Here is a 57,002-nt window from a genome sequence, read left to right on the forward strand (position 1 = left end):
GTGGTGAGCCGCGTTGGGATCGAACCAACGACCACCTGATTAAAAGTCAGGTGCTCTACCAACTGAGCTAGCGGCTCGCTTAAGCTTTGTGCCGAGGCACAAGCGCTGTTTGTTTGAGTGGCGTCCCCAGCCGGATTTGAACCGGCGTCGCCGCCGTGAAAGGGCGGTGTCCTGGGCCGGGCTAGACGATGGGGACGGGTGGTGAGCCGCGTTGGGATCGAACCAACGACCACCTGATTAAAAGTCAGGTGCTCTACCAACTGAGCTAGCGGCTCAAACAGTGCAGCGAAGCAAGAACAACCTTATAGCAAATCGATTTCTGCCAGTCAACACTTTTTATTAAAAAAATCAGCCGCGCTCGAAAGGGTTCCTGAGCACGATGGTTTCGTCACGGCGCGGGCCGACGGAAACCAGCACCACCGGGGCGCCGGAGAGGGCCTCGACGCGCTTCACGTAGTCCTGGGCGTTCTTGGGCAGCTCGGCAATGCTCTTGGCGCCGGTGATGTCCTCGGTCCAGCCGGGGAGTTCCTCGTAGATCGGGGTGCACTGCTCCATCACCTCGAGGCTGGCCGGGATCTCGTCCAGGATCTGGTCGTTGTACTTGTAGCCGGTGCAGACCTTGATGGTGTCCAGGCCGGTGAGCACGTCGAGCTTGGTGATGGCGATGCCGGAGAGGCCGTTCACGCGCACGGCGTAGCGGGCCACCAGCGCATCGAACCAGCCGCAGCGGCGCGGACGGCCGGTGGTGGAGCCGAACTCGCGGCCGGCCTGGCGCAGCGCCTCGCCGGTCTCGTCCAGAAGTTCGGTCGGGAACGGGCCGCTGCCGACGCGGGTCGCGTAGGCCTTGGAGATGCCGATCACCTCGTGGATCTCCCTGGGGGAGACGCCGCTACCGGTGCAGGCGCCGCCGGAGCAGGTGGAGGAAGAGGTGACGTACGGGTAGGTGCCGTGGTCGACGTCGAGCAGGGTGCCCTGGGCGCCTTCGAAGAGCAGGCTCTTGCCGGCCTTGATCTCCTTGTGCAGCAGGAGCGAGGTGTCCGCCGCGTACTTCCTCAGCACTTCGGCGTAACCCATGTACTCGTTGTAGATTTCCTCGAAGGTGAACGGTTCGTCACCCAAAAGCTGGGTGAGGATCAGGTTCTTCTCGTCCAGCACCTCTTTCACCTTGCGGGTGAAGGCCTTCTCGTCCAGGAGGTCCATGAGGCGAATGCCGCGACGGCCGATCTTGTCCTCGTAGGCGGGCCCGATGCCGCGACCGGTGGTGCCGATCTTCTTGGCGCCGGAGTTCCGCTCGCGGGCGATGTCGATGCGCTTGTGGTACGGCATGATGATGTGCAGCGCCTCGGAGAGGAGCAGCATGCCGTCATCCTTCAGGTAGCCGTTGTTCTTGAGACGGGTAATCTCCATGATGAAGACTTCCGGGTCGAGCACGACGCCGTTGCCGATCACGCAGCGCTTGCCCTCGTGCAGGATGCCGGACGGGATCAGGTGCAGGATGACCTTCTCGTCCCCGACCACCAGCGTGTGGCCTGCGTTGTTGCCACCCTGGTAACGTACCACGTCGTCGGCGTATTCCGTATAGATGTCGACGACCTTGCCTTTGCCCTCATCGCCCCATTGGGCACCAATTACAACGACGTTAGCCATGATTTTCCCCTTACAGATCGAATTTCAAATCGAGACCTTTATCGAACAACTCCTGCTTGCTCACGGCTATGGCGCGACGGTCGGCGACCCTGACCAGGTAAAGCTGGTCGGCCGCGCACTCTTCGGCACCGATCACCAGGAGCATCCGGATGTCCATCTTCTTGGCGTACTCAAGCGAGCTCTCGAAGTCGCGCTTGATGATATCCCTGGCGCAGGTGAAGCCGAGACTTCTCAGTTTCTGTGCTACTTCCAGCGCCTCGCGGCGCTCGTCTTTCTTGTTGAAAACCAGGAAGTCGCGGCTGCTGGACGCCTCGACCTCCGGCCTCTTGGCCATGCTGGCCAGAAGCGCCAGGATATTGAAGGCGAACCCGGTGGCGTGCGCCGGGTAGCCGTACTTGGCGGTCAGGTCGTCGTAGCGTCCGCCGCTGCAGACCGCCTCGCCGATACCGGGGACGAATCCCTCGAAGGTGATGCCGGTGTGGTAGTCCAGCCCGCGGATCTCGCCCAGGTCGATGGTGAGGTGGTCCGCGACGCCGTAGATGTCGAGGATCTCCACCACCTGGGTGATGTTGTCCAGCGCCTTCTTGGAACGCTCGTTGCCGGCGATGCGGGCGGCTTCCTGGAGCACCTCGCGGCCGCCGTAGAGCCTGGGGAGCAGCGCGATCTCTTCTTTGACCCGCTCGGGGGCGCCGGCCGCCTCGAGGATGGAGCGCACCGCGGTGACTTCCTTCTTGCTGATCGCTTCCTGCAGCTGCCGCTGCACGTCGCGGGAGAGCCCGGAGGCGTCCATGATGCCGCGGTAGAAATCCACCTGGCCGAGATCGATCTTGAAGCCGGTGAAGCCAAGGTTTTTCAGCACCTCGACCGCCATGGCGACCATCTCGGCGTCCGCCTCGGGGGAGTTCAGCCCGATCAGCTCCACGCCGGACTGGAAGATCTCGCGGCTTCGGCCCGACTGCATCTGCGCCTGCCTGAGCACGCGGCCGGAGTAATAGATACGGTGGGGCAGGGGGAGCGAGTGCATCCTTGTAGCGACGATGCGCGCCACCTGGGGTGTGATGTCGGGCGGGATGGCCAAAAGCCTCCCGGTCTGGCGGTCGTCGAAGCGGAAGGTCTTGCTGCGCAGTTCGTCACCCATGCCCAGAGCGAGTACGTCCTCGAACTCGAGCAGCGGGGTGATCATGCGCCGGAAGCCCCAGAGTTCGAAAACTCGGTGGATGCTGTCGGCGATGAAGGTGATCTTGTCGGCAGTTTCCGGGAGAAAATCGCTTACCCCTTTGGGGAGGGGCGCTTCAATGCATGCGGGGTTGGTCACGGGTCGTCCTAACGTCCGGGAGTACCGGCAGTCCGGCAAAAGGTGGCAAAAAACGAGGAATCGTAACAGTATGGCGGGGGGAAGTCAAGACATTCCCCCCGCCTTCAGGCTATTCGATACCCAGCAGCCGCACCACGCTGCCACCCTTGCCGCCGAAGGTCCCTTTCTGGGCCACTTCGAGGAGGACCAGCTCTTTCGAGACGGGGTTGTAGGAGTAATCGGCGAGGTAGTTCTGGCTCTGCTTGGTACGCCACTTCTCTTCGAGCGAGGAGCCGTTCCAGGTGAAGTTGACTACGGAGTACTTGGAGTAGGAGCGCATGTTGCCCAGCACGAAGAAGCCGGCGTTCTGCGGTACCAGGACCTCGCCCTTCTCGGTCACCGTGATGCGCTGTTCGAGGAAGCGGGTGCGGAACGGGGTCATGTTGGTCCGCTCGTTCTCCCAGTCCCTGCGCTGGAAGTAGGTCTCGGAGCCGCCGAACTTGTCGGAGCTTCTCCAGAGTTCTTCGCCGGTGTCGGAGTAGACCAGCAGGTAGCCGCTGTCGCTGAAGGCGGTCACGTAGCTCTTGCCGGACTGGTCGCGGAACAGGTTGAAGTTGAAGATGTTGGCGAAGCGCGGCATCTTGATCGGGTTGCTCAGTTTCACGCCCTTGTCGACGATGCTTGCCTCGTACACGTCGCCGTAGAAGTCGTCGGTGCGCCCCATCTGCTGGGCGTAGAGCTTCTTCGCTCCGCCGTAGGGAGCGATGGTGCGGAACATGTAGGGGATCTCTTCCGCCACCAGCTTGAAGGCGTCGTTTTGCAGCGCATAGATCCTGGAGGCGATGTTCTCACGGTCCATGATGGTTACGAACACCAGCACGCGCCCGTTCGCCTCCGGTCCCATGGCGTCGAGAGCCAGAACCTTCATGCGGTCGGGGAGGATGACCTCGGTGACCAGGTCGAGTTTCGCGCCGGGACGGTACAGGTGGATACCCTTGTCGTCGGCAGAGATGAACTCCTTGGTGCCCCAGGTGGCGACAGCGCTGTACACGCCCGAGAGACGCTGGCTGATCCAGCCGGGGGTAGCCTCGCTGCGCACGATTTCCGACGCGGGCGCCTTGACGACCTCCTGTGCGACTGCCGGGCGCTCGATTTCAGCACGCGGAGCCTTGAACGGGGCCTCGACCGGTGCTGCGGGAAGCGCAGCCGGCGCCTGCTGGTATTGCTTTACGATGTCCCCCTTGAGTTTCCCGGAGATCTTGCCCACCGCGGGGATAAGGGCGTCCATGCTCTCGCCCTGCTCGAAGGCGGTGGCCAACTGCTTCCCGCCGGTGCTCTTCGCGATGGCGTCCAGGCTGAACATCTTGCCCAGCGTGGTGTAGCTTCCCGACACGATGACGTCCGCCTCTGCGGCGCTGTCGACGGTCACGACGCCGTCGCCGGCCAGGCGCGTCGCCAGCAGGCGCTGCAGCGTGTTTTTCAGGTTGCCGTTGTCGGCGGGGGAGACGGTGAACTCGGCGATATAGGCGCGGATGGTTGAGGCTGAGGCTGCCGCGGCCGCCAGCAGCGTGCCAACGAGAATCAGGATGGCAACAAGGGATCTTTTCATAGGTTGCTCCGCTTTTGGGTTATTTAAGACGCCGAATTATCGCAGAGCGATCCTCATTAGTCAAACTGTTTCACCCGCTGCAGAGGCGCTTTGAGCGCAGTTTTTGGGGAGGTGTGGCAATAAAAAAAGCGGACCTGGGGTCCGCCTCTTTCTTCAACTCTTCGGCAACCGAAGTGTCAGCGCCCGGGTTTCTCCATCTCCCTCAGCATCTCCTGTGTTTCTGCGAGCTTCTGACGCAGTTGCTCCAGCTCTTTGGGTGTGTAGACCCTGGTACCCTTGTCGATCTCTCTGGACAGGCGCTGCATCCGGGTATAGATGTCGTCGACCTGGTCCTTGCAGTTTTGGGACAGAAGCAGGCACTCGTTCCTCTCGGCCGGTGTCTGCTCGGCATAGACGCCTGTGCTTGTCGCCATCAATAAAGCTCCCGTGACTAACAATAGTGCCCTTTTCATGGTCCGCTCCTTTCCGGCATGCCTCTGTTATGGACGGTGCTCGCTCACCCGAGCAGTCTAACTGTCAGGCCTTTCCAGATTGCGCAGGATGTCGTCGGTCTCCTTCAGCTTGTCCTGCAACTTTCTCAGCTCCTGCGGGGTGTAGACCCTGGTTCCCTTTTCGATCTCCCGGTTCAGTCTGCGGATGCGTTGCTGGATGTCGTCGACCTGGTTCATGCAGTTTCTCGACGCCAGCAGGCATTCGTCCTTCTGGTCAGCCGCTGTCTGGGCGTAAGCCGGTACCGAAGACAGCATAAAAAGGCCTGCGGCCAACATCAGTGCCATCTTTCTCATGCGTTCGCTCCTTTAACAGATATCGTTAGAAAAACATAATGATTGAAACACATAACCTGTGCTTGTCAAACAGGGCCGGGATAAATGTGCAGATAGGCGCTGGCGCTGGCTTAGTGACCTGGGCACTGCCTGGGTAAGAGGTTTCCTGCGTCATGCACAAGGAATAGCGGATCGGGATAGGGCAAGGGGAGAGGTGGGACGGGCTAAGCGGTGACAAAAAAACAAGCCGGAGAGTCGCCCCTCCGGCTTGCTGGTTCTGCTGTGTCTACTCCTGCCGTCAAACGGCAGCCGAGACGCTTTTCTTAGAATGCGTAGCTCAGCTGAACGTTGAACAGGTACGGGTTGTCCGCGTCAGCGGTCTGAGCGTAGCCTGCGATCCTGTCGGCAGCGGTTTTGCTGGACAGTGCGTCGCCGAGGAAGACGTAAGCGGCAGCAACGCTGGCGCTCAGGTTGTCGTAGATCTTGTAGCCGACCTGGGCGTTAACCTCGGTACCGAGGGACTTCTTCTCGGTGCCGCGTGCCTCGGCGGTCCTCAGGTAGCCGGCGTTGGCGTTGTAGAAGGTCTTGCCCATGGCGCCCTCGTAGCCCGCAAAGACGCCGATGGAGCCGCGGCCGCCGACGCTCAGGTCGTTGCCGGTGAGGGAGGTAGAGGTGTTGATGGCCTGGTTCGGACGAACGAGGATCCACATGTTAGCCGGGTTGAAGTAGGTGGTACCGGCAGTAACGGTCTGGAAAGCGTTGTTGTTGGTGCCGCCCTTGTCGCCGGAGAGGTAGAAGCCGGAGAAGTTAACTGCGCCCGGGCCTGCCTTGACCTTGCCCACGGCACCCATCATGTAGGCGCTGATGTCTTTAGCCGAGGTCTGCTCGCCCCACTGGTAGGCTGCGAACGGCTTGATGTTGGCCGGGCCGAAGTTCAGGTCGGCGTTGGCGCCGATCATGTGCAGCAGCTCGTAGGCCGGAGCCAGGCCGGTGTCGTTCTGGATGTTGTAGTAGGTTGCGCCTACGGTGATGTCCTTGTTGACGGCGAACTTGCCGTCGGCGACGATCAGGTCGGCGGTGAACTGGCCCGGGCCGGTGATGTCGTTGGCCAGGGTGTTGTCGTCGAAGCGGAACCAGCCCAGCTGGCCGGTGAAGTTGTCGACCTTCTTGGTGCCGATGGCGCCGGTCATGTCGGCGAGCAGGAAGAGGCTGCCGTAGGCGTCGGCCCAGGGCTGCAGACCCACTTTGAAGTTGGCGCCGGTGGTCGGCTCGTTGAAGTCGAGGTAGATGTTCTTGGTCTCGAGGGTCAGCTGGTCGGCGTCGAGGTTACCGGAGTCGTTGCCGGTGGTGCCTTTGTAGCCGGTGGTCCCGTTGTGGTTGGTGGCGATGCCGCCGAAACGGGTGTCGAGCTCGAAGTGGGTGACCAGCTTCAGGTTGTCGTTGGCCTTGGCAATGTACATGATGCGGGCGCGCTGCTCGGCGAAGAAGCCGGAGTGCGCATCTTTGCGGAGGATGTCCCTGGTGTCGCCGCCCGCGAGGGCGTTGGTCTGGTAGCCCATGAATTTGAACATACCGTGGAACTCGTTCTCCAGCGCCATTGCCGGAACGGCGGTTGCTGCGCTCAGCGCGCTGACGGCTGCAAATGCAAGCAATTTCTTTTGAAAGCTCATCGTCTACCTCCTGGTTTGTTTGTTACAACGCGATTGAAGTTCCTGCTGTACTGTCAATTCGCCACATGGCGAAGGTGCAGTCTCACTATAAAGAAAAAGCCCTTGAGTCAACCGCTGCTAATGAGCAGGGTGGAGTCAAGAGCTCTTCTGTGTGGTCCTCGGGCTGTTTTGAGTCAGCAATGATTGTCTCCCCGTCCTTTGCGTAGAAGGTCACGCAGATCAGCCAGTACAGCCTATCCCAATGAGCAAACCGTTGTTATATAAAACTGTGGCCACTATATAATTTTTCAAACAAATGTCAACAGAAAAAAACTTCACTCATTAGATATAAGAAGACGCATATTCAGTGACTTCCCTCGTGCACCTCACACAGTTCGGTCAGCACTCCGTTGCTGCTCTTAGGGTGCAGGAACGCGATGCGTGCCCCGTGGGCTCCGTTTCTGGGCGTGGTATCGATCATCCTGGTGCCGCCGGCGATGAGTCTCGCGATGGTGGCTTCAATGTCCTTCACTCCGTAAGCGACGTGGTGCACGCCCGGGCCGTTTTTCTCGAGGAACTTGGCCACAGGACTTTCGGCCGAGGTTGGTTCCAGGAGTTCTATCTTGGATTCTCCGATGGAGAGAAAAGCAACTTTCACTAGCTGGCTCGGCACCTCTTCGATACCGGCAAAGTTCATTCCCAGTGTGTCACGATAAAAGGGAAGAGCTTCTTCTATAGATGTAACGGCTACCCCAAGGTGGTTTATCTTCGTGAGCATGTGTGTTCCCCTGATGACTGCGTCAAAAAGTCTCTGACGGTGGCAGATGATATCGTAGAATTTGAAAATTGCAAGCAACAGTAACGAAAAAGTTACGTTACGGACACGTGACAATTCGAGAAAAAAGTTATGACTGAATGGAAAGAGATGAAGTTTGGCGAGTCGATATGCTGTGATAGAAACAGGATTGTGATGAAAAGAGCGAACCGTTGCTATGTTACTGTTCCTGCCGGAACGAACTGAGCCGTTCCGGCAGGAACTTCCCGCATCGGGTTTTTAAAGCACGACGGTTTCCCTATGTACGCCGAAGACGTCGCGCATCACGTTGGCGATCTCGCCCAGGGTGGCGTAGCTTTTCACCGCGTCGAGGATATACGGCATCAAGTTTTCGCTCCCCTTCGCTGCCTGCTCCAGAGCCTTCAGGGTCGTCTCCACCTTGGCGCCGTCGCGCTTGGCCTTCATGGCGGCGAGGCCTTGCTTCTGCTTCACCTCGACCTCGTCGGTGACCTTCAAGAGACCCTGCGGTGCGCCTTCCTCCACGGTGAACTTGTTGACCCCGACGATGATGGTCTCGTCCTTTTCGATGGAGCGCTGGTAGGCGTAGGCGGAATCCTGGATCTCCTTCTGCTGGAAGCCGCGTGAGATGGCCTCAACTGCGCCGCCTAAGGAGTCGATCTTCTCGATGTACGCCATCGCCTGTTGCTCGATCTGGTCGGTGAGGGACTCGACCAGGAAGGAACCGGCCAAGGGGTCGATGGAATCGGCGACGCCGGACTCGTAGGCGATGACCTGCTGGGTCCTGAGTGCGATGCGCACCGACTCCTCGGTCGGAAGCGCCAGCGCCTCGTCGCGGGAGTTGGTGTGCAGCGACTGGGTGCCGCCCAAGACGGCGGCCAGCGCCTGCAGGGTGACGCGCATGATGTTGTTGTCGGGCTGCTGTGCGGTCAGGGTGCAGCCGGCGGTCTGGGTATGGAAGCGCAGCATCTGGGAGCGCGGGTCCTTGGCCCGGAAACGCTCGCGCATGATGCGGGACCACATGCGGCGGGCGGCGCGGAATTTCGCGACCTCTTCCAGGAGGTTGTTGTGCGCGTTGAAGAAGAAGGCCAGGCGCGGCGCGAACTCGTCCACGTCAAGCCCTGCCTTGACAGCCGCCTCGACGTAGGCGATGCCGTCGGCCAGCGTAAAGGCGACTTCCTGCACCGCAGAGGAGCCGGCCTCGCGGATGTGGTAGCCGGAGATGGAGATGGTGTTCCACTTGGGGACGTTGTCCTTGCAGTAGGCGAAGATGTCCGTGATGATCCGCATCGACTCCTTGGGGGGGTAGATGTAGGTGCCGCGCGCCATGTACTCCTTGAGGATGTCGTTTTGGATGGTGCCGGAGATCTTGTCTGGGGTCACCCCCTGCTTCTCGGCCACCGCGATGTACATAGCCAGGAGGATGGAGGCGGTGGAGTTGATGGTCATCGAGGTGGAGACTTTGTCCAGCGGGATGCCGTCGAAGAGGACTTCCATGTCCGCCAGGGAGTCGATGGCGACCCCGACCTTGCCCACCTCGCCGCGGCTCATGGACGCGTCGGAGTCGTAGCCCATCTGGGTGGGGAGGTCGAAGGCGATGGAGAGGCCGGTCTGCCCGGCGGAAAGCAGGTATTTGTAGCGCTCGTTGGATTCCGCGGCGTTACCGAAGCCGGCGTACTGGCGCATGGTCCAGAACCTGCCGCGGTACATGGTCGGCTGCACCCCGCGGGTGAAGGGGAACTGTCCGGGGAAGCCCAGGTTCTCGTCGTAGCCCGGGTAGTCGAACTGCGGAGCGTAGCAGCGCTCGAGCTCGTTGTCGGAGCTGGTCTTGAAAGAGTTCCTGCGTTCGGGCGCCTTGGCCATGCTCTTCTCTACGGTTGCCTGCCATGCCTGTTTCTTTTCGGAAATGCTCATCATGCTCTCCTGGCGGTACGAAATTGTGATAACAGAATCAAGCTTGTGAAAGACGTCTTTTGTTTACGCTAAATTTTCGCGAAAGTGAATTATTTTTTCTTAACTATGCAGTCGCGATGCTGCTAAGATGCGTGCCGGGTCTGTTTTATTTTTAGAATACCGATTTAAATTTGAAGTCTGCAGCAAAAACGCCGACTTAACACGAAGCATTTGCGTCGGGTTGTTTTGCGGTGTTTTATTTTTGGTTCAAAAAGTAAAATCGCGGTCTGTCATACAAAACAGCAAAACGCAGATAACATAATGTTTTACCAAGGCTTTTAGCGATTTTTCTCTTGTAAAACAACTGCGGCGCCCATATATTTCTTGGCGACCAAAAAAATCATGAGCGCCCCGCTGAGGGCAAGAGGAGAACGCAGATGCAATGCCCGGTATGTAAGAACGATGAACAAAACGCCATGGACCTCCGCTCCGGTGCCTTCAACGAGGACCTCAAGGAATGCCCCACCTGCGGTACTACCTGGTCCGTCAACCACGGCATGATGGCCATCGTCAAGGACCCGCTTGCCGACTCTTTCCTCGAAGCCCTCTCCGCCGACAACATCTGCTTCGCGGCGGCGTAAGCATCTACAAAAAAATAACTGACCCGGCTTTCAGGGCGGGGTCAGTGGATGAGCAGAGGGCTCCGGATGTCACCATCCGGAGCCCTTTTTGCGTCTTGGCCTAGAGTACCGCCTTCAGGTAGTCGGAGGTTACCGCACGCTTTTCCTTCTCCAGTGCGTTCACGTCCACCTCGACGAACTTCTCGTCCGGGGTGACCTTGAACAGCGGCTGCCCCTTGGAGACGATGGTGCCGTCGCCGGAGGTGACCAGGATCTTGTCGATGGTCCCGGCAAAGGGAGCGTACACCTTGTTGAACATCTTCATGACCTCGATGATGTACAGCGGCTGCCCCTTCTCGAAGTGCATCCCTTCGTAGGCGAAGGGGGGCATGCCCGGGGCTTCCTGGCCGTAGTACATGCCGCCGCAGACGGCGACGATCTCGTCGGCCTTGGTGGCCGGCGGCGGGACCAGGATCTTCTTCATGCGGGCCTGCAGTTCCGGATCGTTGAGGTACTCCGGGATGGTGATCTCAAGGTCTTCCTCGACGCGCAGCTCCCAGAACTTGGTGGTCTGTCCGACCAGGAACAGCATGCCCAGAAGCTCCAGACCAGCCTCGTAGCCGAAGTGGGCGGAACGGATCTGCTGCCAGGTGTCGGCGTCGAAGCCGCCCTGCGGCTCCTCCTTGTTGACGATCTCGTTCAGGGTGAAGTACTCGTCGCGTTCGAGACCGAAGTGCTCGCGCAGGGTCCTGGAGAAACGCAGCGCCTGCTGCAAGAGCTCGTTGTCGTGGCTCCAGATGATCTCCGCCGCGGGCTTGTGCGGACGGTGGTTCATGTGCAGGTACTCGTAGGTCTCGTTCAGAACGCCCACCGGGTTTCTGAGCCAGACCACTTTGCCGTTGTCGATCCGGAAGTTCTTGGTGTTCATGGAGAGCCAGCCGGAGAGCAGGTGCGGGTCGCCCAGGAGCCGCTCGATGGGACGGATGATCAGGGTCCCCTTGCGGTCCAAAAGCGACGACATGTTCTTGGACTCCTTGGCCTGGACCTCGGGCTGGTCCGCGTAGGCCTCGGACACCCTTTTGGCGTAGTGCTTCTTCATCTGCAGGAAGGCGTAGACCGGGTCGAGCTTGTTGGCCTCTTCCTTCAGCGTCCCGACCAGGGTCAGGTAGGGGACCACGAAGCGGGTGGTCGGCTTGGCCATCACGTTCCTGCCCAGGAACCAGTTCACCAGGCCGTAGTGGAACTCGAGGTTGGTGGCCAGGTCGGAGCCGCGCAGGGTGGTGGCGCGCAGCACCTCGGACATCTTGTCGTAGCTGGTCTTCCTGTCTTCACCGGTGGTGAGCAGCAGCGCGATGTTGGAGTCGTAGGCGCCGGCCACCTTGTATTTCATGAAGATACCGGTGTCGGGGTTCACCATGCTGATGCCCTGGTCGTCGCGGATTTCGCCTTCGATCGGCTTGGACCAGTAGCGGATCATGCCCCCCGCATGCGGGGAGAGGGAGGCGTCGGTGGCGTTCAGTCGCGCCTCGACGGAGGCGTTGAAGCGGACGAAACGCTGCGGCTTGGGCACCCGCTTCCTGTGGCGGGCGAGGAGGGCCATCGCTTCCACCAGGCTCTCCACCACGAAGAAGTCGTTCGGGTCTTCCGGGTTGACAAACTTGAGCGCGTAGCAGAGCTCGGTGACGCGGTGCTCCACCTGGATCCTGGTGTTGACCTCCATGAAGTAGTGGCGGTCGCGGTCCACGATGCACTCGAAGGTGGAGGCGGAGTCAAGGCCTACCGCCTTGCCGAAGCGCTCGGATTCCTCTTCCATCCTCTTCAGGACCTTGAGATCGCTCTCGAGGGCCTTCACCTCGGCCTTCCTGCCGGCGATCTTGGCCTCCTCGATGGCGGTCATCAACCCTTCCTGGGTGACCGACACCTCGAGGAGCTTCTGCTCGTGCATCTGCAGGGAGCAGTCGCGGCCCCCCAGGGCGATGCACCAGTCGCCGTTACCCAAAAGCTGGATCTCGTTGTGCCTGGTCTGTTCGATGTTGAGCTCGACCAGGATGTTCTTGTTGTCGCCCACGCCGTTGGCCTTCACCTCGTTCAGGATCTCGCGCACGAGGCCCGGGGCCTCGGAGGCCGCCTTGGCGATGTCGGCGTCGGAGGCGTTTTTCTTGGTGAGCAGATCGGCCCCCAAAAGGCGCTGACCCTTGCCGCCGCCGCCACCGATGGCCTTGAGGCGGACGCGGGACTGCGGGTGCTTCTTCAGCATGGCGGCGCACTCGGCCTCCACCTGGGCGCAGAGCTCTTCGATGGAGAAGAGGTCGATCCCCTTGTTGTAAGAGGCGTACAGGATGTGGTCGGCCAGGTCCTCCAGGGAGAGCTTGTCGTCGGCGAGCACCTTGGCGTCGCACTCGAGGCCGTCGGAGGCGACCAGCGCCAGGAGCTTCTCGCGGCTGCCGTGCTTCTTCACCAGGGTGCGGGCGGTGACGTTGTCGATGCCGGGGGTGACGGAGACGTTGACCGAGAGGGCGGTCCTTTTCGCCTCGTCCTTCTTGCCGGCGCCGGTCTGGGTGGCGGCGCAGGGACCGATGAAGTTCAGCCCCGCCTTCTCGATGGCGCCGACGAACTCGTCGTCCTCGGCCATGAAGCCGTAGCCGGCGAAGATGGAGTCATAGCCGTTGTCCTTGGCGATGCTGATGATCTGGTGGATGCGCTCGACGCGCTCTTCCTTGCTGGCTCCGGTGTAGTCGGGCACGCGGTGCACGCGGGTGGAGTCGGTCAGCGTGCGCAGCTCCGGGGCGAGGGCGTTCGGGTAGACGATGGAGTCCTTCTCGGAGAGCAGGATGCCGTAGTGGGTGATCCCCATCTCCTGGTAGACGTCCATCGCTTCCTTACGGATCGGGCCGCGGCAGACGATGAGCGGCTTCAGGTCTTCGCAGGCGAAGGAGCGGACCCAGGCGGACGTGGAGGCGGAAAGCCTGCGGTCGCGGTGGATCAGCGGGTTCTTGGTGTATTTTTCAGACGTGTGTGCCATCGCTTTCATCTCCGTTACGTTATAAAGCGCGGACGAGGGGCGGGCGCCCTGGCGTGCCAGTGCTCCCTGCCCGAATCCTGCCTCGGGAGCGGTGCTCCCCCCCTGCGCAATTCCAATTCCCATATCAGTAGTCGCCATTAGTGGAACTCCCTTTGTACGGACTGCATCGGGCCCGCTTTGTAGTGACGCAGGAAGAAGTTGATGTTTTCACCCAGTACCTTCCTCAGGTCGGTCGGCATGACCAGCGAGGAGATGGAGCCCAGGGAGAGCGCCTCTTTCGGGTTCATCAGCTCTTTTTCGTAACGGGTGTTGAGGAGCGCCTCCTCCGCCTTGAGCCAGTCGGCAGCTTCCTTCTCGGCATCGGCCTTGGCCAGCTCGGGCTTGACGCCGGCGTCCACCCTCTCCTGGGTGCCGCGCTTGACGCGCTCGATGACGGCGTTTCTCACCTTCCTCAGTTCGTCCTTGTACACGAACTCCTTGCCTGCCGGCCCCATGACCGCGAGGCGGGTGGTGGGGAGGGCGAGCACCAGGTCGGCGCCGGTCGGGTAGTTGTTGTAGGAGGCGTAGGCGCCGCCGTAGGCGTTCCTGAGGATCAACAGGATGCGCGGGGTGCGGATGTCGACGATGGAGTCGAGCATGGCGCGGCCGGCCTGGACGATGCCGCGGGCCTCCTGCTCGCGACCCGGGAGGAAGCCGGTGGTGTCTTCCATGAAGATCATCGGAATGTTGTAGATGTTGCAGAAGCGGTTGAAGCGGGCGATCTTGTAGGCCGCGTCGCAGTCGATCTGGCCGGAGTCGACGGCGGAGTTGTTGGCGACGAAGCCGACCACGTTGCCGCCCAGGCGGCCGAAGGCGGTGACCACGTTCCTGGCGCGGTCGCGCTGCATCTCGAAATAGTCGCCGTGGTCGCAGATCTGCTGGATGATGATGGAAACATCGAACGGCGTGTTGAAACCGGTCGGGGAGTTGAAGGCCTTCTTCAGCAGGGTGTTGATCTCCCAGGTCTTACGGTCCAGCGGGTCGCTGGTCTCCTGGTAGGGTGCCATCACCGAGTTGTTGTCCGGGAGGTAGTTGAGCAGCATGATCGCGGTCCTGAGCGCCCCGACCTCGTCCTCGACGGTCAGGTCGGCGACGCCGGACTGCCCGTGTACCTTCGGTCCGCCCAGGTCTTCGGGGGTGACGTCCTCCCCGAGGACGCTTTTGACGACGCCCGGGCCGGTGAGGCCGAAGAAGGTGTCCTTGGGCTGGATCACGAAGCTGCCCTGGCGCGGCAGGTAGGAGCCGCCGCCGGCGTTGAAGCCGAACATGCACATGATGGACGGGACCACGCCGGAGATCTTCCTGAGCGCGGTGAAGGCCTCGGCGTAGCCGTCCAGACCGCCAACGCCGGCCGGTACGAAGGCGCCCGCGGAGTCGTTCATGCCGATGACCGGGATACCCTTCTCGCCCGCCATGTAGAAGAGACGGGCCAGCTTGTTGCCGTTGGTGGCGTCCATGGAACCGGCGCGCACGGTGAAGTCGTGGCCGTAGACGGCGACATCGCGGCCGTGGATGTTGAGGACGCCGGTAACCAGGGAGGCGCCGTCCAGGTTCTTGCCCCAGTTCTGGAACAGGATGTTGGGCTCGCACTCGGTCAGGACGCGGATCCTTTCCCACACGGTCATGCGCTTTTTAAAGTGCTGTTTCTCGATCTGGTCGATGCTCACCGACTTGATGGGGCGCTGGATCAGGTCGTAACCCGCCTGCATCGCCTCCTCGTAGCCGCCCGTGGCGCGGGAAATCTCGCCGGGGATGTTGAACTCGACCTTCTCCGCTACGTCAAACGGATTCTTCAAAGAGGGCTTGATCATTTTATTCGACATTGTTGGCATCCTTCCGGGCTTTGGGATTTTGCATCTCTATGCGGGGTGCTGCGCAGCTCATCTACGTCCTCCTGGCTTTGATATTAAAAAAGTGTTGCAAATCTTGGTCAGTTAGCGAAAACGTCAACCGCCGGACGGTAAAAAATGCCTTCCGGTGCGGTGGAATTTTTTAGTCTCCCTGAATGTGGAGGGCAAGGAGACAGCGGCCGCCGGTTTGGTCTGGATGCGGGACCCAGGGTGGGCCGGAGGGCGGATGGTGCACTATTGCTGGTATTTAGCGAATCTGAAGGGGGTGTGACGCTAAGAAAGGTACGTTTTGGCCGGGCAGGTGGATCGTCCTTCGTCTATCGAACAGTTCCCGAAATTTCATTTTGACTAAATGTGTTTTCGGGCTGGTTTAACCTGGCCTGGGTGCGCCGCGACGACTAATGAGGCGTAGTAAAACGAACTATTGTTCTACTTTTTAGGCGCGTACCCTTCATAAGGTTTTGCTTGGCTTTTGTCAATAAGAAAAAGAGTGTATACAGGCAAAGTATCGGAAATACGAGGGGTTCTAAAGTGGGGCTAAAAAGGAGGGGGGAGGCGGCTGACAGGGGTTGCCCGTCAGCGCCTTATTTTGCGGGCCAGAAGCTCGACGGTATGCAATACCCTCGTTTTATCTCCTGCCTGTTTTAGGCCGTCGGAGAGCTGCATGATGCAGCCGGGGCAGCCGGTGACCACGGCGTCGGCACCGGTGTCGATGATCGCCTTGCTCTTGCCGGCGTTGATGTCGAGCGAACTCTCGTAGTGGTAGACGTTGAAGGTGCCGCCCAGGCCGCAGCAACGGTCGGCCCCTTCCATCTCCACCAGGTCCAGTCCCGGGGTCTCTTTGAGCAGGGTGCGCGGCTGCTTGGCGATGCCGGCGGTCCTGTGGTGGCAGGGGTCGTGGTAGGTGATGCGCATCCTTTGGCCTGTGCCGGTCTCTTCCGGGTGCAATCCCAGTTTCTGCAACAGCACCGCCGCATCCACCGTTTTATCCGCCACTGCCTGGAGCCGCGCCTTCAATTCCGGGTTCCTCTTGCCGATCACCAGCGGGTAGAGCTTGTGCAGCGCACCGCCGCAGGTGGCGCAGGCGGTCATCACGTAGTCGGCCTGGTGCTTCTCGATGGCGGCCAGGTTCTGCTCGGCCAGTTCGCGCACCGTCTCCAGGTCGCCGCCGGACATGCCCGGCAGACCGCAGCACTGCTGCCCCTGCGGGATGATCACCGTGCAGCCCAGGTGACGGAACAGGGCCAGCGTCGCCTCGCCGATCTCGGTATAGACGAAGTTGGTCATGCAACCCACGAAGAAGACGACGGTCGGCTTGCCCGGCTCCCCCTTGATGATTTCGGGATGGCGTTTCATAAACGGCTTCTTGGCGATCTGCGGTATGTGACGGCTGCCGCCGATGAACGGCATCGGGAAGCGGAGCCTCAGGCCCGAGGTAGCCGGGACCTTCCTGAAGAACACCGGCCCGAAGATGGCCGCGGCGAGAGCGCCGAAGTTCATCAGCTTGCGGTTCCTGATCACCTGTCCCACCGCCTTGTGGAAGGTGGTGAGGCCGCGCCGCTGCGCCAGGGCCTCGCGGGCGGCGATGACGATCTCGTCGGTGGGAACCTGGTTCGGGCACTTGTCCACGCAGCTGCCGCACAGAAGGCACTTGGACATAGCCGAGTAGGTGCCGTCGTCGAGGGTGATGTCTCCCTTGACCAGGTGTTGGGCCAGGGCGACCTTGCCGCGCGCCGTGGCCGGCTCGCGCTGGAAGGTGCCGAAGGCGGGGCAGTTGGCGCGGCAGGCGCCGCACTTCACGCATTTCTTCATTTCCTGGGTGACCCGCTCGAGCGGGTCGGTGTGCTTCTTGGTCATGCTGGTTCTCTCTTCTTAGCAGCAATGGGAGCTATGGGAATTTTGGGAGGCCTGGGAGTGATGGGAAACCCATAGTCAATTGTCAGTTGTCAGTTGTCAGTTGTCAGTTGTCAGTTGTCAGTTGTCAGTTGTCAGTTGTCAGTTGCCGTTACGGCAGCATCTTGCCGGGGTTCAGGATGTTGTTGGGGTCGAGGGCGCCTTTGATGGCCTTCATGGCGGCTATCTGCTCAGCGTTCAGCTCCAGGGGGATGTAGGGCTGCTTGGCAAGGCCTACGCCGTGCTCGCCGGACATGGTGCCGCCCAGGTCCAGCGCGGCCTGGAACACTTCCTTGATCGCCTCGTGCGCCTTCTCCAACTGGCCCGGCACACTCTTGTCGATCATGATGTTGACGTGGATATTGCCGTCGCCGGCATGGCCGAAGTTGACGATGGGAATGTCGTAACGCTTCTGGATCACCTCGATGCGCCGGATCACGTCGGGTACCTTGCTCCTGGGGACGACGATGTCCTCGTTGAACTTGTCCGGGTTCACGTCGCGCAACGACGGCGACACCAGCCGGCGCACCCGCCACAACTCCTCGCTCTCGGCGGCGTCCTTGGCGACCCGGAACTGCACCAGGCCCAGCGGCTCAATCAGCTTGTGGATCTGCCCGGCCTGCTTCTCGATCAGGTCGCGGTCACCGTCCACCTCGATCAGGAGCACCGCCCGGGCGCTGTCCGGCATGCCCAGGTTGAAGCGTCGCTCGACGCAGGTGAGGGTGGCGTGGTCCATGAACTCCAGCGTGGTCGGAATGATCTTGTTCTTGATGATGGTGGAAACCGCGCGCGCCGCGCCGTCGATGGAATCGAACACGGTCAGCATGGTCTTCTTCGAGTCCGGGTAGGGGAGCAGCTTGAAGATGATCTTGGTGATGATCCCGAGCGTCCCCTCTGAGCCGCACAGAAGCTTGGTCAGGTCGTAGCCGACCACCCCCTTCACGGTCTCGCCGCCAGTGCGGATGATGGCGCCGGTCGGCAGTACCACCTCGAGCCCCATCACGAAGTCCTTGGTGACCCCGTACTTGACGGCACGCGGGCCGCCGGCGCACTCGGCGACGTTCCCCCCCAGGGTGGAAAATTTGAGCGAAGCAGGATCGGGCGGGTAGAAGAGCCCGAGTTTTTCCACTTCCATCTGGAACGCCTCGGTAACCACACCCGGCTCGACCTCGGCCACCAGGTTGTCGGTGTCGATCCTGAGGATGCGGTTCATCCTGGTGGTCACCAGCACCACGCCGCCCCCCTTGGGGAGGGCTCCACCGGTGAAGCCGCTGCCGGCTCCCCTCGGGAAGACCGGGAAGTTCTCTTTGTTGGCGAGCTGCAGGATGCGGGAAACCTGCTCGGGGCTGTCCGGATGCACCACGGCGTCCGGGAGAAACTCCATCTGGGTGGCGTCGTAGCCGTAGCAGATCAGGTCCTGCGCGCCGGTGGCGATGTTCTCGGCTCCGACGATGTCGGTGAGTTGCTGAAGGGTGCGTGCGTCTAGCATCTAGTATTCCTTTCGTCGGTTGCTCCTCCCCCTGGAGGGGGGAGGTTGGGTGAGGGGACGTTTCGGCAGTTAGTCCATCATCCTGCCCCCTCCCTGTCCCTCCCCCTCCGGGGGGAGGGGACCTTGGGGTGTAGCTTTGGTGGTCAGGTCTGCATCAGCGGCAGCACCGTGCCTCCCTCGGGGATCAGGTACGCCTTGTAGTCATCCGGGAGCATCGGCACTGCCAGTGCCATCGCCTCGTCCAGTGTCGCGGCCGGGATCATCCCCATGGTGCGCACCTCTTGCGCCGGGAGCTTCGACACCAGGACGATCTTGAAGCGCTCTGCCTTTTCCTTCACCGACCAGGCGGTCTGCCCATTGATCTCGTAGCGCTTCCGGAGCGCGGACTCCAATTCGGCGCAGGTCGGGTAGCTGAACCAGTTGAAGAAGGTGGCGTTGCCGTAGCCGTCGCGGCACTCGGCGAGGAGGATCATGATCCCTCCGGGCCTCAGTGCGCGACTGGCGTACTCCATCGACTTGTGGGCCTGGATCAGGTTGATGTCCTTGGGAAAGCCGCCGCAGGACACGATGACCAGGTCTCCCTTCGCCTCGATGGGCGCGGAAAACGTGTCGTTGTAAAACCGGCATCCGGCAACGTGCGCGGCCTGCCAGTCGCCGGCGTAGGCGGCGCAGATCTGCTTGTCGGGGCCGAGCACCGTGTTCAGGATGAAGTCGGGGGCGACCATGCCGCAGGCCTCCAGCATCGCTTCGTGGACCGGATTCCCCTCCAGGTTGCCGGCCACCGCCTTCGGGTGCCTGCCGCTCCCCTCGTCCGGGTTCAAAAGCGAGAAATGGCTCGCCATGCAGCTCTTGCGGCTGGAGACGCCGGGGAGGATGCTCTTGCGGCCGCCGCCGAAGCCCGCGAAGTAGTGAAAGGTGACGGCTCCGGTCAGGATGACCCGGTCCGCCTCGGTAACCCTGCGGTTCACCTCCACCGGCACGCCCCTGTGGGTGTCGCCGAGGTAAACCAGTTCGCCGGGGTCGTCGCAGTCGTGGTCGGTGACCTTGATCCTGCCGTACAACTCTCCCGCGATCTTCTTGTGTTCGGCCGGAGTCTGCTTACGGTGGATCCCAAGCGCGATGACGATCTCGATATCCCGGTCCTTGATGCCGACGGAGTTGAGTCGTGAGACCAACAGGGGAAGGTAGACCTCACTCCCGGTGGGACGGGTCACGTCGGAGGTGACGATGACTACGCGGTCGCCGGGGGCAAAGCTCGCCAGGGAATCGGTACAGCCGTCGAGAGCGCGCTCGACCAACTCGACCGGTGTTCCCTGCCGCTGGAAAGGGCGGGGGCTCAGCACGGAAAGGAGATGTTCAGGAGCAACCTGCAGAGGATAGCTGTGATCGCCGCATTTAAGCTCTAGCATCGGGTTATGATACATATTCGTCCTCCGATACGCAACTGTTTACCAGATCCAACTGGTTGGATAAGGAATTGAAGTGACTGGCATAGATGTGGACATGCCGACTGTCTGGCTGGGCGAGGGGCGGGCGAATGATTATTCGCCCCTACAGGGCATCCAGGAGTTGTCTCACCCCCACTGCGGGCGGCCAGGTCAGGTTCTGCCGGAGCAGACGGATGTGTGGCCGTAGCGAAGTATACGGCAGGTAGATAAAAATGTTTTAAGAAACTGTGCGCAGAGGTATGAATTAGATTGACAAAATGGGGCGTTTTCGATAACAATCACCCGTTTTTATGACTATGTTGGAAGGCACGCCTTTTTTTGAGGCATATCCAAATAGGAGGAATTTTTTCAATGGAACAGTATGCAGTAGTCTTCGCCCTGGTCTGTGCCGCGGCTGCAGTCGCCTACGGTCTGATCTCGGCCCAGTGGATCCTGGGACTTCCCCAGGGTAACGAGCGGATGAAGCAGATCGCCTCCGCGATCCAGGAAGGCGCCGGCGCCTACATGAAGCGTCAGTACACCATCATCGCGGTGGTGGGCGTTGCCATGTTCGTCGCCCTCTTTGCTTCCCTCGGCTGGATGACCGCGGTAGGCTTCCTGGTCGGCGCCGTGTTCTCCGGTCTCACCGGCTTCATCGGCATGTTCGTCTCGGTGCGCGCCAACGTGAGGACCACCGAGGCTGCCAAGTCCGGCATCCACAAGGCTCTCAACGTTGCCTTCAAAGGCGGCGCCATCACCGGCATGCTGGTCGTCGGTCTGGGCCTTCTGGGCGTGGCTGGCTACTACATGTTCCTGCAGCAGGTCATGCCGGGCGCTCCGGTCAAGGAAGTGGTTGGCCAGCTGGTCGGCCTCGGCTTCGGCGGCTCGCTGATCTCCATCTTCGCCCGTCTGGGCGGCGGTATCTTCACCAAGGGTGCTGACGTCGGCGCCGACCTCGTTGGTAAGGTCGAGGCTGGCATCCCCGAGGACGACCCGCGCAACCCGGCCGTCATCGCGGACAACGTCGGCGACAACGTCGGCGACTGCGCCGGTATGGCCGCTGACCTCTTCGAGACCTACGCCGTTACCCTGATCGCCGCCATGCTCTTGGGCGCCATCAGCTTCGGCAACCCGGGCGCCGTCAGCTATCCGCTGATCCTGGGCGGCATCTCCATCATCGCTTCCATCATCGGCACCTACTTCGTGAAGCTGGGCGGCTCCGGCAAGATCATGGGCGCTCTCTACAAGGGCCTCATCGCTTCCGGCGTGATCGCCTGCATCGCCTTCTACTTCGTGACCGTGCAGATGTTCCCGCAGGGGCTTGCCGAGGCTAACGGCGCGGTCATTTCCGCAACCAACATCTTCATCTCCGCCATCGTCGGTCTGGTCGTTACCGGTGCCATCTTCTGGATCACCGAGTACTACACCTCCACCGAGTTCGCCCCGGTCAAGCACATCGCCGAGGCTTCCAAGACCGGCCACGCCACCAACATCATCGCCGGCCTGGGCATCTCCATGAAGGCGACCGCCCTGCCGGTCATCGTCATCTCCGCGGGCATCATCGTCGCGGCCAACTGCGCCGGCGTGTACGGCATCGCCATCGCCGCCGTATCCATGCTCTCCCTGACCGGCATCGTCGTCGCCATGGACGCCTACGGCCCGATCACCGACAACGCAGGCGGCATCGCCGAGATGGCCGAGCTGGACGACTCCGTCCGCGCCGTAACCGACCCGCTCGACGCGGTCGGCAACACCACCAAGGCAGTAACCAAGGGCTACGCCATCGGCTCCGCCGGTCTGGCCGCCATCATCCTGTTCACCTCCTATGTCCAGGAGTTGACCATCGCCGACAAGACCTTCTCCCTTTCCGATCCGAAGATCATCGTCGGTCTCTTCATCGGCGGCATGCTTCCCTACTACTTCGCCGCTATGTGCATGGAAGCCGTCGGTAAAGCAGGCGGCGCGGTCGTCGACGAAGTCCGTCGCCAGTTCCGCACCATCAAGGGGATCATGGAAGGTACCGGCAAGCCCGACTACGCTTCCTGCGTCGACATCGTAACCAAGACCGCTCTCAAGGAGATGGTCGTTCCGGGCCTCATTCCGATCCTCGCCCCGATCATCGTCGGCTTCACCCTCGGGCCGAAGGCTCTGGGCGGCGTCATCGTTGGCTCCATCGTCACCGGTATCTTCGTGGCCATCTCCATGACCACCGGCGGCGGCGCTTGGGACAACGCCAAGAAGTACATCGAGGACGGCTATCACGGCGGCAAAGGTAGCGAAGCCCACAAGGCTGCCGTTACCGGCGACACCGTCGGTGACCCGTACAAGGACACCGCCGGCCCGGCGGTCAACCCGATGATCAAGATCATCAACATCGTGTCCCTGCTCATCGTTCCGCTGCTGAACAAGATGTAGCACCGGCTTTAGTTGAAGCGAAAAAGGCGTCCCGGATTTCCGGGGCGCCTTTTTTATTAATTAATAATTGCGGTGGGCCAGAACCGATCCGGATTTTGCACTGTTTTTTCCGAAATAGTGCAATTCCTGACGGGAATCTCACTATTCTGCTGTAAATAGTGCAATTTCGGATGAAATCTCACTATTCTGTCGGAAATAGTGCAAACCTGGATGAAAATACCACTATTTCATCTGAAATAGTGGAAACTCGATCCGGAATCGCACTATTCCGAATGAAATAGTGCAATCTTGCCAGCGAATAGCGCTGTTTTTTTTGAAATAGTGCAAACCTGAACCGGAATTGCACTATTCCGCCGGAAATAGTGAGATCTTGATCGGCGTTTGCACTATTCCATCTGAAATAGTGAGATTCTGGACGGCTTTTGCACTATTTCGCCTGGAATAGTGCAAACCCGGTTGGGAGTCGCGCTATTGCGCCTGGCAATGCTGATGTTGTTCCTGCGAAATGTGAAATCCCCCCGGAGAGCGTCATCACGCACGGTGAGAGGCGGAGCACTTCGGGACTAGCGAACACGCCGGAGAGGTTCCCGCTGATTTTTCTCGACGTTTGGCTTGTTGCACGGGGGGGGCGCGGATTGCGATGGGAGCGACGTCTAAAACGTTTGGTTCGATCGCTATGCCTGGGGCTGATATCCTGGGGTTTCCTCGATGGATGCTTTTCCTCTGGCGGGAGTTCTCTCTGCCTCTAGTTTTCTGAACTTCTCGTCGCCCAGTTTCCTTTTCATTCCTTCCAGATAGAGCCGCTCGTACTTCTCCGCGGCATTTTCCCACGTGAAACGCTTCGCCATGGCGTTGTTACGCAGTGCCGCTATTCCCGGGGCATCATGATACCAGGTGTGCACGGCCCAACCGACCGTGTCGAAGAGTGCGCCCGCGGTCAGGTCCCAGAATTTGAAGCCGTCCCCGCTGCGGGTCTGCGGGTTGAAGTTCTCCACCGAGTCGTCCAAACCTCCGGTGGCACGCACGATGGGGAGGGTGCCGTAGCGCATGCTGTACATCTGGTTCAGGCCGCAGGGTTCGAAGGCTGAGGGCATCAGGAAGAAATCACAGCCCGCCTCGATGCGGTGGGCCAGGCTGTTGTCGTAGCCGATGCGGCACGCGAAACGATCGGGTCGGTCGGCCGCCATGCCGCCGAAATAGAAGTGCGCCCACGGCTCGCCGGCACCCAGGAGCACCAACTGGATGTCGAGTTCGAGCAGGCGGGGGAGCGCCTGCGCCAGGACGTCGATTCCCTTCTGTTTCACCAGGCGCGACACCATGCCGACCAGGGGCACATCCTCGCGCTGGGGCAGTCCCAGGGCGCGCTGCAGTTCGCTTTTGCAGATTGCCTTCCCCGAGAGATCCTGGGCGCTGTAGTTGGCGGGGAGAAGGCGGTCCTCCTCCGGGTTCCACTCGTGGTAATCGACCCCGTTCAGGATGCCGGAGAGGACGTCGGAACGCTGGCGCACCACGCCTTCCAGGCCCCACCCGTACTCGGGCGTCTGGATCTCGCGGGCGTAACCTTCACTGACCGTGTTCAGCATGGTGGCGTGGTAGATCCCGCCCTTGAGGAGGTTCACCTGATCGTCCATTTCCAGTTCCAGGAACGTGAAGTGGTCCCAGCCGATTCCGAGGACGTCCATGGCCCCTTCATAGAAGCTCCCCTGGTGCTGCATGTTGTGGATGGTAAGGAGCGAGGCGGCCTGGGAGAGGTGGTAGTCGTGGCGATACCACGTGTTCATCAGCACCGGAACCGCTGCGGTATGCCAATCGTGCGCATGTACCACGTCCGGGGTGAACTGGATCATCTTGCACAGTTCGAGGCTCGCCTTGGACAGGAAGATGAAACGGTTGTCGTTGTCGAGGTAGCCCTGGTTGTCCCTCTCGTAGAGGGAGTCTCGCCCGTAGAAGTCTTCATGTTCAAGAAAGTAGATGGGGACGTTGGAACCGGGCATGGTGCCTTGGGACACGCCGCAGTACATGTTGCCGATGATCCCCATGGGCACCACCAGCACGCCGGGGAGTAGGCGCAACTGGTAGCGCTCGCGGTCAACCTTGTAGTAGCGAGGCATCACGACGCGGACGTCGTGGCCGCGTGCCTGGAGGTATTTGGGGAGGGCGCCGACTACGTCGGCCAAGCCCCCTTCTTTGGCGAACGGCACTGCTTCTGAGGCGGTGATCAGGATGTTCAGATGCATTTCGATCGGCTCCTGTTGCTGGTCTTGTGGCGTATAGGCCCCAGCAAAAATACCAGAACACGAAGGGAGACGCAATGAGGTTGTGTTAATTATTCCGACGCACCCTCCCTCTTCATGCCGCGCAAGACTGCGACTCGGTCCACAACCGGAGGATGGCTGTAATAGAAGGCGGCGTAAAGCGGGTGCGGGTGCAGGTTGGAAAGGTTCTCGGTGGAGAGTTTCACCAGGGCCGCGGCGAGGGCGTCGGGAGCACCGGAGAGATCGGCCGCGAAACGGTCGGCTTCCCACTCGTTGCGGCGCGACAGCCAGGAACCGATGGGGGTCAGCGGGAACGAAACGATGGAGAAGATGAAGCTCACCATGAGGATCTGGGCCAGGAACGAGGCTTGCGGGAGGCCGAACAAGAGCGGCAGGCCGCCCCACGCAATCACCTGGTGCACCAGGAAAAAGAGTGCGAGCGCGGCGGCTTCCATGAGCACCAGGCGTTTCCAGATATGTCCCTTCTTCCAGTGTCCCGCCTCGTGCGCCAGGATCGCCAGGAGTTCCGGGCGCTGCATCTGCTTCAGCAGCGTGTCGTAGAGGACGATGCGCTTGACGCGGCCGATGCCGGTGAAGTAGGCGTTGGAGTGGAGGCTGCGCCGCGAAGCGTCCATCTGCTGCACGTCCTTCACCTTGAGATCCGCCTTTTGCAGCATCTCGCGAATTTCCTCCTCCAGTTCCGGGTCGCCCAGCGGCTCGAACTTGGAGAAGAGCGGTTCGATGATGTAGGGGGAGACGTAGATCATGACGATGGAGAAGAGGGCGAAGAAGGCCCAGACCCAAAGCCACCACAGACCGGGAGAGTGTTGCACCAGCAACAGGGCTGCGCTGATGACGATGGCGGTGAGGGCGGCGGAGAGAAGGGTCGACTTGAGAAGATCGGAAAACCACAGCCCCGGCGTCGTCGTGTTGAACCCGTAGCGCCGCTCCAGGCGGAAGGTGCTGTACAGCGAGAAGGGGATGTCGAGCACCTCCTGGATCAGGGTGAGCACCAGCATGAACAGCACGCCCCGGAGCACAAAGGAGCCGGTGAGCGAGGCGATCCACTGGTCGTAGAGCGGTAGCAGCGGGGTGAACATGAAGATGAGCAGGAGGGCGCTGTCGTAGATGGAGTCGATCAAGGCCAGCCGGCTCTGCGCCAGCGTGTAACTCGCGGACTTGGCCAGCGCCTGCGCATCGACGGCATCGGCGAACCCTTCCGGCACGGTGCTGCCGTAGCGCCTGAGGTGGCGCAGGTTCAGGTAGCGCAGCAGGCAGGCCGCGGCGAAACGTGCGAGGTAGAGGGCTATCAGCAGAGTTGTGGTGGACATGGTTGGTCTCCGGCAAATCCCCTCTGTCTCCCCTTCGCAAAGGGGAGGACGCGGGCTCTCGTGCTGCGCTTCGTGGAGAAAGGGTACCCGCAACTCAGGACGAATCCAAAAAAAAGCCCTCCGTCTGGACGGAGGGCTTTTGCCTTGTTTGGATCACCGGGCGTGTTACTTCTTCACACTGCCCTTTTCGATGATGGCGGTGTACTTGTAGCCGCCGCCGAAGTCCTTGTCCTTGGCGAGGGTGCCGGAGACGGTGATGACATCGCCCTCTTCCGCGTTGTCGGTGGTGGTCACCACGAGGTCGTTGGTCTTCTTCTTGTCATTGCCGGTGCCGTCCTGCAGATGCAGCCAGTTCTTGTTCATGATGCCGGTGGCGGTTTTAACCACCTGGCCGCGCACCACCACCTGCTTGCCGTTCAGCGAGCCGCGCTTGGCGAAAATCTCTTCCACGGTGTAGGCGTTGGCGCCGGTTGCCTTCTCCACCTTGATCTTCTCGCCGGGAGCGGCCTTCTTGGCCTCCTTGGCGGCGGGCTTGGCCGCACCTTTAACTTCCGGAGCGTTGCAGAACAGGATGCTGTCGAAGGTGCGGTTCAGGGTCTTGCTCTGGAACTTGCTCATCGGCATGCAGCCCTGGAAGGACAGGGTGTCGCCGACGCGGGTTTCCAGCACCGGGTAGGCAACCCAGGTTTTGGTGCCGTCGGCCACTTCCAGGTTGGCGTAGGTGTAGCCGCCGCCTGCCATGGTCTCAATGACCTTGCCGGTGGGGTTCGTGTTGATCTCGGCTGCCCCGGCTTCGGCGGGAGCAGCACCACCCATCATCATGGAATGGCCGCTTTTGGACATGCTCTTCTGGATCGCCTCGGCCTTGGACTCGGGCGTCTTGGCTGCAGCGTCGGCTTTGACATCGGCCTTGGCATCGGCTGCTTTCGGTGCTGCAACCGCTTCGACCTTGGTGTCAGCCTTCTCGGGTGCTTTGGGTGCGTCAGCACAGGTCCCGGCCACCGGCAGCGCCAGCGTGACGAGGACGGACATAATGGTGGAATAACGCTTCATCTGAGACTCTCCCCCACATCGAATTGCCGCCAGGGCGGCGCAAAAGCCTAGCTTTGCGCCGCGTACAATAGCAGCTTAAAGATAAAATATCAATTTGTTAATTTTTGTTTATTGTATTCGCTATCTTCGCTACTTGCGGCCGATGGCGAGGGAACTCCCGTCCCCTGCCACGTCCACCTGGACCGTGTCTCCGGGGCCGAACTTCCCTTCCAGCAGCATGAGCGCCAGCGGGTCCTGGATCTTGCGCTGCAGGGCGCGCTTCAAAGGCCGTGCGCCGTAGGCGGGGTCGTAGCCTTCCCGCGCCAGGAACTCGCGTGCCTGCTCGGTGACCTCCAGCCCGATGCTCTTCTCTTCCAGCCGCCTGGTCAGGGACTGCAACTGTATCGAGACGATCTCCTTGATCCGCTCCAGGGGGAGCGCGTGGTAGATGACGATCTCGTCGACGCGGTTCAGGAATTCCGGCTTGAAGGCCTCCCTGAGGGTCTCCATGACCTCGCCCTGCATCTTGGCGTAGTCGGTGGCGCCGTACTGCTGGATCCACTGTGATCCCAGGTTGCTGGTCATGATGATCACCGAGTTCTTGAAGTCCACCGTCCGTCCCTGCCCGTCGGTCAGCCTGCCGTCGTCGAGTATCTGCAGGAAGACGTTGAACACCTCCGGATGCGCCTTCTCGATCTCGTCGAAGAGCACGATGCAGTAGGGGCGGCGCCGTACCGCCTCGGTGAGCTGTCCGCCCTCCTCGTAACCGACGTAACCCGGAGGGGCTCCGATCAGGCGGGCCACCGTGTGCTTTTCCTGGTATTCGCTCATGTCGATGCGCACGATGGCCTGGTCGTCGTCAAACAGGAACGACGCCAGGGCCCTGGCCGTTTCGGTCTTGCCGACCCCGGTGGGGCCCAGGAAGATGAAGGAGCCGATGGGGCGGTTCGGGTCGGAGAGGCCGCTCCTGGCCCGGCGCACCGCGTTGGCCACCAGGGTGAGCGCCTCGTCCTGGCCCACCACCCGGCTTTTCAGCCGCTCTTCCATGCGCACCAGCTTCTCGCTTTCGGTCTCCAGCATCCGGTTCACCGGGATGCCGGTCCACTTGGCGACCACCTCGGCCACCATCTCGGCGTCCACCTCCTCCGGGAGCATCTTCCCTTCCTTCTGGATTTGTTCCAGGGTGAGGCGCTTGTCCTCGATCTCCTTCTCGATGGCCGGGATTTCGCCGTAGCGGATCTCGGCGGTGCGGGCCAGCAGGCCGTCGCGCTCGGCGCGTTTGGCCTCCTCGGCCTTGTCCTCCTTGCGCTGTTTGAGCTCGCCCAGTTCAGCCAGGAGGTTCGTTTCCCTCTTCCAATGGCTGTTCAACTCGTCCGACTGGGCCTTCAGCGTTGCCAGTTCCTCTTCCAGCTTCTTGAGCCTTTCCAGTGCCTTCGGGTCGTGCTCGCGGAGCATGGCCTCCCGCTCGATCTGGAGCTGAATGACGCGCCGGTCGATTTCGTCGATCTCGGTCGGCTTGGAGTCCAATTCGATCCTAAGCCGGGACGCTGCCTCGTCGATGAGGTCGATCGCCTTGTCCGGGAGGAAGCGGTCCGTGATGTAGCGGTCGGACAGGGTGGCCGCGGCGATGATGGCCGAATCCTTGATCTGGATCTTGTGGTAGTTTTCGTACTTTTCCTTGAGGCCGCGCAGGATGGAGATGGTCTCCTCCACGCTCGGCTCGCCGGCGTAGACCTGCTGGAAGCGCCGCTCGAGTGCTGCGTCCTTCTCGATGTGCTTTCTGTATTCGTTGAGGGTGGTGGCGCCGATGCAGTGCAGTTCCCCGCGTGCCAGGGCGGGCTTGAGCATGTTGGAGGCGTCCATGGCGCCCTCCGCCGCTCCAGCGCCCACCAGCGTGTGCATCTCGTCGATGAAGAGGATGATCTTGCCTTCGGAGCGCGCCACTTCCTTGATGACGGCCTTGAGCCGCTCCTCGAATTCGCCGCGGTACTTGGCGCCGGCGATGAGTGCTCCCATGTCGAGCGCCATGATCACCTTGTCCTTGAGCGTTTCGGGGACGTCGCCGGAGACGATGCGCTGGGCGAGCCCCTCGGCGATGGCGGTCTTGCCGACGCCCGGCTCGCCGATCAGCACCGGGTTGTTCTTGGTGCGGCGCGACAGTACCTGGAGCACGCGGCGGATCTCGTCGTCGCGCCCGATGACCGGGTCTAGTTTCCCCTGGCGGGCGAGGTCGGTCAGGTCGCGGCAGTATTTGGCCAGCGCCTGGTATTTCTGTTCCGGGTCCTGCTCGTTGACGGCCTCGCCGCCGCGCAGTTCCTTCAGCGCGGAGAGGATGCCGTCACGGGTCACGCCGTTCTGGCTCAAGAGCCTGCCGCTGGGCGTATCCTTAGATGCCACCAGCGCCAGCAGCAGGTGCTCCGTCGATACGAACGCGTCGTGCATGGTGTCCGCTTCTTTCTGGGCCTGGTCCAGGATGCGGTTCAAAGCCGCCGAGAGTCCCACCTGCGCCCCGCCGGTAACCTTGGGCAGGCGCTTGAGTACATCTTCCACGCCGTCGCGCAGGCGCGGCAGGGGAGCACCGATCTTCTTGATGAGGTCGGGAACGAAGCCCCCTTCCTGGTCGATAAGCGCGAGCAGCAGGTGTTCCGCTTCGATAGCGGGGGCCGACATGGCAAGGGCGTTTTCATGCGCCGTCGCTATCGCTTCCTGGGTCTTTACCGTCATTTTCTCAGGTCTGATCATGGGTTGCCTCCTAAGTCATAGAAGAAGATAGGGAGGGGAGGGGAGCGTGTCAAGGTGGGGGACGGTTTTTAGCTGGGTCTTTGAACGTCCGGTGCAGGTTGACAGTGGTGGCAAGGCTTGTAGTGCGCGACAAGATATGGCATTATCCGGCAGCGGAGTGGCAGAGCCCGGCGCCGTACTCAGTTGGCGAAATGCCGGGTGCGGCGCTGAGTGTCTTGCAGGGGAGCTGAGTTGGCAAAGTATAATCGCGAAGACGTCGGCATTGGTGCCGAAGACAATCCGGACGCCGAGGTGGAACTGGACCTGACGGCCGAGGACGAACTGGAAGACGACCTCGACTTTACGGCCGACGAGCATCTCTTCTACGGCGACGATCCGGAAGAATTGCTCGATGACGAAGCGGATGACGGCGAGGAACTGGTCTGGGACGCCGATGAGCTGTCGAAGCCGGTCGCTGCCACGCCGGGATGCGCCGTCAGCTTCTTCGTGGACAACAAGCGTCACCACGCCATCTGTCTCGCCGTAATCGGAGACGAGGTGCTCCTCGAGCACAAAGATGCCACCCGGTGCTTCCTGTTCATCGGCAAGATAACGGAGATCGTGCCGCGCATCCGGCGCGGGGTCGTTTCCGCCACCATCACCGTCGGCGCGCTGAAGCGCTGCCGCTACCGCACCGTCCCCAAGAAGTGGCTTCAGGAGATGATCAAAGCGGGGTTGTCCTGGAAGGGAGTCGAGGGGCCGGGCAAAGTGGCGCCTGCTCCCGGTGAACTGCTCAGGGGGCAGATGGAATTGTTTTAAGCTCCCCCCCTCCCGGAGGGAGAGGGGATGTGCGCAAAAGCTTGTATATCGGAAACAAAAAGGGGACAGGCACTTGTAAAAGTAGCCTGTCCCCTTTTCCTTTTCTTCTTTTCTGCCGGCTGTGGTTACTTCACTTTCCTGATCCAGCCGAACTTGTCTTCGATCTTGCCGGTCTGGATGCCGGTCAGGGTGTCATACAGGGTCTGGGTGTGCTTGCCCACGCCGCCGTTGCCGACCTCTACGGTCTCACCGGCATAGCAGAGCGTGCCGACCGGGGTGACCACAGCCGCGGTGCCGCTGCCGAAGGCCTCGGTGATCTTGCCGCTCTTCAGGTCCTGCATCAGGTCGTTCACGTCGATCTTGCGCTCCTCGACCTTGAGCCCCATGGACTTGGCCAGGGTAAGGACGGAATCGCGGGTGATGCCGTGCAGGATGCTCCCCTCCAGCGGTGCGGTGACGATGGTGTCGCCGTAGGCAAAGAACATGTTCATCGAACCGACTTCCTCGATGTAGCGCTTGTGCACGCCGTCCAGCCAGAGCACCTGGTCGTACCCTTTCTTCTTGGCCTCGAGGCCGGCCTTAAGGGAACTGGCGTAGTTGCCGCCGGTTTTGGCTTCACCGGTGCCGCCGGGGGTGGCACGGACGTACTTGTCCTCGACCATGATCTTGACCGGGTTGAAACCGGCGGCGTAGTAGGCGCCTACCGGGGAGAGAATCACGTAGAAGTAGTAGTGGTCCGAGGGCTTGATGCCGACGTGCGGCTCAACCGCGATCATGGCGGGACGGATGTAGAGCGACGTCCCCTCGCTGCCGGGAACCCATGCCTTCTCCTGGGCCACCAACTGCTCGATCCCTTTCACGAAAAGTTCCTCGGGAACCTCCGGCATGCAGAGCCGCTCGGCGGAGTGGTTGAAACGACGGGCGTTCATCTCGGGGCGGAACAGCGCGATGGTGCCGTCTGCCCACTTATAGGCTTTCAGCCCCTCGAAAATTTCCTGCGCGTAGTGCAAAACAAGCGCCGCGGGGTCGATCTGGAACGGCTCGTACTTCTTGATGCGGCCGTCGACCCAACCCCGGCCGGCTTTCCACTCGACCAGCAACATGTAGTCGGTGAAAATCCTTCCGAAGCCGAGCTGCGACTCGTCGGTATACTTGGCCTTCTTCTCCCCCTCGCTAATCGGTATTACCCTGATCTCCATGTGGCAGAACCTCCGGTTTTTCGGCGCCAGGCGTCGCTTATTTCGATCTTTTCGTTTACCACATTCGCAACGGCAGGTGCAAGTAATTTAACCCCCGCAAATTCACGGGCATCCCCTTGATTTTTTGCATGCGGCTTGTTATATTTATTAGCGCTCAAGAGTGGAGAGTGCTAACAAGCAGGATGCAAAACCAGCGCTCACAAGGGAGAGATCGACATGACGCACGCAATGCCGGTACCTATAGACAGCCTTACCCTGTACCTCACGGAGATCAACCGTTTCCCGCTTTTGTCGGCGGATGAGGAGATGGATCTGGCTTGCAGGTTCCGCGACGAGGGGGACCTGGAGGCGGCTCACAAGCTGATCACCTCGAACCTCAGGTTTGTCGTGAAGATTGCCGGGGAGTACCGCTCCTACGGGATGAAGATGCTGGACCTGATCCAGGAGGGGAACGTCGGCCTGATGATGGCGGTCAGGAAGTTCGACCCCGCCAAGGGGGTTCGTCTCATCTCTTACGCGGTGTGGTGGATTCGGGCCTATATCCAGAACCACATCATCTCAGCCTGGAGCCTTTTGAAGATCGGCACCACCCAGGCGCAGAGAAAGCTCTTCTTCAAGCTGAACCAGGCCAAGCAGGCGATCATCAACATGACCGGCGAAGGCGACCTGCACGCGGCGGCGATTTCGCTCGATGTGAAGGACACCGAGGCGCAGGAGATGGAACAGCGCCTGAGGGGCGAGCTGTCGCTGGACGTGGAGATGTTCGAAGGGGAGGGGGCTACCTTCCTGGAAAGCCTGCCCGACCTGCGCCAGAACCAGGAGGAGATGCTGGCCGAGCGCCAGGAGACCACCATCCTGGAGCAGACGGTGGCAAGCGCGCTGGAACAGTTGAACGAGAAGGAGCGCTTCGTCATCGAGCACCGCGTCTCGGCGGACCAGCCGCTTACCCTGCAGGAGATCGCTGATCACTTCTCCATCTCGCGCGAGCGGGTACGCCAGATCGAGGAGGGTGCGCTGAAGAAGATGAAGCGCTTCCTGACCCCGCTGGTGCTGGACCAGGCGGCTTAAACAAAAAAGGGGACTGGCTCCGTAAGGTGCCTGTCCCCTTAGCTTGAAGGGCGGCTTCCCTGCTGGGAGCCGCCCTTTTTTGTTTTGGCTCTATTAGAGGGGACTGGCTCCGCCAAGTGCCTGTCCCCCTAATGCTTGTTGAAGGTGGCTGAGCTGAAAGGAGCGTTCCGCAGAGGGACAGGCACCTAACGGAGCCAGTCCCTTCCTCCCGTCAAGGGAGGGGGAGGCCTACTGCTTCGAGCTTGGCCCTACTGCGCAGCTCCGTAACGTACGCCGCGACCAGCGGGGCCATCTTCTCCTTCTTGAGAGAGGCGTAGACGGCGGTCTTCGCCTCCTGGTAACTCTTCGGGCGCGGGGCGCGCTTTTCGGTCAGCTTCAGGATGTGAAAGCCGTAGGAAGTCTGCACGATATCGCTGATCTCGCCCGGTTTAAGTGCGAAGATGGCCTGTTCCAACCGCGGATCGAGTTCACCGCGGCTGAAGAAGCCGAGGTCGCCTCCGCGGGCTCTGCTGGGACAGTCCGAATGCGACTGTGCCAGGATGCTGAAGCTTTCTCCCTCACGTACCCGATGTAGCAGGACCTCCGCCCTTTCCCGCGCCCGCTCCTTGTCACGCTCCTCCCCGGAAACCACCACCAGTATCTGGCTTGCCCTGGCGCTGCATCCAGTCTTGAACCGTTCCCGGTTCGCTTCGTAGAAGTCCTGGGCTTCTTTAGTGTCGATGCGGACCTGACTGCCGAATCTCTTCTCGACGAAGTTGTTGATCACCAGTTCCTTGCGGATCATCTGTTCCAATTGCGGCAGGGTCAGCCCGGCCTCTTGAAGGCTGCAGTAGAACGCGGCATCGTTCAAATGCCTGGCGCGGTCGCGGGCAATCGCCTGCGCCACCTGCTGCTCCACGCCCTGGGGCACGGTTCCCGTGCTCAGCGCAGCCTGGTACAGCAGCTCGGATGCTTGCAATTGCTCGAGCGCCTCTGCTTGAAGCCCACGGAGCATGGCCGGCGACAGCGGCTGACGCAACTGACGGTTGCCGGCGAGCGCCTTGACTGCGCGATCGAGTTCGGCGCGGGTGATGGTGTTGCCGTTGACTTTCTGGACGGGGTCAGTGGCGGAGCCGTGCCTGAGAGACGGCGGGGGCTGCCATTGCTGTTTCTGGTCTGTTTGGTTACAGGCAAACAGGGGGATCAAAAGGAGTGCTATCGCGATCACCAAGGCGATCGCTCTGCTCCGAGGGGACATCCATTTCCTCCAGGTGAGGCGCAACGTTCCTGTGCAACTCCGTGGTGGACAGCAAGAGATGTACCGTTTCGGTTGCTGTCGTCGGTAATGCGCAGGTATTACAGCAGGTTGGTGGATGTGGTCGGGCGAGATCTGGAGGAGATGTGCCGAGAAGAGGGGGGGCGCGGTGCAAATGCCCCAGTCGCCTGGCGGGACGCAGGGGCATTTACCCCTGCGTCTGACCGGTCAGTGCGGCTGGTGAGCCTGGTTTTCAGGCCTTGAACTTGGTCTCGGTGCCGGCGCGGAGCCTGGCGATGTTCTCGTGGTGCTTGAGGATCACGATCACGGCGATGACAGCCGCCATGACGATGGTTTCGCGGGGGACACAGGTGGCAAAGGCCAGTGCGGGGATGCAGGCCGCGGCGCTGATCGAGGCCAGCGAGACGTAGCGCCACTTGTAGAGGACGGCGGCGAAAACGAGGATGCCGAGCAGCACGGCCAGCGGAGCGGTGCCCAGCAGCACGCCCAGAGCGGTAGCGACCCCTTTGCCGCCTTTGAAGCCGAGAAAGACGGTGTAGACGTGACCGAGGAAGGCGGCGAGGCCGATGAGAGCCACCCACATCGGGAACAGATCCAGGTACTGCGCGATGAGGACGGGGATCAGCCCCTTGAGGCAATCACCGATCAGGGTCATGATGCCGAGCTTCTTGCCGGCGGTGCGGTAGACGTTGGTGGCGCCGATGTTGCCGCTGCCACATTCCCTGATGTTGATGCCCATGCTCCGGGCCAGGAGCAGGCCGGTCGGAACCGAGCCGAGCAGGTACGCGCCGATCACGAGCAGAATTTCCGTATTCAAAACTTTCTCCCAGTGCTTAATGAAACAACGGCGCATCCTACAGTATTTCGGCTCAAACTGCAAGCCGCCGGGGGGGATAGTGTTGTGTGCTCCCCCTCCTGCGAGGGGAGGGGGGACTTTAGTCAAGGAAGGGGGGCGTGCGGTGCTGCCGGTGCTACCGGGCGCGCACCCGCTCGTAGCGCAGCACCGACGCGGTCATGGCGAGGAAAAATGCGTCACGCACCAGCGCCACCCACGGGGCGGTCTTGGGGCCGTCCGGGCGGAAACAGCCGCAGTCGATGTCGAGCCCCCGGATCATTGCGGCGGAGAGTGCGGCCATGAAAACGACGTTGAGGGCGCCGATGATCAAGGCGCCGCTTCTGACCCGTACCCCCAGGATGAGGAGCAGGCCGCAGGTAAGTTCCAGGAAGGGAAGCACCGCAGCAGTGACATAGCTCCAGAAGTAGGGGAGGATCTGGTAGGCCGCTACGCTGCCGGCAAAAGTCACGGGGTCCGCGATCTTGGGGATGGCGGCATAGATGAAGACGGCGCCGAGAGCGATGCGGAGCGCCAGGGGGATCATCGACGAGCGGAAACTTTTCATTGCTTCCCTCCCGTGGTGGGATAGCCGCCGTCGCGCCATTCGGGCAGTCCCCCCTCGAACACGTACACCGAGGCGTAACCCGCCTTGATCAGGAGCTTGCCCAGGTCCATGCTGTCGTGGCAGGAAAAACCGTTGCAGTAGGCGATGATGATGGCGTCCTTGGCAACTCCGGTCAGCTGCGGCGTCGCCTGGCGGGTCGCTTCTTCCAGCGGCAGGGACCGAGCACCCGCGATGTGCTCCTTGGCGAAGCTCGCCGCGCTCCTGGCGTCCACCAGCACCGCCTGTCCCGAGTCGTGTAGTTCCTTCACCTGGGCCAGCGCGATGGGCATGGGCAGCGCCTCCACCTGTTGGGAACCCGGTGCCGACTGTCGGGGTGCCGCCTGTCCAGCGGGGGCACCGCGCCAGGCATCGGCCAGCAGCGTTCTGTTCCAGGCGATGCCGAACAGCGCCGAGGCGAAGACGATGACCGCGATCTCCAGGGAGGTTTTGAGCCAGTTTTTCTGTGTCATGTCGGGACCCGGATGCGCGGGAGGTGCTGCCGGCGGGCGGCACCTCCCGGTTAAAGTGAACACCTCAGAGATGTTACGCAAAAGCGGCGTCCGGGTCAACGGGCGCCGCTTCGGGGGATGCTAGAATCGCTCGGGAGGGTAGATGTCGTGCTCCTCCAGCCAATGGGCGGCGCGGTCGGTTAGGAAGGCCTCGCGGGTCGCCTGGAAGCGCTCGTGTTCCTCCGGGTAGAAGGCGAGGATCTCGTGCAGCCTGCCGTGGGAGTGCTTGCCGCTGAAGGCCCGGGTCAGCATCGATCTCAACCCCTCGTTGCTGACTCTCTGAATGAAGGCGTGTACCAACTGGCGCTCCTGCCCGTAATCGAAGGGGGGAATCTCGAGGAAGCGCTCCTCCTGGGAGGCCACCTCCTCCCAGAAATTCTCGTCCTCGTACTCGGCGGGGACGGAGAAGACCTCGCCAGTCTCGCGGTCCAGGAAGTAAACCAGGTCCGGGTCGCCGTTCTCGAAGGCCTCCATAAGGTCTTCCCAGACGATCTCCAGGTTGCGTAGTGCGTGCATCGATACCCCTTAAAAAACAGGTTGAGGTCAAGGTTGAGGTCGAGATTGAACTGCACCCGCTCCTGTTCCCTTTACCAACCCGGTATTTTTGTATATATTGCGCAAATGCGCAAGATTTTCATCGCCGACGCCCACCTGAGGAGCCCGCAGGACCGGAACTACCAAACCCTGGTCCGCTTCCTGGACACGCTTCCTGCCGACACGGACACCCTCTACCTCCTGGGTGACATCTTCGAGTTCTGGATCGGCAACCCGCGGCCGGTGTACGGCCACTATGGCGCAATCGTGGATTGTCTGAAGCGGGTGAGGGCGCGCGGGGTGCGCATCGTCTACTTCGAGGGGAACCACGACTTCCACCTGGGGGGCTTCTTCAGAGATGAACTGCAGGCCGAGGTTCATCCCGGCGCCGCCGAACTGGAGATCGCGGGAAAGAAGGTCTGCCTGTGCCACGGGGATCAGGTCAACCGCGCCGACCACCAGTACCGGGCCTTGCGCTTCGTGCTGCGCAGCCCCCTGGTCAGGGCGCTGGTGCCGGTGTTCCCGCGCCGGGTGGCCGACCGCATCGCAGTCAAGCTGTCCTTGCGCTCCAACCGCCAGCACGCTGTGCGCAAGAGCCGCTGGGACTACCCGCGCATCCTGGAGAACTTCGCCCGCGAGCGCTTTGCGTCCGGGTGTGACCTGGTGCTCACCGGTCACTTCCATCTTCCGATGGAACTAAGGGAAGGGGAGCGGGTCTTCATTGCCCTTGGCGACTGGATCACCCACTATTCCTACGCCCAGTGGACCGACGCCGGCATCACGCTGGAGCGCTTCGACTAGTCCGGCCGCAGGCCGAACAGTCCCAGGTACTTAGCCACCCGTTCCTGTAAGGTCGGTGCGGCGATCATGCCGCAAATCTCGTCCGGCCGGTAGCCGCGGCACACCGCTGGGCGCTCTTCGTAGATCCGGCAGCGCTGCTCACCGGAGAGGTGGCGGCACGGTTCTCCCACCTTCTTCCCCAAGGCGCTGATGTCCGGAGCGACGCAGCAGGTTCCGCATCCTGAGCAATCCATCTTCACCTACCCGAAACAGCTAACCAAAACAGCTACCTGAAAAAGGCCTCGAGGGCCTGTTCGCCCACCGAGGTCGCCTTGATGCGCCACTTGTTCTCGTTGATGACCAGGGCGGCCAGGGCGATCTGCGGGTCCTCCATCGGTGCGTAGGCGGCGAACCAGCTGTAGTGCCCGGCGGGATCGGAGCCGTCGATGGATCCGGTCTTGGCGGCGATGCGTACCGAGGCGAGCATCCGTCTCCCCCTGCGGTCGTGGAAGGCGCGCCGCGAGGTGCCGCTCTCCACGGTGGTGGCGAGCATGTGCGCGAGGTCGCTGGCGGTCTGCGGCGTCATCACGGTGCGCAGCACCTGGGGCTTCTGGGAGAAGACCACGTTCCCCTTGGCATCCCGGATCTCGCTGGCCAGCGACGGCGCCATCATCACCCCGCCGTTGGCCACCGTGGCCATGATGGCGGCGGCGTGGAAGGGAGATATCTTCACCTCGCGGTTGAGGCCGGCGCCCATGCGCATCAGTTCATCGACAGTACCCGGGACGGGGGCCGTGCTGGCAAGGATGGGCGAACCGGGGACGATGGGCTGGTTGAAGCCGTACCTGCCCGCGTACAGGAGCAGCGGGTCGCGCCCGACCACTTCGCCGGCGAGGCGACCGTACACCGGGTTCACCGATTTCCCCATGGCCAGCGACAGCGGCATCTGCTGGTTGCCGCGCCCCGGCCGCACGCGCCAGTACTTCGGGCTCTCCGAGGTGAGTTTGCCGTTGAAGGCGAACATGGTGTCCGGCCCAACCTTCTTCTCTTCCAGGGCTGCCGTCGCGGTGACGATCTTGAACAGCGACGCCATGGGGTAGAGGTGGTAGTTGGCGCCTTTTTCCCACCCTGGTTGGGAGGCGGAATGCGAGACGGCGGCGAGGATGCGCCCGGTCTTGGGCTCGATGGCGACGAAGAGGCCGTAGGGGACCTTGTAGTCGGTGAAGAGTTTCTCGATCTTTCGCTGCACCTCTTCATCGATGCTGTAGATCACCTGCCCGCCCTGCGGCAGGGGAGCGGCGAACTTTCCCCCCTGTGCCTGCGCGTTGCCATAGGCGTCGGCGGCAAGCTTGAAGGCGCTCCCCTGGTCCAGCTTGGACAGGGAGACGGCGGCCGGGACCTCTGCCGCCGGGGCGCTTTTGGCGCGGGGGGATCCGAAGAGGGAGATCAGTGGGTAGGAGGCGAGCAAAAGCGCGATGGCCGGGAGGATGATCTTGAGCCGCTTCTTCTGCGGCTTGGTCTCCTCGATCTGCCGAAGGAACACGTTGCGTCCTTCCTCTGCCTTTGCCTTGCGGAATCGTCTGCTGCGTTTCTTTTCTTTATCGATGTCTTTTAAATCTTGCATATCCCGCTTCTGGCCCTCAGTTGAATCGGGCCACTATATGTCAACTGCGTCCCCTTTGTCAACGACCGGGGGGGCGCAGTTCCGGGAAGGCGAGATCCTTCAGGGTGACCTCTCCCAGGGCCGCCGTGACCGCCTGTTCCGACTGGTTCAGAAGGCCCTCGGCCAACTCCTCGCCGGTGATGGCGGCCGAGGCGCCGCGCCTTCTCAGGGAGAGGAGCACGTCGGCGATGGAGACCTGGTCCAGGTCGCGTGCCGGGTAGTAGCTGCCGCGTCCTTCGCCGGCCATGACCACGAAGCCCTGGTCGCGCAGGTGCTCCAGCGTGTTGCGCACGACGCGCAGGGGGACGCCCAGCTTCGCTGCCAGGTGGTTTTCGCCCCAGGCGGGCTCGCCGCGATAGAAGGCGTCCGCTATGTGCCGCAGCGCCGCCAGCGCCACCAGCTCCTGCAGCTCGTGGCTGATCTCGCGCCCCCGGATGTCGCGCCGGAAGGTGCCCCGGTTCTGGTGCGCCGCCACCACCTCCATGCCGAACAGGACGATGATCCAGCTCACGTAGATCCAGACCATCAGGATGGGGAGCGCCGCCAGGGTGCCGTAGATGGCGTTGTAGTTGCCGGCGCCCACCTGGAAGTGGATGTAGGCCCACTGGGCGAACTGCCAGAGCGTGCCGGAGAGTACCGCCCCGATCAGCGCCGAGTCGAAGCGCACCCGCGTGTTGGGCATGAAAACGTAGAGCAGGAAGATGGCGATCCAGACAACCAGGTAGGGGGTGAGCCCCAGGGTGAACAGGAACAGGTCGCCCAGGTAGGTCCATTCCATGATCCAGCCGGTGAGCCACTTGCTGGAGAGCGTGGTGGTGATACTGGTGGCGGCCAGAAGTAGCAGCGGCGCGCTGACCAGGACGCTCAGGTAGTCGCTGAACTTCCGGTAGAAGGTGCGGGTCTCCGGCACCCCCCAGATCACGTTGAAGGCGTCCTCGATGCTGCCCAGCATGCTGATCGCGGTGAAGAGCAGCGCCGCGAGGCCGATGGCGCCCACCGAGCCCATGTTGGTGTTGCCGATGTAGGAGATGACCCGGTTCACCACCTCTTCGTTCCCCGCGGTGACCTGCTTCAGGATCAGGGGCACCAGCCGGTTCTGGGCGCCCAGTCCCTTGAGCACGGAGAAGGCGAGGGCGAGCAGCGGCACCAGGGACAAAAGGGTCGTGAAGGAGAGGGCCGTGGCGCGCAACAGGGCGTTGTTGGCCATGAAATTGGAGAAGGCGAAGCTGGTAAACTGCAACAACCTCATCCCTTTGCCCTTCCAGCCGCCGATGGCTGCCGGGTCGTACTGCCAGATGAGGCCGGGGGAGAACTTCTTCTTATCGTTACTGTCGTTCATATGCTGTGGCACCGCTGCTGCTCGCGGCACACACCCCGCGGGGGGCGGTGCCGGAAAAAGATCACTTGGAAAACCCCGCCCCTAGCGGGAGGGGGGAGGGATGGGGAAGGTGCCATCGTTGTGGAAGTTGGCAGCGTCACCCACCCCTACTTCGGCTGAACCAAAAAAGCCCACCTGTCGGTGGGCTTTTCGGACTGTGGGGCATGGCGCTTAGGCCTGGGTTTTCTTTTCCCGTTCCCGCTCCATGGCCTCCTTGCCGGCCTCTATGGCCGAGGAGATGATGTTCTTCTTCTCCAGCACCAGGTCCTTGCCGTCCTCGTAGCTGGACCTGATCTTGTCCTGCGCCTCGCTGGCGTATTCCTTGATCTTGTCCACCGCGTCGTCGGCCAGATCCTTGATCTTGCCGCGCAGCTCCTCACCGGTGTTCGGCGCGAGCAGCAGGGCGGCCCCTATCCCGACGGCAGCACCGGCCAGGAAAGAGAGCAGCATAGTACCGGTTCCGATATCTTTATCTTTTGACATGGCGTCACCCCCTAATTTTGGATTTGATTATTCTATCAGCAATATACTTGCCTGCAACCTTGGCGCCCGTTATCCAGACCGGAGCGTTGGCCACAAGCTCAGTGGCGATGCCTAATACCTTGTTGATCATGCGGATGTTGTGTCCGGCGTGGCCGAGCTCGCTCAAAAGCATGTTCACGCCTTCGGCATTGGCGGCCGCGGCGCCTGTTACTACCTGCACGTCGGACACCGTGTCACGCAGTTCCTTGACCAGGGGCGTTACTTCCTTTTGCAGCAGGTCGGCGGCACCCTGCAGGGCCAAAGCCGCCTTTTTTAGTTCAGTGAGGACCGGAATGAGGCACAGCGCCAGTACCACGAGAGTCAGCGCCGTCACTGCCGATGTTATCTGTAGAAAGAGCATGCGATCCTCCTGGTGCTACGCGAACTGGTTGTCAGAGGGTTGAAAACAGGGAGGGGCTAAAAAGATCGGGGAGGCCGCATGAGGGCCTCCCCGATTCGCTGCAGGAGTGTTACTTCTTCACCGGCTTGGCCGGTTTGGCCGGAGCTGCCGGCTTGGCCGGGGCGGCTGCCGGGGCCGAGGCGGCTGCGTCACCCCAACGGTTCAGGTCGTGGGCGATGCTGTGGCACTCGCCGCATTTCGGGAACTTCGCCATGATGGCGGCCGGGTGCGGCTTGACGTGGCACTGGGTGCACTGCGGCACCATCTTGTGCTTGGCCTGGTGGCAGTAGACGCAGGCAAGCTTGCTGTGCTTGGCGGTGCTGGAGGTCAAGAGCTTGAACGCCTTGCTGTGGCAGGCGGCGCACATTTTCGACGGGGTGTCGGACTTGTAGGTCACGTCAGCCGGCTTGTGGGCCTGGTGGCAGACCTTGCAATCCTTGGCGGTCATGTCGTTGGCGTGCGGCTTGTGGCACTGGGTGCACTCCGGAATGCGGCCGTGGACGTTGTGGCAGAAGGAGCAGTTCAGGGCACTGTGCTTGCTCTTGAAGGAGCGCAGCTGCTCGATCTGACCGGTGTGGCAGGTCAGGCACGGGTCGGTGACGTTGTTGCCAAACTTTATGACCTTCGGGGTATGGGGGTTGGAGTGGCAGCCCAGGCAGCCCTGGAGTTTGAAGTGCGGCTTGCCTTCGTGGCACTGGCTGCACTGCGGGATCGGCTTCTTAACCTTGGGCGGGTGCCCGACGTGACAGTCCTGGCAGGTCACCTCGGTTTTGTGCTTGCCGCCTGCAGCTGCGATATCCTTGGGCGGCTGCTCATGACACTTCACGCAGTCCGCGCTGGTCAGCACCGCCGTAGGTTGTGCAGGACCGGCAGCGGCAGCGGTTCCCACGAATGCGAACAGCGCCAGGGCCGATACAAGGTTGAAAAGTTTTGCTACTCTCATTGCCCCCTCCTTGGTATTAAAACAGAGTTAATTTTAAGCATGGATTTATATAACGTCTTGAGGTGAATTGTCAAGGGTTTAGGCACTAAAACAGCCCCCTTGATCAAGCTTTAGCGCCATACTAACTACAGTCCAAGCTGATCGATATCGGTAAAGGTACTGTGCGGGGATGGGGCGACAATGAGAGAGGCGTGGATAAAGAAGCAGCGTAGCGCGTTTTTTACACTGTTTCTTGAGCCGAAGCGGTGATATTGCGGCGGTGTAAGAGACGTGCGGCCTCCCCGGGAAGGGGAGGCCGCATGGGGAGGCTACTTGTCAGCGGTGATCTTGAAGGTGCGGCGGAGCGGGGTGGCGGTTTTGGGGCCGAACCACTTCTCGAAGATCTTCTTGGCTTCGCCGTTTTTCTCCATCTCGAGCAGGGTTTTGTTGACGAAAGCGACGAAGTTCTTGTCGTCCTTCCTCATGCCCAGGCCGTAGGGCTCCTCGGAGATCTGCAGGTTGGGGATCTCGAACTTGTTCTTGTTGGGCGCCTTGCCCAGGATGCCGGCGAGGATGGACTCGTCGGTGGTGACTGCCGCCACCTTACCCTGCTGCAGCGCCAGGAATGCCTGCGGGTAATCGTCGAAGGAGAGGATGGTGGCGGTGGGGATCGCCTTGGCCACGTTCTGCTCCGAGGTGGAGCCTTTGGCGGTGCCGATCTTCTTGCCTTCCAGGTCCTTGAGGGTTTTCACCGCGCCCTTCTTGGTGATGAACTTCTGGCCGGTCAGGAAGTAGGTGTAGCTGAAGTCGATTTGCTTGGCGCGCTCCGGGTTCTTGGTCATGGTGGCGGCGATGATGTCGATGTTGCCTTCCATGAGCTGCGGCATGCGGGAGGCCGAGGTCACCGGTTTCAGTTCCAGCTTCACGCCCAGCTTCTTCGCGATGTACTTGCAGAAGTCGATGTCGTAGCCCACGATCTCGCGGGTCTTCTCATCCACGTAGCCGAAGGGGGGCAGCGAATCCTTCACGCCGGCCACGAGGACTCCTTTCTTCTTCACCTCGGCCAGGGTGTCCCCGGCCGCCAGTGCGGCATGAGCCATGATGCCGACCAGTGCAACAGCAGCAAACAGCGTCCACAGTTTTTTCATCAGTGTTCCTCCTTTTGAATGAATAAAACCCGTTCAACGTTCAAGGTTCAACGTTCGACGGAGTGAAAACGTACCGGATTATACCAAAGTGACTTGTACCTGCATCCTTTCAGGCAAAAAAAATAAGAATCGATGCCGTTCAACGTTCAAGGTTCAACGTTCGACACGGTGAAAGCGCACAGACAAAGATCACAGTGACTTGCACGCACATCTTCCCCGCAAAAAAAGCTGCAACTGCAGAAGCCATAGCTGGGCCCACGCATCGTGGGGTGAGTTTAACGTCGAACGTTGAACGTTGAACCTTGAACCTTGAACGGCCGTTCAGGCGGTTAGTGCATGGGAGAGAGCAGCTGTTTCAGGAACTGCTGCGCCCGTTCGTGTTGCGGGTTCTTGAAGAACTGCTCGGGAGCGGCCTGCTCCAGTATGGTCCCCTGGTCCATGAAGACGACACGGTGGGAAACCTCACGGGCAAAGCCCATCTCGTGGGTAACGACGACCATGGTCATGCCGCTTAGCGCGAGCTTCTGCATGACGTCGAGCACTTCGCCGATCATCTCGGGGTCGAGCGCGGAGGTGGGCTCGTCGAAGAGCATGATACGCGGCTTCATGGCGAGAGCACGCGCGATGGCTACACGCTGTTGCTGGCCGCCGGAAAGCTGGGCGGGGTAGGCGTCGCGCTTCTCGCCGAGGCCGACGCGTTCCAAGAGCGCCATGGCCTGCTCCTGCGCCTCTGCTTTGGGAGTCTTGCGGATCTTGATGGGGGCCAGGGTGATGTTGGCGAGTACGGAAAGGTGAGGGTAGAGGTTGAACTGCTGGAAGACGAAGCCGACCTCGGCACGCAGCTTGTTGATGTCGAGCTTCTTGTCGCTCAGGTCCTTGCCGTCGACGATGAGCGTTCCCCGGTCGATGGGCTCAAGCTGGTTCACGGTGCGGATCAGGGTGGACTTGCCGCTGCCGGAGGGGCCGCAGACTACCATGACCTCGCCGGGCTTCACGTGGAGGTTGATGTCGTTCAGCACGTGCAGCTGCTTGAACCACTTGTGGACGCCTCGGAATTCGATCATGGGTTGCTCCCGCTCGGTTAAGACCTGCGCGACCGCGCTCTCATTACCTTCATCTTAAGTAACGATGGCGACAAATGCAACCCAATTTTTGATTTATTCAAACTGCGTTTTGGGAAGGTTACAGAGACGGGTGGGCCAGGGTGCCGAGGATGGGGACCTTGAAGGCGCCTGGGGACGTCTGGTACTTGGTGAGCAGTAAAAACACGAACTTCTGGCGCTCCAGGAAGGAGGGCTTGGGCATCATCTCCATGGTCAGGTTGAGCGGTGAGGCCCCGACGGGGGTGCCGAGCACGGTGTCGCCGGAGAGTCGCACGTAGATGCCGTCGCCGTTTAAGGTAAAGCTTTTTAAAACGGCGCGTCCCTTGTCGATCTTGAGGGCGCCGCGCACCTCGCGGTAGGCCGCGTCGGGAAGCGGCATGGAGCCGATCTTGACGCCGGCGACCTCGGCGGCCCGCACCTCCAACTGCAGGTCACCGGTCCCCCCGCCTTTGTTCGCTTCCATTTTGCCGGTGAGCTTCAGTTCACCCCTGACCTTGGCCTCGGCGACGGTGGTGAAGAAGGGGATGTCCTCGAGCCGCACGCCGCGGCACTGCATGCTCCACCCCTTGCCCTTGCCGAGGTCGAGTTCTCCCTGCGCGGTTCCGGCGCCGATGCTGCAGCGGTAGGCGACGCGCACGTGGCCGGTCAGAAGCGGCAGCAGCTCCAGCCGCACCTTCACCAGGCTCAGCTTGAGGATGGCGCCTTTCTCGGAGCCGAGTTCGACCTTGTCCGCACTGATCCCAAGGGGAAAGCTCTTGCCGAAGCCGGCGCACTCCAGGGTGTAGCCCGCGTTCTCGGCCGCCCGGACCAGCACCCCTTTGATGGCGTGGTTCGGGGTGAACAAAAGCGTCAAGAGCAGGAACAAAATGAGCGCTGCGGGAACGCCGCAGGCAAGGTAGAGGGTGCGTCTGTTCATCTATTTCCCCGCCGGTGCCGGCTTGATCAGGGCAATGGTGAGCGTCAGGTCGAGCTTGGATGGGTCGTCGAACCTCTGCTTGATGAGGGCCTTCTTCACCGTTACCGGTCGGGCTCCTTTTTCCAAACGGTAGATCAGGTTGACTGCCTCATTGGCGGAGAGCCCTTCCATGCGCAGTTCCGCCGCGTCCTCGACGTATCCGGGGATGTCATCCCCCTTGACCGACTTGATCTGGCTGGCGCGTCCCTTGATGCCGATCTCTTCCACGATCTTGGCGGGGGAGTCGTCGGGCTTGGTGGCCATGAGCCGGTTGGCCAGGCGCTGGGCGCCCTGGTTCGCCTCCTGGTAGCGCAGCTTCAGGCGCATCATCTCGGCGATGTCCGCCTCGCGGGCGGCCCGCTTTTTCTCGAGGGCCGAGATCCTGCTGTTGGCGGCGGACAAAAGAACGATAATGGCCAGCACCACGGCGATGGCGATGCCTATGCGCTGCCGGGTACGCTGGTCCAGCCCTTGCAGAAGGGTGGTCATCTCTTCGCGGCTCATCGGGTCACCCCCTTCATCTTCCCGCTCAGGGTGAAGGTCACGCTGCCGTCGGGACGGGACTTGGTCTCACCGACCTCGGCCCCCTCCAGGATGGCGGCGGCACGGGTCTTCAGGTCCCCGGCTGCCTGCACGCTCTTCGCGTCCCCTTTCAGGCGCACGTCTGGGCCCGTCACCTCGGTTTCGTAGATGCCGAAGACGTCGTCCCCCTTGACCAGGGCCACGTCGTTCAGGAGTTTCAGGACGTTGCTGGAGGTCTTGGCGCCTTCCAGACGCTTGATCTCGGAGCGGAGTTCCGCCACCTCGTCTACCGCCTTTTTCCGGGTCGGGAACACTTCCTTGTAGATGCCGGTGATGGTGCGGTCCAGCGAGGCGAGGTCGCGCTTGACCAGGTAGTAGCGCACGCCGCTTTCGGCGAAGATGAGCAGCACCAGGGCGGCGGCCAGCATCATGCTCACCTTCAGGCGCTGGTACAGCTTTTCCGTGGCCGCGGTGTAGGCGAGCGGGCCGCGGCGCAGGTTGACAGCGGAGTTGTCCGCCACTGCAGCCGCAAGTGCGTAGGCGCCGGCCAGGTCGTGGGCCGCGCGCGGGTCGTCGCCGAAGGCCTCGAAGAGTCCCTTGGTGGAGGGAGAGACGGTGTCGTGCTGCTGCGTGCCCGGGTTATGCGAGATCACTCGTTCCACGCGCACACCGCGGGAGAGCTCCAGGGCGGCAACGGTGCGCTGGAGGTCGGCGTCGGTGGCGTTGGGCGGCAAGGCGCGGAAATAGATGGGGGTGCCGTCGCTGTAGGCGGCAACGGCCTCGCCGTCGCTCGCGGCGACGGTCCCGACGGCGGGAACGAGCTTGTCCCAGTGGAAAGCCGATGCCGTCACCACTTCCGGTTCGAGTCCCGCTTCCTTCAGGAGTTCGATCTTCTCGGAAAGCTCCTGGATCCGGCCCCAGACCGCCAGTACTTTGCCGCCGGCAAGGGGGAGGGCGTCGAAGGCCAACTGGTCGGTGTCGAGGGCGGTCTCCCCTTTCAATTCCAGCGGGAGGAGTTCGCGGACCTTGGCGCGGTCGCTGATGGGGAGCTCCAGCTCCCTCATGAACAGCGTGGAGGGGGGGAGGGCGAGGACCACCCGGTGTTCACCGGCGGCGAGCGAGCTTCCGTCCAGGATGCGGGAGAGTTCCCCCCCCTCACCCGAAAGCGGGTGCCGTTCGGCGGAAACGAAAGTCGCTCCGCCTTTCTTGGCCCTGAAACTGGCCAGGACCAGCTCGGTCCTTTTCAGTTGTACGATCAGCATGTCCATCAATATTCTCTCCAGTAAAGGATCGTAGGCCGGGGGGCATCCACATTTGTTACCACGGCCTCTACGACGCTGATGCTTTCACCGACTTTCCCCTCGGAATGGATGCGGTAGATGGATCCCTTGCAGGCCACTTTAGTGGCCAGTGCCGTGGTGAGGGGGCTGTTGCCGAGTACATCGGCCAAGGTCTTGATTACCTTGGTTTTCCTGTACTCGAGTATCTGGGCCACCTGGTCCCCTTTCAGGAGGTCTTCGTGCAGCGACAGCAGCACCTCCTTGGGGGCTGTGTTGATGTTGATCGGTGCGGGGATGCCGTTTGCCGTCCCGTACACGGTCACAAAACCCTTGAGCTTGGCAAGGATCTCCGGGGTGAATCCCTTGACCAGAGCCAGCTCTTCCATGGTTTCCAGCAGGTTGTTATGCACCTGGTAGGGCGGCTTGAGGTTGCTGTAATAATTCTTCTCAGCACCGCTTGGCCGCGGCTCCTGGTTGGTATCCACCCAATCCGCCAGGGGCTCGTACAGGTCCCGCGATAGCTTGAGGTTGTCGAATAGCCTCAACAGAGCGTCCCGGTAGAAGGTATCTCCGAGGACCCCCGTCAGCGACGCGGTGGAGTTCAGATCTATTTTGCCGCTCTCCTCCTCGATGGTCACGGTGACCGTGCCGTTGTCGGCGTCGAAGCTGTGCGGCTGCGCCCACGGTTCCAGCAGAGAACTGTACTGTTCGCCTCCCCTCAACATGCCGGAGTACGCGAGCAGCTTCAGGGCGCCGTCAACGCCGGATTCGGCCAATATTCCCGCCTGCTGCGATGCAACGAAGTTGTGGCTGTGCGAGGTGTCCACGTAGACCTCGTTGACGAACTCAGCCAGCAGCGCCACGAGGAGCGTGGTCACGATAAGGGCTATGACCAGGGCGAATCCCTTTTGCCCCCTCATGGAGTCTTCCTCAGGGTGGCGATGGTACTGAAGACCTCTCCCCCCTTGACCGTTACCGTAACCCTCACCTTGTCCGGCAGCTTGTTGTTCAGCGCCGTGTCCCAGGTCTTGACCCACTTGGCCCCATCCCAGCATTCGACCAGAAAGCCTTCCATCTGATCGATCACCTGGTAGGGAACGGACTTGACGCTGGTGTCGAGGTAGAGGTCGCGGGACTCGCGCAGCAGGTCAAGCTGCTCCTTGCCGTCCTTCTCGCTCTCTTTGACCGCGTAACGCACCACCATGACATCGGAGGCGGGCGCCGGATCGATGCGGGGCGGGGTAAGCGCGGTGAACTGCAGCAGCGAGGCGGGCTTGCCGAAACTGTCGCGGTCCTCCACCACGAAATGGAGTCGCTGGGAATTCGGGTCTGCGCCGATGGCCAAGCCTTTATAGAAGGTGGAGGCCAGCTCGTTGTGCAGCTTCCCCAGCGTCGTCGAGAGCTCCCGGCGCTCCTCCATCCGGGTGCCCCCCTTTTCGCGCGCGGCCACCACGGAGAAGTAGGTGCCGTACAGGGCGCCGGCGAGGATCACCAGCAGCGCCAGGGCGATCAGGAGTTCTATCAGGGTGAAGCCCTTGTTATTGCACATTTTGCGGTGCGTATTGCACAAGTGACAGCCTTTTCGTGTCGTTGCCCCAGGTGACGGTGAGCCGGATCATGTTCAGCCCCGGGATCTCGGTCTTGGTAATCTCGCGCTCCCACTTGTGATCGGGGTGGTCGGGGGCGAAGTCCCCCTTCTTGTCAGCCTTCTTGGCGAATTCCGGATCTTCCAGCTTGGCGCGCCCCAGGAGCACCGCGGTGGTCTCTTCCTTGTCCGACGAGATCCGGGCCAGGTGGTGGTTCACCGAGGAGATCACCGTCAACAGGACACCGGCGGTGATGGCGAGGGCGATCATCACCTCCAGGAGGGTGAAACCTCTCACGAACTCACCTCCTGGTAGCCGTCCTGCACCGTCACTTTGCCGCCGGAAGGGTTGGCGATCACGGTGTAGTGCTGGTTGCCCCCCTTCAGGTGGATGGTCACGCCGTCCGCCACGCCGCCCGGTCCGAAGGGGATGATGACCTCTCCTTCCGTCACCATGCCGAGGGCGGGCACGCTCACATCCTCGATGTCGATCCCGTCTTCGATCAGGCGCCTCCCCATGAACTGGTCTCCCGGCTGCAGCTCTTGGCCGGAAGGGGAGAGTTCGGTGATGCGGGTGGTGTTCTCGCCCAGGTGCAGGTGCAGGCGGTAGACCTTCTTGGTGATGATGGCCTGGTCGTTCAGGAACCTGAGCCCGCTGGCCAGGTTGCGCGCCGAGCTCTTCAAGCGGGTCCCCTCCGGTTCCGGGAGCCGGGGCAGCACGATGCCCGCCGCGAGGGCGATGATGAAGATCACCACCATCAGCTCCAAGAGAGTGAAGCCGGCCTCCCGACGATCGCGGCTTTTACATTTGCTCATCAGTCCCAAGTGCGGTTCTTTCCTCTTGCGCAGCATGAAGGCGGGCGAATATTTATTCGCCCCTACGGTGCATCCTCGGGTGGTCCAGTCCTGCGACCTACTTCATGCTCCAGCTTTCGATGTCGGCGTTCTTGCCTTCGCCGCCGCGCGCGCCGTCGGCGCCGTAGGAGGAGAGGTCGTAGTCGCCGTGTTCGCCGGGGGAGAGGTAGACGTAGTCGTTGCCCCAGGGATCCTTGGGCACGTTCTTGTTCTCCAGGTATCCTTCCGCCTTGTAATTGTTGGGGACCTTGCCGGTGGTCGGCTTGGTGACCAGCGCCTGCAGCCCCTGCTCGGTGGTCGGGAAGCTGCCGGTATCCAGCTTGTAGAGTTTGAGTGCCGTCTCGATGTTGCGGATCTGGACCTTGGCGTCGGCCACCTTGGCATCGTCGCTGCGGCCGATGATCTTCGGACCGACCAGGACTGCCAGAAGGCTCAGGATGACGATGACCACCATCAGTTCGATCAGGGTGAAGCCGCGGCTGTCTTTCATTGTTTTCAGCATTTCAAGAACCCTCCTATATCAATCGGATTGTATTTAAATAGTGGTGCAGCGGTCGATCAGCGCTGCGATAACGTCAGCTCTCGTTTCCCAAGCTGGAACTTGGGAACGAGAAATAGGCTATCAGCCCTGCACGCGCTCCAGCGTTAGCTCTCGTTCCCAAGCTCCAGCTTGGGAACGTCCGGCCGATGTTGAAGCTCCAGCTTCAACTCATCGGATCAACATCTATGATTCCCGCTCCCTGAAAGTAATTGGCGGCGCTGGAGTAAACCCAATGCTCCGGCGAGGAGACGAGCCCGCGGCGTACCGGATTGTAGCGCGCCGAGGTGAAAAGAGGGATCCACTCCACAATGGTGGACGTCACAAAGTAAGTGCTGCTCCCGTCACCGGCTTTGTAGCGGCTTCTCACGCCAACTCCTTCAAAGCTGGAGCTTTCTACCGCATTGCGTTCCCAAGCTGGAGCTTGGGAACGAGAGAAATCCCCCTCGATCCCCCCTTGTGAAAGGGGGAGGACATTCTACTCATTTCACCAGCTGGTTCAGTTGCATGATGGGGAGCAGGACGGCGATGACCATGAAGCCGATGGTGAGCCCCATGCCCAGGATCAGCATCGGCTCGAGCAGCGCCATGGAACGGGTTACCTGCGCGTTGAACTCCTTCTGGAAGGCGTCGCCCGCCTTGATCAGCATGGCGTCCAGCTCGCCGCTCTTCTCACCGACGGCGGTCATGTGGGTCAGAAGCGGCGGGAAGAGCGGGCTCGTTTTAAGAGCGCCGGAAAGGCTCCCCCCCTGGATCAGCGACTCGCGCGCCTCGGCCAGGAACGACTTGTACTCCCGGTTCACGACGGCTTCGCCGGTGATCTCCATGGCCTTGATAATGGGAACACCGCTTTGCAGCAAAAGACCTAGCACCTTGGCAAAGCGCGACAGTACCAGGCGCCGCCAGAGCTGGCCCGCCATGGGGAGCTTGAGCAGGAACCGGTCGCGCTTGTGCAGGAACTCCTCGTTGGTCTTGGCCCGCTTCCAGGCTGCGACGGCAGCCAGGGCCAGCGCGCCCATGATCCACCAACCCTTTCTCACCGCGGTGCTCGCCTTGATGAGAAGGACCGTCACCAACGGCAGGGTGGCCTTGTTGCTCTCGAAGACGGCGGAGATCTTGGGGACCACGAAGCCAAGAAGCACCATCATGACGCCGATCCCTACCACCACCATGATGGCTGGGTAGATGAGGGCGGTGATGACCCGGCTGCGCACCTCGGCCTGGTCCTCCTGGAACTCGGCCAGACGCTCCAGCACCACCTCCAGGGCGCCGCTCGCCTCGCCGGCGGCGACCATGCCTATGTAGCTTTCGGAAAATACCTGCGGCTCGGCGGCCAGCGCCTGCGCCAGTCCCTGGCCCTCGGCGAGCCGGTCCCGCACCCGCCCGAGCACCCGCTTCAGCTCACCCGGCGCCTCCTGTTCCCACAGGGTCGCCACCGCCTCGTACACCGGCACCGCGCTCCCCAAGAGGGTGGCGAGCCTTCTCGTGGCAAGGGACAGGTCGGGGACGCTGACGCCTGACTTGAGCGCCCAGCGCGAACCGGCCTCGGCGGCGGCGGCGATCTCCTTGGCGAAGAGCCCCTTCTGCTTCAACTGCAGCCGTGCTTCGCTCTCGCTGGCGGCGTCCACCGTGCCGGCGACCTCGGCCCCCTTCTGGTTGAATGCGCTATAGCGAAAGGTCGGCATAGTCGTCCTGGGTCACCCTCAGGACCTCCTCGATGGTGGTGATCCCGGCCGCCGCTTTCATCAGCCCGTCTTCGCGCAGGGTGCGCATCCCCTTGGAGACGGCGTACTCCTTGATGGCGCCGGAGGATGCCTGGCGGATGATCATGGAGCAAAGTTCCGCGTCGATGGGGAGCAGCTCGTAGATGCCGACCCGGCCGATGGTGCCAAGGTTGAAGCACTTCTCGCAGCCGCGGCCGCGGTACAGGACCGGCGGCAGTTCGACGCCGGGGTAGCTGCGGTCGGGTGTATAGGATTCCTTGCAATGCGGGCAGATCACCCGTACCAGGCGCTGCGCCAGCACCGCGGAGAGCGACGAGGCAACCATGAAGGGCTCGATCCCCATGTCGATCAGGCGCGTGACGGCGGTGGCGGCGTCGTTGGTGTGCAGGGTGGAGAGCACCAGGTGGCCGGTGAGCGACGCCTGCATGGCGATCTCGGCGGTCTCGGCGTCGCGGATCTCGCCGATCATGACGATGTCCGGGTCCTGCCTGAGGATGGAGCGCAGGCCGTTGGCGAAGGTGAGGTCGATCTTCGGGTTGACCTGGATCTGGCCCACCCCCTTCAGCTGGTACTCGATCGGGTCCTCGACGGTGATGATGTTCTTCTCCGGCGAGTTGATCTGGGAGAGCGCCGCGTAGAGCGTGGTGGTCTTGCCGCTGCCGGTCGGGCCGGTGACCAGGATGATGCCGCTGGTGCGGGACAAGAGCCGCTCCATGAGGAGGTCGTTCTTGTCGGAGAGCCCGATCTCCTTCAGGGAAAGGACGCCGCGCTGCTTGTCCAGGAGCCTTAACACCACGCGCTCGCCGAAGAAGGTCGGGATCAGCGACACGCGGATGTCGACGTCGCGGCCGGCGACTTTCACGCGGATGCGGCCGTCCTGCGGCAGCCTCTTCTCGGCGATGTTCAGCCCCGACATGATCTTGACGCGGGAGGTGAGCGCTTCCTGGATAACCTTCGGGGGGGAAAGCATCTTGTAGAGCAGGCCGTCGATCCGGAAGCGGACCTCGAGCTCGCGCTCGAACGGCTCGATGTGGATGTCGCTGGCGCGCTCCTTGACGGCCTGGAACAGGATCGAGTTCAAGAGCCGGATCACCGGCGCCTCGTCGGTCAGCTCCATCAGGTCGCGCGGCTCGTTGAACGAGGTGGCCAGGGTGGAGAGTTCCTCCCCCTCGAGTTCCTCGACTACTTCCTGCGCCGAGCCGGAGAGCCGGGAATAGAGGCGGTTCACGGCGTCGATGAGGACCGGCTGGGGCACCACCACGGTGGAGACCGGGAGCTGGAACAGACCGGCCATCTCGTCCACGGCCAGAAGGTTGGCCGGGTCGGCGCTGGCGGCGATCACCGTCCCCCCCTCTTCACGCAGCGGCAAGAGCAGGTTGTTGCGGGCGAAGTTGAGCGGCACCCGGTTCACCAGGGCGCCGTCCACCTTGGAGTCGTCGATCTCGGCCTGGAAGGGGAGGCCGAGACGTGCCGCTATGCTTTCTATATCAAGCGTTTCTGCCATGGAGTATGTCCGCCGTTACTGGTTGCGAATTTCGGGCTTGTCCGCGGTCACGGACTTCGGCTTTTCCTCGAGGGCGCGCTCCAGGTTGAAGGGAGCGTTGTTCTTTACCGCCTCGGAGAAGTTGTTCCTCTGGGTCACCGAAACCTCGGCCAGGTCACGCGCGTCCTTGATGATGCGCGGGGTGAGCATGATCAGCAGGTTGGTCTTGTCGCGCTTGGTGCTTTTGGACTTGAAGAGCCAGCCCAGGCCCGGGATGTCACCCAGAAGCGGAACCTTGCTTTCGGTCTCCTGGTCGGTGTCCTGGATCAGGCCGCCGATGAGCACTGTGTCGGTGTTCTTCACCACCACCGAGGTCTTCGCGGAGCGCTTGGTGCTGCCGAGGCTCGGGTCGGTCGCGGTGCCGAAGTTCTTGACCGCGGAGATCTCCTGGTAGATGTCGAGCTTCACGTACTCGCCTTCGCTGATCTGGGGCTTGATCTTCAGGATGATACCGGTGTCCTTCCTTTCGATGGACTGCTGCGAGAGTCCGGTCGAGGTGAGGTTGGTGCCCGAGACGAAGGGGACGCTTTCACCCACGAAGATCTCGGCCTCCTTGTTGTCGCTGGTCATGATGTTGGGCGTGGAGAGGACGTTCAGCGCGCCGTTGGTCTGCAGCGCCTGCAAGACGACCGGGACGTTGATCTTGCCCAGCGTCACGTCCATGCCCAGGGTCTTGGCCGCCGCGGCGGTGGTGGTGAGGCCGGCCACGGTGCCGAAGGGGTCGAAGGTGCCGATGGTGGCCACGGTGCCGTTGGAGCCGGCGCCGATGACGCCGATCTGGACCCCGAGGTCCTTGGCCCGGTTCACGGATACCTCGGCGATCATCGCCTGGACGAAGACCTGGCGGCTTCTGCGGTCCAGCTTCTGGATCACCTGCAGCAGGTTCTGGTAGTCGGTCGGGGAGGCCATTACCACCAGCGAGTTGGTCGCCTTGTCCGGGGTGATGGTGATCTTGCCCCCCTCGAACACAGCCTGCTGCGGTGCCGCCGCCGTGCCCGGAGCGCCGGACGTCGCGGTCGGAGTTCCTTTTACCAGCCCTTCCAGCACCTTGGCCACCTCGGTTGCCTCGGCATTTTCCAGGTAGTAGACGTTGACCTTGCTGCTGGTGGTGGGGGGGACCACGTCGACCAGCGCGATCAGTTTCTTGATATCGGCCTTGTCCTTGTCGGAGCCGAAGATGATCAGTGCGTTCAGCCTGGCGTCGGCGACCACGGGTACGTTGCCGGCCGAGGGGCCCGCGCCGGCTGCGGTCTTGCCGCTTTGTTTGCCGGAGAGCCAGTCCTTGACCAGGGTGGCCACGCTGTCGGCCGCCGCGTTCTTGAGGAACACCAGCTCGGCCCCTTCGCGCACCTGGTCGGTATCGATGTGTTTCAGGATGCCCAGGATTTTCTGAATGTTGTAGGCGGAGTCCACCACGAGGATCAGGTTGGCTGCGCCGAAGGCGGAGATCTGCCCGTCCTTGGAGACCAGGGGCTGCAGGAAGGTGACCGCGTCTTGGGGGGCGACGTGCTCGAGCTGGATCACCCGTGCCTGGTAGGTGTCGTTGACAACCCCTTTGTCGCCGTCGCTCAAGACCTTCATCCCGGCCTGCTTGGCGGCCGCGGTCGGGACGATCTTCATCACCTTGCCCGCCGGCACCACGGTGAAGCCCTTCAGTTCCAGGACCGAGGTGAAGACGTTGTAGGCCTCCTCGTTGGAGAGTTTGGCCGGGGAGAAGACCGAGATCTTGCCCTTGACCCGTTCGTCCATGATGAAGTTTTTGCCGGTCAGGTCGCTGATGAATTTCACCATGGTGGCGATGTCCACGTCGGTGAAGTTGAGCACGACCCCTTTGGCAAATACCAGGGTCGGTGCGGCGATCAGGAACATGAGCAACGCGGCGATGCGGGCGATTCTGATTTTCAAGGAAAACCCTCCGAGAGGCAGATTGAAATCTAACTGCTTCACCTTATGTCATACGTGAATGTCGTTGGCTGGCCGTCGCGGATCAGGTCGAGCTTGATCCGGCTCTGCCCCTTGAGCGACGCGAAGGACTGGATCGCCTTCTCCGGCGAGTCGATGGGGAAATCGTTCATGCGCAACAGTACGTCGCCGTTTTTGATGCCGACGGTGCCGAAGATCCCCTGCGGCTTCACCTCGGAGGCACGGAATCCCTCCACCTTGCCGTCCTTCATGCTGGGCAAAAGGCGCGCGTCGGTCATGGCCTGGCCGATGTTGTCCAAAGCCGAATTCAGGGCGCGCTGGTCGATGACGTAGTTGCCTCCACCGCCGGCAGTGGCCAGGCCGCCGCCGACACCGGCGGGCGCTGCCACGGGAGCCGCTGCGGCTTCGGCCGCCGCGGCCATCGGCGTCAGGATTTTCACCCGCTTGCCCCCCACCAGGATCTCGGCCACGTCCTTCTTGACCGACACCAGCGGGCCCGCCGAGAACACCGTGTCCCCTAGCCTGAAGACACGCTCCTCGTGGCTGGAGTTCTTCAACACCAGTGCGAACGTCTCACGGAAGGAGCCGACCGCGGTCCCCAAGAGGACCAGGTCACCTACCGCCGCCGGTGGGGGCGCGGCCGCCGCGGGCCCACCGGCCGCCTGCTGCTGCAGCGGAGTCAGTCTTCCCTGGGTCGCCTTGCCGAAAAGCCCCCGCTCCAGAATGGGCGCGAAACCGGACAGGTCCTGGCTTCCGGCCGGCGTGGCCGCAGCCTGTGTCGCGACCTGCTTCGGCGCGGTCCTGGGGTACAGGGCCGCAATCTTGACGCTCAGCAGATCCGCTGCGATGAGCGCCGCGACTGCGGTGATGGCGAGGCCAAGAGTAAGGTTCAGGGGGAGAATCCAGCGCGGCATGAAAGACCCTTCTTTGCGAGTAGTTGGAACTGAGCGAATATATTAGATGCCCTTGACTTATGCAACAAAAAAGGGGGTCCCGACGCCCCGATTTCGGGCATCCTGGCGGCTCCCCTTTCCCCCTCTCACCTTGGCGTTGATACCATCCGGCTCAGGGACCACCGTCACGACGGCTCACGAGGGAAGACAGGATAATGAGAGCCTACGGTTCCCGTGCTTTAACCAAGCGCCACCATTATCAGCAAAAGCTGTGCCGCCGCTTCTGGAGCGACGATGCGGGGAACATTGTAGCAGATGAGGTGTGATTTGCCGCTGTTTTTTCCAATGAAGAAGCCGGCGCAGGGAGGAGGGGGACACTGCCGGCACCAGGAATATGTCCCGAATGGAGCACATTTTTTGACAGGTGACGGTTATTTGACTGGTGACGCAATGACGCAAAGCAGGCAAAGCGTCCAAAACTATAAGAGCCAAAAGCTTCAACGTGAAGACGCAGAGGCGCCAAGACGCTGAGCAGAAAACAGTGAAGTAAAAACTGGACCCTTAAAACGTTTTGTTTCTACCAATAGCTTTTCTTTGCGCCTTTGCGGCTTTGCGTTAAATCATGCTTTACGTCTTTAAGGCTTTAAAGCCCAAAATCGATTTTGTAACGTGACGCGACAGTCGTTGAAGTCGCCTTCTCTG

General features: G+C 61.6%; 49 protein-coding genes and 3 tRNA genes. 5 read left to right on the forward strand and 47 right to left on the reverse strand.

Going from position 1 to position 57,002, the window contains the following annotated elements:
• Position 1 precedes the first annotated feature (1 nt).
• From JFN91_RS11020 to JFN91_RS11070, 11 genes are all read right to left on the reverse strand, one after another.
• A tRNA-Lys gene (locus JFN91_RS11020) sits at positions 2 to 77 on the reverse strand.
• A gap of 41 nt (positions 78 to 118) precedes the next feature.
• Positions 119 to 196, reverse strand: a tRNA-Glu gene (locus JFN91_RS11025).
• 3 nt (positions 197 to 199) lie between these two features.
• Positions 200 to 275 (reverse strand) — tRNA-Lys (locus JFN91_RS11030).
• A 73-nt stretch (positions 276 to 348) separates the two neighbouring features.
• Complete coding sequence (locus tag JFN91_RS11035; protein ID WP_199389258.1) at positions 349 to 1,647, reverse strand: adenylosuccinate synthase; 1,299 nt, start codon at positions 1,645 to 1,647, stop codon at positions 349 to 351.
• A gap of 10 nt (positions 1,648 to 1,657) precedes the next feature.
• Positions 1,658 to 2,962: an ATP phosphoribosyltransferase regulatory subunit gene (locus JFN91_RS11040; protein ID WP_199389259.1), complete on the reverse strand. Its 1,305-nt coding sequence runs from the start codon at positions 2,960 to 2,962 to the stop codon at positions 1,658 to 1,660.
• Positions 2,963 to 3,071: 109 nt separating this feature from the next.
• Positions 3,072 to 4,550, reverse strand: coding sequence for a hypothetical protein (locus JFN91_RS11045; protein WP_199389260.1), 1,479 nt, complete (start codon positions 4,548 to 4,550; stop codon positions 3,072 to 3,074).
• Between the two features lie 176 nt (positions 4,551 to 4,726).
• Entirely contained in the window at positions 4,727 to 4,963 is a 237-nt protein-coding gene (locus JFN91_RS11050) for a hypothetical protein (protein ID WP_236015097.1), read from the reverse strand.
• Between the two features lie 96 nt (positions 4,964 to 5,059).
• Complete coding sequence (locus tag JFN91_RS11055; protein ID WP_199389262.1) at positions 5,060 to 5,335, reverse strand: hypothetical protein; 276 nt, start codon at positions 5,333 to 5,335, stop codon at positions 5,060 to 5,062.
• 302 nt (positions 5,336 to 5,637) lie between these two features.
• Positions 5,638 to 6,984 (reverse strand): porin, encoded by a 1,347-nt coding sequence (locus JFN91_RS11060; protein WP_199389263.1) that lies wholly within the window; start codon positions 6,982 to 6,984, stop codon positions 5,638 to 5,640.
• A 343-nt stretch (positions 6,985 to 7,327) separates the two neighbouring features.
• Positions 7,328 to 7,741 carry a methylmalonyl-CoA epimerase gene (mce, locus tag JFN91_RS11065; RefSeq protein WP_199389264.1) on the reverse strand — a complete coding sequence of 138 codons (414 nt, stop codon included), beginning with the start codon at positions 7,739 to 7,741 and terminating at the stop codon, positions 7,328 to 7,330.
• Between the two features lie 276 nt (positions 7,742 to 8,017).
• Positions 8,018 to 9,670 carry an acyl-CoA mutase large subunit family protein gene (locus JFN91_RS11070; RefSeq protein WP_199389265.1) on the reverse strand — a complete coding sequence of 551 codons (1,653 nt, stop codon included), beginning with the start codon at positions 9,668 to 9,670 and terminating at the stop codon, positions 8,018 to 8,020.
• Between the two features lie 416 nt (positions 9,671 to 10,086).
• Here JFN91_RS11070 and JFN91_RS11075 point away from each other — a divergent pair, with 416 nt between their 5' ends.
• Entirely contained in the window at positions 10,087 to 10,290 is a 204-nt protein-coding gene (locus JFN91_RS11075) for a hypothetical protein (RefSeq protein WP_183345437.1), read from the forward strand.
• A gap of 100 nt (positions 10,291 to 10,390) precedes the next feature.
• Here the strand turns inward: JFN91_RS11075 and JFN91_RS11080 are convergent, their stop codons facing one another.
• The 5 genes from JFN91_RS11080 to JFN91_RS11100 all read right to left on the reverse strand — a co-directional run bounded on the left by JFN91_RS11080 (position 10,391) and on the right by JFN91_RS11100 (position 19,986).
• On the reverse strand, positions 10,391 to 13,291 hold the full coding sequence (locus JFN91_RS11080; RefSeq protein ID WP_199389266.1) for an ATP-binding protein: 2,901 nt from the start codon (positions 13,289 to 13,291) through the stop codon (positions 10,391 to 10,393).
• 137 nt (positions 13,292 to 13,428) lie between these two features.
• Entirely contained in the window at positions 13,429 to 15,153 is a 1,725-nt protein-coding gene (locus tag JFN91_RS11085) for an acyl-CoA carboxylase subunit beta (RefSeq protein WP_199389267.1), read from the reverse strand.
• A gap of 603 nt (positions 15,154 to 15,756) precedes the next feature.
• Positions 15,757 to 17,037, reverse strand: a complete 1,281-nt coding sequence (locus JFN91_RS11090) for a (Fe-S)-binding protein (protein ID WP_199389268.1) — start codon at positions 17,035 to 17,037, stop codon at positions 15,757 to 15,759.
• Positions 17,038 to 17,185: 148 nt separating this feature from the next.
• Complete coding sequence (locus JFN91_RS11095; protein WP_199389269.1) at positions 17,186 to 18,562, reverse strand: FAD-binding oxidoreductase; 1,377 nt, start codon at positions 18,560 to 18,562, stop codon at positions 17,186 to 17,188.
• Between the two features lie 143 nt (positions 18,563 to 18,705).
• Positions 18,706 to 19,986, reverse strand: a complete 1,281-nt coding sequence (locus JFN91_RS11100; protein ID WP_199389270.1) for a nickel-dependent lactate racemase family protein — start codon at positions 19,984 to 19,986, stop codon at positions 18,706 to 18,708.
• Positions 19,987 to 20,361: 375 nt separating this feature from the next.
• Here JFN91_RS11100 and JFN91_RS11105 point away from each other — a divergent pair, with 375 nt between their 5' ends.
• Complete coding sequence (locus JFN91_RS11105) at positions 20,362 to 22,404, forward strand: sodium-translocating pyrophosphatase (protein WP_199389271.1); 2,043 nt, start codon at positions 20,362 to 20,364, stop codon at positions 22,402 to 22,404.
• Positions 22,405 to 23,078: 674 nt separating this feature from the next.
• Here JFN91_RS11105 and glgA read toward each other — a convergent pair.
• From glgA to clpB, 4 genes are all read right to left on the reverse strand, one after another.
• Positions 23,079 to 24,641, reverse strand: a complete 1,563-nt coding sequence (gene glgA, locus JFN91_RS11110) for a glycogen synthase GlgA (RefSeq protein WP_199389272.1) — start codon at positions 24,639 to 24,641, stop codon at positions 23,079 to 23,081.
• A gap of 89 nt (positions 24,642 to 24,730) precedes the next feature.
• On the reverse strand, positions 24,731 to 25,990 hold the full coding sequence (locus JFN91_RS11115) for a M48 family metallopeptidase (RefSeq protein ID WP_199389273.1): 1,260 nt from the start codon (positions 25,988 to 25,990) through the stop codon (positions 24,731 to 24,733).
• A 165-nt stretch (positions 25,991 to 26,155) separates the two neighbouring features.
• A complete protein-coding gene (locus tag JFN91_RS11120) occupies positions 26,156 to 27,043 on the reverse strand; it encodes a DNA-binding protein (protein ID WP_199389274.1) in 888 nt (295 codons plus the stop codon).
• Positions 27,044 to 27,172: 129 nt separating this feature from the next.
• Entirely contained in the window at positions 27,173 to 29,764 is a 2,592-nt protein-coding gene (gene clpB, locus JFN91_RS11125; RefSeq protein ID WP_199389275.1) for an ATP-dependent chaperone ClpB, read from the reverse strand.
• Between the two features lie 231 nt (positions 29,765 to 29,995).
• Here clpB and JFN91_RS11130 point away from each other — a divergent pair, with 231 nt between their 5' ends.
• Entirely contained in the window at positions 29,996 to 30,562 is a 567-nt protein-coding gene (locus JFN91_RS11130) for an RNA polymerase I-specific transcription initiation factor RRN3 family protein (protein WP_236015098.1), read from the forward strand.
• A 125-nt stretch (positions 30,563 to 30,687) separates the two neighbouring features.
• On the opposite strand, the gene JFN91_RS11135 is transcribed toward JFN91_RS11130, so the two are convergent.
• On the reverse strand, positions 30,688 to 31,761 hold the full coding sequence (locus tag JFN91_RS11135) for a branched-chain amino acid aminotransferase (protein ID WP_199389276.1): 1,074 nt from the start codon (positions 31,759 to 31,761) through the stop codon (positions 30,688 to 30,690).
• A 216-nt stretch (positions 31,762 to 31,977) separates the two neighbouring features.
• Between JFN91_RS11135 and rpoH the strand changes: the two genes are divergently transcribed.
• Positions 31,978 to 32,829: an RNA polymerase sigma factor RpoH gene (rpoH, locus tag JFN91_RS11140; RefSeq protein WP_199389277.1), complete on the forward strand. Its 852-nt coding sequence runs from the start codon at positions 31,978 to 31,980 to the stop codon at positions 32,827 to 32,829.
• Positions 32,830 to 33,040: 211 nt separating this feature from the next.
• On the opposite strand, the gene JFN91_RS11145 is transcribed toward rpoH, so the two are convergent.
• The 5 genes from JFN91_RS11145 to JFN91_RS11165 all read right to left on the reverse strand — a co-directional run bounded on the left by JFN91_RS11145 (position 33,041) and on the right by JFN91_RS11165 (position 36,548).
• A complete protein-coding gene (locus tag JFN91_RS11145) occupies positions 33,041 to 34,066 on the reverse strand; it encodes a peptidylprolyl isomerase (protein ID WP_199389278.1) in 1,026 nt (341 codons plus the stop codon).
• 250 nt (positions 34,067 to 34,316) lie between these two features.
• A complete protein-coding gene (gene plsY, locus JFN91_RS11150) occupies positions 34,317 to 34,901 on the reverse strand; it encodes a glycerol-3-phosphate 1-O-acyltransferase PlsY (RefSeq protein WP_199389279.1) in 585 nt (194 codons plus the stop codon).
• A 154-nt stretch (positions 34,902 to 35,055) separates the two neighbouring features.
• Positions 35,056 to 35,484: a MauE/DoxX family redox-associated membrane protein gene (locus tag JFN91_RS11155; protein WP_236015099.1), complete on the reverse strand. Its 429-nt coding sequence runs from the start codon at positions 35,482 to 35,484 to the stop codon at positions 35,056 to 35,058.
• On the reverse strand, positions 35,481 to 35,993 hold the full coding sequence (locus JFN91_RS11160; RefSeq protein WP_199389280.1) for a rhodanese-like domain-containing protein: 513 nt from the start codon (positions 35,991 to 35,993) through the stop codon (positions 35,481 to 35,483). The genes JFN91_RS11155 and JFN91_RS11160 overlap by 4 nt, the downstream gene beginning before the upstream one ends.
• Before the next feature lie 120 nt (positions 35,994 to 36,113).
• A complete protein-coding gene (locus tag JFN91_RS11165) occupies positions 36,114 to 36,548 on the reverse strand; it encodes a UPF0158 family protein (RefSeq protein WP_199389281.1) in 435 nt (144 codons plus the stop codon).
• 105 nt (positions 36,549 to 36,653) lie between these two features.
• Here JFN91_RS11165 and JFN91_RS11170 point away from each other — a divergent pair, with 105 nt between their 5' ends.
• Entirely contained in the window at positions 36,654 to 37,367 is a 714-nt protein-coding gene (locus JFN91_RS11170) for a UDP-2,3-diacylglucosamine diphosphatase (RefSeq protein ID WP_199389282.1), read from the forward strand.
• On the opposite strand, the gene JFN91_RS11175 is transcribed toward JFN91_RS11170, so the two are convergent.
• From JFN91_RS11175 to JFN91_RS11270, 21 genes are all read right to left on the reverse strand, one after another.
• Positions 37,364 to 37,600, reverse strand: a complete 237-nt coding sequence (locus JFN91_RS11175) for a YkgJ family cysteine cluster protein (RefSeq protein WP_199389283.1) — start codon at positions 37,598 to 37,600, stop codon at positions 37,364 to 37,366. The two genes, JFN91_RS11170 and JFN91_RS11175, sit on opposite strands and share 4 nt — an antisense overlap.
• A 32-nt stretch (positions 37,601 to 37,632) precedes the next feature.
• A complete protein-coding gene (locus JFN91_RS11180) occupies positions 37,633 to 38,970 on the reverse strand; it encodes a penicillin-binding transpeptidase domain-containing protein (RefSeq protein WP_199389284.1) in 1,338 nt (445 codons plus the stop codon).
• Positions 38,971 to 39,028: 58 nt separating this feature from the next.
• On the reverse strand, positions 39,029 to 40,348 hold the full coding sequence (locus JFN91_RS11185) for a YhjD/YihY/BrkB family envelope integrity protein (RefSeq protein WP_236015100.1): 1,320 nt from the start codon (positions 40,346 to 40,348) through the stop codon (positions 39,029 to 39,031).
• 210 nt (positions 40,349 to 40,558) lie between these two features.
• A complete protein-coding gene (locus JFN91_RS11190) occupies positions 40,559 to 40,870 on the reverse strand; it encodes a YtxH domain-containing protein (protein WP_199389285.1) in 312 nt (103 codons plus the stop codon).
• A gap of 4 nt (positions 40,871 to 40,874) precedes the next feature.
• Positions 40,875 to 41,270 (reverse strand): DUF948 domain-containing protein, encoded by a 396-nt coding sequence (locus JFN91_RS11195; protein WP_199389286.1) that lies wholly within the window; start codon positions 41,268 to 41,270, stop codon positions 40,875 to 40,877.
• 109 nt (positions 41,271 to 41,379) lie between these two features.
• A complete protein-coding gene (locus JFN91_RS11200; RefSeq protein ID WP_199389287.1) occupies positions 41,380 to 42,252 on the reverse strand; it encodes a cytochrome C in 873 nt (290 codons plus the stop codon).
• Positions 42,253 to 42,560: 308 nt separating this feature from the next.
• Complete coding sequence (locus tag JFN91_RS11205) at positions 42,561 to 43,379, reverse strand: ABC transporter substrate-binding protein (protein ID WP_199389288.1); 819 nt, start codon at positions 43,377 to 43,379, stop codon at positions 42,561 to 42,563.
• Between the two features lie 329 nt (positions 43,380 to 43,708).
• Entirely contained in the window at positions 43,709 to 44,443 is a 735-nt protein-coding gene (locus JFN91_RS11210) for an amino acid ABC transporter ATP-binding protein (protein ID WP_199389289.1), read from the reverse strand.
• A gap of 118 nt (positions 44,444 to 44,561) precedes the next feature.
• Entirely contained in the window at positions 44,562 to 45,398 is an 837-nt protein-coding gene (gspN, locus tag JFN91_RS11215; RefSeq protein WP_199389290.1) for a type II secretion system protein GspN, read from the reverse strand.
• Positions 45,399 to 45,941: a general secretion pathway protein GspM gene (locus JFN91_RS11220; protein WP_199389291.1), complete on the reverse strand. Its 543-nt coding sequence runs from the start codon at positions 45,939 to 45,941 to the stop codon at positions 45,399 to 45,401.
• A complete protein-coding gene (gene gspL, locus JFN91_RS11225) occupies positions 45,938 to 47,227 on the reverse strand; it encodes a type II secretion system protein GspL (RefSeq protein ID WP_199389292.1) in 1,290 nt (429 codons plus the stop codon). The genes JFN91_RS11220 and gspL overlap by 4 nt, the downstream gene beginning before the upstream one ends.
• On the reverse strand, positions 47,227 to 48,159 hold the full coding sequence (gspK, locus tag JFN91_RS11230; RefSeq protein ID WP_199389293.1) for a type II secretion system minor pseudopilin GspK: 933 nt from the start codon (positions 48,157 to 48,159) through the stop codon (positions 47,227 to 47,229). Before gspK ends, gspL begins: the two co-directional genes overlap by 1 nt.
• Positions 48,156 to 48,788, reverse strand: a complete 633-nt coding sequence (locus JFN91_RS11235) for a type II secretion system protein GspJ (protein ID WP_199389294.1) — start codon at positions 48,786 to 48,788, stop codon at positions 48,156 to 48,158. The genes gspK and JFN91_RS11235 overlap by 4 nt, the downstream gene beginning before the upstream one ends.
• Entirely contained in the window at positions 48,778 to 49,122 is a 345-nt protein-coding gene (locus JFN91_RS11240) for a type IV pilus modification PilV family protein (RefSeq protein WP_199389295.1), read from the reverse strand. The genes JFN91_RS11235 and JFN91_RS11240 overlap by 11 nt, the downstream gene beginning before the upstream one ends.
• Positions 49,119 to 49,640, reverse strand: coding sequence for a prepilin-type N-terminal cleavage/methylation domain-containing protein (locus JFN91_RS11245; protein WP_199389296.1), 522 nt, complete (start codon positions 49,638 to 49,640; stop codon positions 49,119 to 49,121). Before JFN91_RS11245 ends, JFN91_RS11240 begins: the two co-directional genes overlap by 4 nt.
• Before the next feature lie 97 nt (positions 49,641 to 49,737).
• Positions 49,738 to 50,181: a type II secretion system major pseudopilin GspG gene (gene gspG, locus JFN91_RS11250; protein ID WP_328746783.1), complete on the reverse strand. Its 444-nt coding sequence runs from the start codon at positions 50,179 to 50,181 to the stop codon at positions 49,738 to 49,740.
• Positions 50,182 to 50,383: 202 nt separating this feature from the next.
• Positions 50,384 to 50,587: a hypothetical protein gene (locus JFN91_RS21935; protein WP_215907361.1), complete on the reverse strand. Its 204-nt coding sequence runs from the start codon at positions 50,585 to 50,587 to the stop codon at positions 50,384 to 50,386.
• A 112-nt stretch (positions 50,588 to 50,699) separates the two neighbouring features.
• Positions 50,700 to 51,902 carry a type II secretion system inner membrane protein GspF gene (gene gspF, locus JFN91_RS11255; RefSeq protein WP_199389297.1) on the reverse strand — a complete coding sequence of 401 codons (1,203 nt, stop codon included), beginning with the start codon at positions 51,900 to 51,902 and terminating at the stop codon, positions 50,700 to 50,702.
• Positions 51,883 to 53,445 carry a type II secretion system ATPase GspE gene (gene gspE / locus JFN91_RS11260; RefSeq protein WP_199389298.1) on the reverse strand — a complete coding sequence of 521 codons (1,563 nt, stop codon included), beginning with the start codon at positions 53,443 to 53,445 and terminating at the stop codon, positions 51,883 to 51,885. The genes gspF and gspE overlap by 20 nt, the downstream gene beginning before the upstream one ends.
• A 15-nt stretch (positions 53,446 to 53,460) precedes the next feature.
• Positions 53,461 to 55,353, reverse strand: coding sequence for a type II secretion system secretin GspD (gene gspD, locus JFN91_RS11265; protein ID WP_199389491.1), 1,893 nt, complete (start codon positions 55,351 to 55,353; stop codon positions 53,461 to 53,463).
• Between the two features lie 74 nt (positions 55,354 to 55,427).
• Positions 55,428 to 56,321, reverse strand: a complete 894-nt coding sequence (locus JFN91_RS11270; protein ID WP_199389299.1) for a type II secretion system protein N — start codon at positions 56,319 to 56,321, stop codon at positions 55,428 to 55,430.
• Positions 56,322 to 57,002: the final 681 nt, after the last annotated feature.

The sequence above is a fragment of the Geomonas anaerohicana genome (assembly GCF_016458305.1).
In the GTDB taxonomy this organism is placed as follows: Bacteria; Desulfobacterota; Desulfuromonadia; order Geobacterales; family Geobacteraceae; genus Geomonas; species Geomonas anaerohicana.

Coding starts and splice junctions, on each gene's coding strand:
- JFN91_RS11035 (WP_199389258.1), bottom strand. CDS start 1,647: ATGGCTAACGTCGTTGTAATTGGTGCCCAATGGGGCGATGAGGGCAAA.
- JFN91_RS11045 (WP_199389260.1), bottom strand. CDS start 4,550: ATGAAAAGATCCCTTGTTGCCATCCTGATTCTCGTTGGCACGCTGCTG.
- JFN91_RS11050 (WP_236015097.1), bottom strand. CDS start 4,963: ATGGCGACAAGCACAGGCGTCTATGCCGAGCAGACACCGGCCGAGAGG.
- JFN91_RS11055 (WP_199389262.1), bottom strand. CDS start 5,335: ATGAGAAAGATGGCACTGATGTTGGCCGCAGGCCTTTTTATGCTGTCT.
- JFN91_RS11060 (WP_199389263.1), bottom strand. CDS start 6,984: ATGAGCTTTCAAAAGAAATTGCTTGCATTTGCAGCCGTCAGCGCGCTG.
- mce (WP_199389264.1), bottom strand. CDS start 7,741: ATGCTCACGAAGATAAACCACCTTGGGGTAGCCGTTACATCTATAGAA.
- JFN91_RS11070 (WP_199389265.1), bottom strand. CDS start 9,670: ATGAGCATTTCCGAAAAGAAACAGGCATGGCAGGCAACCGTAGAGAAG.
- JFN91_RS11075 (WP_183345437.1), top strand. CDS start 10,087: ATGCAATGCCCGGTATGTAAGAACGATGAACAAAACGCCATGGACCTC.
- JFN91_RS11080 (WP_199389266.1), bottom strand. CDS start 13,291: ATGGCACACACGTCTGAAAAATACACCAAGAACCCGCTGATCCACCGC.
- JFN91_RS11085 (WP_199389267.1), bottom strand. CDS start 15,153: ATGTCGAATAAAATGATCAAGCCCTCTTTGAAGAATCCGTTTGACGTA.
- JFN91_RS11090 (WP_199389268.1), bottom strand. CDS start 17,037: ATGACCAAGAAGCACACCGACCCGCTCGAGCGGGTCACCCAGGAAATG.
- JFN91_RS11095 (WP_199389269.1), bottom strand. CDS start 18,562: ATGCTAGACGCACGCACCCTTCAGCAACTCACCGACATCGTCGGAGCC.
- JFN91_RS11100 (WP_199389270.1), bottom strand. CDS start 19,986: ATGTATCATAACCCGATGCTAGAGCTTAAATGCGGCGATCACAGCTAT.
- JFN91_RS11105 (WP_199389271.1), top strand. CDS start 20,362: ATGGAACAGTATGCAGTAGTCTTCGCCCTGGTCTGTGCCGCGGCTGCA.
- glgA (WP_199389272.1), bottom strand. CDS start 24,641: ATGCATCTGAACATCCTGATCACCGCCTCAGAAGCAGTGCCGTTCGCC.
- JFN91_RS11115 (WP_199389273.1), bottom strand. CDS start 25,990: ATGTCCACCACAACTCTGCTGATAGCCCTCTACCTCGCACGTTTCGCC.
- JFN91_RS11120 (WP_199389274.1), bottom strand. CDS start 27,043: ATGAAGCGTTATTCCACCATTATGTCCGTCCTCGTCACGCTGGCGCTG.
- clpB (WP_199389275.1), bottom strand. CDS start 29,764: ATGATCAGACCTGAGAAAATGACGGTAAAGACCCAGGAAGCGATAGCG.
- JFN91_RS11135 (WP_199389276.1), bottom strand. CDS start 31,761: ATGGAGATCAGGGTAATACCGATTAGCGAGGGGGAGAAGAAGGCCAAG.
- rpoH (WP_199389277.1), top strand. CDS start 31,978: ATGACGCACGCAATGCCGGTACCTATAGACAGCCTTACCCTGTACCTC.
- JFN91_RS11145 (WP_199389278.1), bottom strand. CDS start 34,066: ATGTCCCCTCGGAGCAGAGCGATCGCCTTGGTGATCGCGATAGCACTC.
- JFN91_RS11155 (WP_236015099.1), bottom strand. CDS start 35,484: ATGAAAAGTTTCCGCTCGTCGATGATCCCCCTGGCGCTCCGCATCGCT.
- JFN91_RS11160 (WP_199389280.1), bottom strand. CDS start 35,993: ATGACACAGAAAAACTGGCTCAAAACCTCCCTGGAGATCGCGGTCATC.
- JFN91_RS11165 (WP_199389281.1), bottom strand. CDS start 36,548: ATGCACGCACTACGCAACCTGGAGATCGTCTGGGAAGACCTTATGGAG.
- JFN91_RS11170 (WP_199389282.1), top strand. CDS start 36,654: ATGCGCAAGATTTTCATCGCCGACGCCCACCTGAGGAGCCCGCAGGAC.
- JFN91_RS11175 (WP_199389283.1), bottom strand. CDS start 37,600: ATGGATTGCTCAGGATGCGGAACCTGCTGCGTCGCTCCGGACATCAGC.
- JFN91_RS11180 (WP_199389284.1), bottom strand. CDS start 38,970: ATGCAAGATTTAAAAGACATCGATAAAGAAAAGAAACGCAGCAGACGA.
- JFN91_RS11185 (WP_236015100.1), bottom strand. CDS start 40,348: ATGAACGACAGTAACGATAAGAAGAAGTTCTCCCCCGGCCTCATCTGG.
- JFN91_RS11190 (WP_199389285.1), bottom strand. CDS start 40,870: ATGTCAAAAGATAAAGATATCGGAACCGGTACTATGCTGCTCTCTTTC.
- JFN91_RS11195 (WP_199389286.1), bottom strand. CDS start 41,270: ATGCTCTTTCTACAGATAACATCGGCAGTGACGGCGCTGACTCTCGTG.
- JFN91_RS11200 (WP_199389287.1), bottom strand. CDS start 42,252: ATGAGAGTAGCAAAACTTTTCAACCTTGTATCGGCCCTGGCGCTGTTC.
- JFN91_RS11205 (WP_199389288.1), bottom strand. CDS start 43,379: ATGAAAAAACTGTGGACGCTGTTTGCTGCTGTTGCACTGGTCGGCATC.
- JFN91_RS11210 (WP_199389289.1), bottom strand. CDS start 44,443: ATGATCGAATTCCGAGGCGTCCACAAGTGGTTCAAGCAGCTGCACGTG.
- gspN (WP_199389290.1), bottom strand. CDS start 45,398: ATGAACAGACGCACCCTCTACCTTGCCTGCGGCGTTCCCGCAGCGCTC.
- JFN91_RS11220 (WP_199389291.1), bottom strand. CDS start 45,941: ATGAGCCGCGAAGAGATGACCACCCTTCTGCAAGGGCTGGACCAGCGT.
- gspL (WP_199389292.1), bottom strand. CDS start 47,227: ATGGACATGCTGATCGTACAACTGAAAAGGACCGAGCTGGTCCTGGCC.
- gspK (WP_199389293.1), bottom strand. CDS start 48,159: ATGAGGGGGCAAAAGGGATTCGCCCTGGTCATAGCCCTTATCGTGACC.
- JFN91_RS11235 (WP_199389294.1), bottom strand. CDS start 48,788: ATGTGCAATAACAAGGGCTTCACCCTGATAGAACTCCTGATCGCCCTG.
- JFN91_RS11245 (WP_199389296.1), bottom strand. CDS start 49,640: ATGAGCAAATGTAAAAGCCGCGATCGTCGGGAGGCCGGCTTCACTCTC.
- gspG (WP_328746783.1), bottom strand. CDS start 50,181: ATGCTGAAAACAATGAAAGACAGCCGCGGCTTCACCCTGATCGAACTG.
- gspF (WP_199389297.1), bottom strand. CDS start 51,902: ATGCCGACCTTTCGCTATAGCGCATTCAACCAGAAGGGGGCCGAGGTC.
- gspE (WP_199389298.1), bottom strand. CDS start 53,445: ATGGCAGAAACGCTTGATATAGAAAGCATAGCGGCACGTCTCGGCCTC.
- gspD (WP_199389491.1), bottom strand. CDS start 55,353: ATGTTCCTGATCGCCGCACCGACCCTGGTATTTGCCAAAGGGGTCGTG.
- JFN91_RS11270 (WP_199389299.1), bottom strand. CDS start 56,321: ATGCCGCGCTGGATTCTCCCCCTGAACCTTACTCTTGGCCTCGCCATC.